Raw genomic sequence first — 55,061 nt, 5'->3', positions numbered from 1 at the left:
CCAGCAGCTCGTGCACGTCCATCTGGTAGCAGGCGGCGACCCGGTTGAGCCATGAGGACAGGGCTTCGCCTTCCTTGGGTGCCGGATGCAGCGGCCAGCGCGGCGCGGACTTCACATCAGTTCCCGCTCGAACTGTCGCCGCCGCTCACTGGGGCCGATGTAGTCGGCCATGCTGAGCGTGCGGTGGTTGATCGCTTCCTCGCCACTCTCCACGGCGGCGACGGCCGCCGCCACCAGCAGATGTGCAAGCTCGCCGATGGTGCCTTCGCTCCGGGTGAGCAGGTAGCGGGCCATGTCCAGCGTGGCAATCGGGGATGGCCGCCGTAGCGGGAGTGACGCCGCGAAGCTGGCCAGCAGCGAGCAGCAGTCCTCATTGGCCTCCCACGGCGGCAGCAGCATCGGCTCGAAGCGGTTTTCCAACTGATCGTCCGAACGGATGGCCAGGTACGCCTCGCGCGTGCCGACCCCGACCAGGGGGATACGCAGCTCGTTGCCGAGGAAGCGCAGCAGGTTGAGGAACTCGCGCCGGTTAACGCTGTTGCCAGCCAGTACATTGTGCAGTTCGTCGATCACCAGCATGCGCACGCCGACCTTGCGCAGCAGGGCCAGCGCCAGTTGCTCCATTTCCGGCAGCCGTGGGCGCGGGCGCAGCGGCGCGCCCATCGCAGCCAGCAGCGCGACATAGAAGCGGATCACCGATGGCTCTGACGGCATCTGCACGACCAGCACCGGGATATGTTCTTGGTCAGCGTCGGTGCCGACCGGGTGCGCCCGCCGGAATTTCTCGACGATCATCGACTTGCCGTTGTTGGTGGGGCCGACCAGCAGCAGGTTTGGCATGCGTTGCTTGTTCGGCCACGCATACAGAGTTTCCAGCCGGTTCAGCGCCTCGACCGCGCGCGGGTAGCCGATCCAGCGGTCGGCGCGAATGCGCTGGATGCGCTCGTCTGCCGGCAGCCTGGCCAAACCCTGTGCCGCTGGCAGCAGGTGGGACAGGTCAATGACGGGATATTCGTCCACGGCTACCACTCCTCGATCTGATCGAACGGTTTGGCCGGCGGCAGGTTGTCTGCCTGCGGGTCAGCCATGTCCACATCCGGCGGTATGGGCTTGGCCGGTGGCTCCGACGTCTTGAGGTGCTGGCGGCGATCAGCGTCGCGCCGCGCCTTGCGCGTGGCCTTCTGGGCGGTGGTCACGATCTCGCGCATCTGCCCGATCATGCGGAACAGCGCCGACTCGTCCACCTGCTCGCGCCCGAGCTGACGCAATTTGGCCAGCGCCTGGCGTTGTTCCCAGAGGGTGACGGCCGGATGGGACAAGGTGCGGTAGTGGATCTCCAGATAGTGCTGACCTTCCGGTTCCAGTACCCAGATGCGGCTGATGTCGCGCGGATCGCGCCGGATCAGGAAGGCGGGCAAGCGCTCGCGCCGGGCAATCCACGGCTTGAGGGCGTCGGCGTAGTAGTGGATGTGGTCGATGACAAAGCCGGTGCGGGTCAGGGTGCGGCGGATCACCGGCAGGAAATCGACCAAAAACGCGGTGGGGCGGGTAACGACGGCCGGGACGCCAACGCGCTCCACGGCCTCGGCCCAGCGCGCGGCCGGCGGCTGGAGCAGGCCGTTGTGCACGGAGCCGTGATAGGTGCCTACCGCCAACGCGAGCCAGCGCTCCAGCTCGCGCAGCGTCAGGGTGGCCATCTTCTCGGAATCGTACTCGCCGCGCTGGCCGGGATTGGAGAAGGTCGTCCCCGGTAATTCGTCGTGGATCATCTGCATCGCCGTGCCGATGATCCGTTCCACGATGCCGCCGTAGTGCGGCTGGCCTGGTGGGCGATAGTCCAGCCGGATGCCATGCTGTTCGCAGCCACGGCGCAGCGCTTCGCTTTTGAACTCGGCCGCGTTGTCCAGATAGAGCAGCCTGGGCTTGCCGCTCATCGGCCAGTCCATTTCCACATTCAGCCCTTCCAGCCAGGGCCGCTTGTCGCAGGCGGCATGCGCGAGGCATAGGCCGACCGAGACGGCGGACGGCGCTTCCAGCGTGACCACCATGCCGAGTACGCAGCGCGTGAACACGTCGATGGCGAGGGTCAAATATGGGCGGCCAATCGGTTGCCGGTCGCGCTCGTCGACCACGATCAGGTCGATGACGGTGTGGTCGATCTGCACCTGTTCCAGCGGCATGGTGACTTCGGGCGGAATGCCACCCGCGCCTTGCAAGGGACGGGCAGCGTCCTGCCCGCCCCGGCTGCGGGCTATTTTCGCCGGGTGTAGTCCGGCAATCCGCTGGGCCACGGTGTTGCGCGCCGGCACCGGCAGCTTCTGGGTTTTGCACGCCTGCGCGACTTCGCGGTGGAACGCCGCCAGGCTGCGTTTCTGCTTGGTCAGGAAGCGCTTTTGCAGCAGCTCGCGGATGATGCGCTCGACCGGTTCCGGCAAGCGCCCCTTGCCTTTGCCGCCGCCGGATCGGCCGGGCGTCAGGTCTGTTACCAGGCCAGTACCCTGCCGGGCGCGACGGATCAGGACATATACCTGTCGCCGGGACAGGCCCAGCGCTTGGGCTGCCTCATCGGCGGCTTCATGCCCGACCACCTCAAGCGCTGCCAGTGGCCCGATGATTTCCGTCCGGTGCCGGGCTTGCGCCCATGCCTCGTCGGGCAGGGTGGCCACGCCTTGCGCGGCAATCGGTGGAGTGTCTGATGTCATGCCCAAACCTCGCTTTGGTGCACACGAGTATTGAGCATAGTCGAGATTGGTGCAGACGACTCCTGATATTGGGCTGTCAGGAGCCGTATGCACACCAGGCGTTACATCCAGTCAGATGGTGCGGTCGTCTTCTGAAAACGACATTTTGAGGGTTAGCCTTAAGCGTCCAACAAACGACCGTTATCTGCGCAAGCAGTGGCTAAGACTTTATCTGAATCGATCCCTGCATGATATAGACAATCCTTTGCCACCAATCTCTGAGCTTCCGCTATGCGCTTGGCAGGCAACCCTGGTTATCAGTCATGGAGGAGCCTTTCTTCCTATACCCCATCCGTCGTAAGTAAGAATGATTCTGAACAATCGAGCCGGCTAAACCCTCCGGTAAGTAAAGCCAGCTTTATCGGGATCAAACACATTTCGGCGCCAGGGGACGAGAAACGATCCATCATGTCCATTCGAATCCGGTGTGTAATGTGCACCAGGGTCCGCATCCAGGATCAGGTGTCTTTTCCAAAAATCGTTTCTGCGTTTGCCAAAGCCACGGTCCGACTTCTTTGAATCTTCGGGGGTAAGAGTGCCCTTCAGCCAGGGCGTTACTCCGACTTCTTCCGGAATCAGGTCGCGCAAGCGATCCAGAAGCCAGGTTGCCAACCCCATCCCTTCCAGATTGATCGGGAAAACCCAGTCATCCACGAGGCACACTTTGCCCGTTCTTACTTCGCCCTTAATCCACCCAAGTGCGTTGCCGGTCGGGCCATTCACCACCACTTTCCCGTCAAATCGCCAGTCGTTGTATTCGGGCACCCTTGTAATTTTCAACCGGATCTTCGCCCGCCCAATGCGGCCACCTGCCTTGTGGTGTAAGTCGTAGTCCTCAGTAACTTCCGTAGATGCCATCGCTTCCTCACATCGATATTATTTATTTGTTTATTTGTTTCTTTGTTCGTTTGTTTGTTTCTTAATTATGCATTATACTGTTCGCACAGTCCACTGATAATGAGGTTTGCCCCATGCGCCCCGCCGAGTTTGAAGACGAACAGATCATTGAGGCCGCCAAGCGCTTGCTGAGCGAGGGGCGCCGCGTAACAGGCTTTGCGCTACGGAAAGAGGTAGGAGGCGGCAACCCTTCCCGCCTTGTCCGGGTCTGGGAGGATTACCGTCAGACTCAGGAGGTTGTTGAAAGCGAGCCGGTCCAGGACCTTCCGGTGGAGGTTGAGGAGGCGCTGAACGAAATGACGGGGGCCTTCCTGGAGCAGGTCCGCTCCCTGGCCCTCAACCTGAACAACCGGGCTGTGAAGACGGCGGAAAGGCGCGTGGCGGATGTGATGAAGTCGGCGAAGGAGCAGCAGGAAAGTGCTGAAGCCGAGTTGATTGATGCCGCAACCACAGTGGATGACCTTGAAGATCAGCTGACTGATAGAGAGACCCGGCTGAACGAAACTTCCGCCGAGCTCCAGGCAGCAAATACGAACGTGGAGAAGCTTCGTCAGCAAGTGGTGCGCCTGGAGAAAGACCTTGCCGTTACCACGGAGAAACTGGAGCAGGAAAAGGGTAAGCGTGAAGCGGCCGAGAATGAGGTGAAAAGCCTCAATGCCCGAAATAAGGCGTTGGAAGCGGATAAAGAGGATCTCCGGGAGCAGCGTGATTCCCTCAAGGAAACGGTCAAGAAACAGCAGGAGGACATTGAGGGCCTGAAACGGACCAACGATAACTTGGTTGACACGCGGTCTGAGCTGAAAGCCCAGCTGTCTGCGATTGCGGAGCGTGAAGAGGCTGCTCTGAGGAGAGCCGAAGAACGGAAGGAAGAGCGGGACGAATCCAGAAAAGCTGAGAAAGAAGCTGAGCGCAGAGCTGTGCAGGCTGAGACGCAGGCTGCCGCCCTTCAAAAGGATTTGGACGCCCTGATTGCAAAGACGTCGACGACAGATGAGAAAAAGGGCAATGCCAAGAAATAACGCAACTGCCCTACTCCCAAACTGATATCAAGGAGGACAATTACGATGGCAGCCCGGTTGCTGTTGATCTTGTTGTTATCGGCCCTGCCGCTGTTAGGGGCGGCCGATGTAGTCAAGAAGTCTCGATCCGGCATTTGCCATGGGACCGAAAGCCCGTATTACGACACCGTGAAGCACTTTAAGGGATTCGGAACCGTCCAGGATTGTTTGCAATCAGGAGGCCGTTTACCCAGAGGCAGCAGTTACAGTCGCGACCAAGTCAACACGTTGGCGTACAGCAGGGATCGATTTGGCCATGGTTGGGCCGACGAAGATGGCGACTGCCAGAACACTCGAATGGAAGTGCTGATTGATCAATCCACGGTGCCAGTTCGCTTTGCGGGCGGGGATGATTGCAGGGTGATCTACGGTCGCTGGATTTCACCATTCACAGGTAATGTGATCCATGATGGATCGAAAGTGCAGATCGATCATGTAGTGCCTTTGAATTGGGCATGGGAGCGAGGAGCCCCTTCATGGCCACAGGCGAAACGTGAAAAGTTCGCCAATGATCCGGTTAACCTGCTCCCGGTTGAGTCCAGTCTGAACGCGAGTAAAGGTGCCCAGGGGCCCGATCAGTGGCTGCCGCCTTCAGGGCAGTGTGGCTATGTCGCCCGGTTCGTAAGGGTTGTTAAAATCTATAATTTACAGCCAACGCCCCGGGAGGAAGCTGCTATCTCCGGATTATTGGATCAATGCCGGACAGGCTAAAGTGGCATGAGAGTTTCCGTACGGAAACTCACCTGGTCTGAGGATGAGCCCGATCAAGGTCCCTGATAAAGGCCTCAACCTTTTCGGCGTCGGTGGTGTTAAGCACGGCAAAGACAGGTCGTTTTTGGGGCCGCTTGGTTACCTGGTTGTGACTGACGGCCGCTTCCAGCTCCCGAACCTGCTTAGCGTAATCGACAGGTAACAAGCAGTGTACCTGCTCCATACCTTCAGGGATGTTCAGGCCGAGCTGTAGCGCTTTCTCTTCAAAGCTCCGGATACTGGCACTCATTTGCTGCTTCCGGATTCCAACCAGTTCGGCACCTTCGACCGCTCGATAGCCTTCAACCAGAACCATTTTCAGCGCGAGTAGCGTCCAATACTTCATAAACCGGAAGTGTTTCGAGACCAGGTCCACATCAGCTTCGGAGTACTGCCCGGGTTTAGTCGGTGGTACCGCCTGTCGGTAGATCCTGGCCAGCGCCTGATACTGCACCTCTGCGCCTTCTGCTGTCCGGTCGAATACGTCCACAGCCGGTACGCCGTCGACAAATACGCGGCGGGCGCCCTCAGCAATAGCCGGCGACACCTTCGCCTTTCTGGCAGCCGTCTCGAACTGTTGCTCAGTCAGCACAATGGATGTGTTCTTCATGGGGTCAATCCCAGGTAATCGGTCAAGGTGCTCTCCTGCTCCTCTGTCAGCGGAACGACGCTCCGGAATTCTGACATGAGAGCCGGCAAGGGCTTTTCTGGCTGAGCGGACTGCCAGGTTTTCCAGCAGGCAATGACCTGATCCTCGCTTTCCGGCTCAAAACCGGATTCCAGGCACAGATCCAGCGCAGCGGAATAGGCCCATTTCGGGACAATCCGAGTGCCATCTGCCCAGCTGCGGAGGTGTTTACCGGCCAGTGAATCCCGCTCAGCGCCATACTTTTCCTGGCCAATGCTGAGTACTCGCTGAGCCGTTGCGTTGTGGTTTTCCTTTGGGCCGAAGTGCTCCAGGAGATAGCGGAAAAACACCCGGCCATCCCCTACCCTTTGGGATTTTTTGTCTTGGTTATCGGTCATAACTCAGTCATTAAAAAGTGCTTCACCCAAGGCTTCCCACTGTTTCTGCCAACTTTTCGTCACGCGGTAGCGTTGAACTTGCCCGGACTTGTCGGTGATCTGTAATACGCCCTCCCCTACAACCTTCATGTCCGAAATGCCTTGAGGTTTGGTTGTGGAAGGCTCAGACGGTTTTGCTTTGGAGGTCTTGGGCGCTTTCTTGGGTTGTTTGGTTGCCGCGCCAGCGGATCCTGAGGCTTTCATGTCCCTGGCCTTCTGCGCGTAGAGCGCTTCGGAACGCTCTGGAAGCTGTCCATCGGTGAGGATCTTCTTCACTTCCGCTTCGGCGGTTTCCTGAGAGATCTCCCACATCTCAATCAGACTGCCCACCGTGTTCAGGTTTGTGGCAACGCCGAGACGGACGGTTTCCTGGACGGGTTCCGGTCCCTTGTAGACCTTCAGCATCTTGTTGAGCTTGCTGGTGCTGATTACCAGGTCTTTCGCCGCCTCTTTCTGGCTCTTGCCAGTCAGCTCCACATACCGTGCGCAGGCCTCAATGTCTTCCCAAACCGTCAGGGGTTCGCGATCGGTATTCTCGGCGCGTTGAGCTCTCAGTTTCTCGGCCTCTTCCGCGGGGCTCAGACCTTCCGATTTTTCGTCCTCGATGATGGCTTTGAGGTAGTCCAGGCCGGCAATCTGCGCGGCTCGCCAACGCCTCTCACCTTCCTTGATCTGGAAGCGGCCATCAGCCTTGCGAATAAGGGTGATCGCCTGGCGCTGCTTGTTAAGCTTCAGCGATTCAGCCAATCCCTCAATGTATTCCTGAGTGAAGGTTTTCCGGGGCTGGTTCGGGTCCGGATCGATTGCAGAGACCGGCACCATGGCGTAATCACCTTCGGCTTCCCGAACCTGTGGCCTGGCTTCAGAGGTGGTGTCGGGTTTTGGCTTCTGAGCCCCCTTCAGGGCCTGGGAAAGTTTGTTTTTTTTAGCGGTACTCATGCCCGGCCCTCCTCAAAGTCAGAGAGAATTTCATCGGCCAGAGCGCGGATGTCGGCGGCCGCTGCCGAAGATCGGGCCGACTCGACGACGCCCGTGCCGAATGCAAACGCTTTCTTGAATTCTTCGGAGCGCCGAATGGTGGTTTTAAAAACGGGGTACTGATAGTCCTCACCGAACATTTCAAGAGCCATCCGGGTGAGCTCTTCCGTAGCACGGGTACTGGTCAACAGCACCCGGAAATAGGGCTTCCCATCCCGGAAATCCTGAATTTTCTCCAGGTTCTCTGTGCAGACTTCCGTGGCCCGAAAATCAGCGGCCGATGGCGTCAGAGGAACAACCACATAATCAGCCAAGGCCATGACCTTACTGTTGATGGTGCTGGCCTTGCCGTCCTCATCGGCATTGGCATCACTGATGATCCCGGCGGTATCGATCAGGATGATGTCATTGCTTTCGTAGTAGGCCTTGATGTTGACCTTGATCATCGGATCATACATGGCAATGACGGGGACTTTGGCCTCTTCGCCAGCCAGGCTTTGCCAATGCACACACCCGCCATCCTTCTCGGTATCGGCGATGGTGACGCGGTATCCGCGATTCTGGAATTCGGTGGCCAGGTTGGTAACGGTGTTGGTCTTACCAACGCCGCCTTTGCGGTTCATAACCGCGATAACGGCGGTTTTCTTGAGCTTTGGAGCGAAAGGTTTCGGCATGACTGTTCCTTATCGACTTAGGTCGCCTCGTTTCGTTTCACCGGCGAACATGAGTGGCGGATTTATAGTAGCAGAGTAAATGTTTCAGTCAAACTATGGCTGTGTAATAATGATTGCATACATATAATTCTATATGGAGCATAGAATGATTGAGCTGATGCTTGTTGAGGGTCATTGGATGGCGCGCTATTCCGGTGAGTTGAAGCGGGAGATTGAAGCCCTGTTTCAGACAGACACTTTGCCAACCGCCTTTTGCGAAAAAATGTCCAGAGAGCGTGTAATCGATGAGCTGCAAAAAAGAAATCCCGGTCTCACCATCTTATAAGTTTACCGAAATGTTTACTTTATAGGTTCGTGGCGCTACTATGAATACGTGGATTACCGCACAACAGCGAGGTAAGTAAGATGCAAGTTTCAATGAGTCGTGGCGAAACAGTGAGGGTTGGTTGCACCCGTGGGACCGTTAAGCGGATTCACAAACGAACTATGGTGATTGATATCCGCGGTTGCCGGGTGAGAGTGCCACGAGAAGAGGTCAGGGCACTGTCGAAGGAAGCTTCGAGCATGGAGGGCGTTTGATATGAACAGTGAACTGTCCCTACCTGAGAATCTGGATGATGCTCAGCTTCGATGCTGGCTGATTGACAAGATTGAGACGCTGGATTCATTCAAGCGTTCAATCAAAGCGCAGCTGCTCAGTGCCGATCGAGGTGAAATGAGGCGAGACGCGGATTGGCGGGACAGGGCTACCCGCAAACTCCATCATCTTAAAACTGAGCGAGAGCGTTACCGGGCGGCGCTGAGTGAGGTCAACCAGCGGATCCGGGCGGCCAGAGCACTGATAAGCCGCGGAGGCCAGGAAGTTGAAGCCTGCCAGGCGTTCGTGGAATTGGCGCAAAGGCATCTAACCAAGGAAGATTTTGTGTGGCTGTGGCGCCAGGCTGAGCAAGCTGCCAGACAGTCGGCTCAGAAGTCGGCAGACAACGAGGAAGGGAACCATGGACAGGCTTAACCTCACTCTCAGTATCGATCAGGGCAAGGGTGTCTGTGAGAGCCTTGATGTCTTTACTCGCCTCTGTCTGGGCCAGCTGGAGATTGTCGCTGAGTTGGTGCGTCAGGGGGTTATTCCAGTGGCTCGCCCCAGCGCTGATGGAGAGCGGGCAATGGCCTCGGAGGAATGCTGTGACCAGATCGATCAGCTGATGCGGGCAGCAAAACAGCTACTCGGGTATCCTGCCGGCGCAAGCAATGGAATTGGCCACCCGGACGTGCATATCGACGGTCGACGGGCTTATGAGGTCGAAAAGGTTTTGGCGGCGGCCATGGTTGGAAAAGACCCTGCCCGGAGGGCCAACCTGGATGTGGCCAACAATGGCCTGATGCTGAGGGTCACTGACGAACCAGCCCCGAAAGCCATCCAGTATTCCCCGGACAGTTAACAGGAGTAGATGATGTCAGAGCCGGAAAATATAACCCGCTTCAATCAAGCCGTGGGCATGACCTTGGCGGTGCTCTATGAAGCGTTCCCCAAACGAATCACGTTGCGAGTCGGGCGGGTACTGGGCCTTGAGGTCAATGAAGAGGATGATCTTCTTGATGGTAGTCCGACGCTGAGTTAAATTGGGAGAATTAATGTATGAGCGACTATTTTTTGAAGAAGCGCCAGGTAGAGAGCCTATTGGCTGACGGACCGCTGAATACTTTCGCCGCCCGTTTGGCTTTTCTGATTCCGGTGATCCTGTTCGCTGTATGTGCGGTTGCTGTCACCTTCTTCGGCGTCAGATACACAATCAGTCAATTGCTGGTGGGTATAGGAGTTCTCTTGATTGCCGCTAGTTGTTTGCCCTTCGCTTTTCAGAAGCCGAAAAACAGCCAAAGATAGATGGGAAACCGATCCCGGCCCGGGATGGAGACGGAAACCAAGTCACGGTGACCTATGACGATCTGTACTTTGCGCTGAATTCGGTCCGGTGGTTAGCTGATTCAGGCTACCTGTTGGCCGGTCAGTTTCGTGGACCATTTTTCGTGGACGACGTGACCTTGTCCGCGAAAGGCCTGGAGCTGTTGAAATGCGTCCCCTCTTCCGTGGATCCCTCTGCTTCCTTCGGTGACGAGTTGCGCACTATGGCCCGGTCATCGGGACAGGATGCTATGAGTGGTTTAGTCAGCACGGCATTGACGACCGGTTTCCGACTGCTTGTCCCTGGCGCGTGATCCCGTATGGTGATTCGTTCCGACAGGTTAACGGCGAGGTGAACCGTGCGAGGCGATGAGAAGACCCCCAACAAGTGCCCTGCCTGTGGTAGCAGCTTTGTGACGGAAACGCTTCACAGCTGGCTGTGTGCGGACTGTGGGGCTACGAAGGAGCGCCCACGAAAGCGGCGCTGATCGGCAAGACCAGCGATAGACGTCCGGTTGGCTTTTCTGTAATACTGTTTATTTATACAGTATTCGGGAACAGCTTGGAATTCCGTCGACGTCACAACACTTACTACTCGACCCTATCCGCCTACGCCTCGATGGATCCGGTGGGGATCGTTACGTCCAGTGAAATTGTCATTAGCCAATGGCTTGGGACGGCCGACCGGGAGTTGATACGCAGGCTTCCAAATGTGTCTCCGGTCCTGCTGGATATCGAGTCGTGGCGTACGATGATCCTGGAACCCTATAACCGGCTGGGGCCTGGCGTCTACATTGTGGGCGCGAAGATCGAGGACGAAGGTGTGGTGGCTGTTATGGAACGCCGCAAGCCTATGTTAAGGGTTGTGCAGCCAGACAATGACCGGCTGGGTCGTGGGCGATCATAAATGGTGCCAGGTGCCCCCGGCCAGGCTCACCACTGAGCAGGTGACGCACCCGAGAGACCTTACTGCGGTGAACGGGCTTCCATGCCTCATTGAGTATCGATAGCCTACCTCAAAAGCATATAAAAATATAGGTTTTGAGACGTGGGGCCTGGGTTTTCGTTATGGGAATTTCCGTACGGAAATTTCTCAGGCGGGTTCATCAAAATCCGCCGGCACCACCATGTCCCTGCGTTGCTTGATCATCTCGTCGAGCGTGTTTACACGCTGGTTGTACTCCCGGCCCTTGAGGCCTTTAATCAGATAGGCGTTAGGCGTTCCTCGCAGGACGGTTTCGGGTACCGGCATCCCGAACGCCTCAAAGGTTTCTTCATTGTTGAGTCTCAGGACGCTGATCAAGTTGTGGTTCACCAGGAGATCCAAGCCTTGGCGGATCTGTTTCGATGACATGTCGGTGCGTTCCTTGATCCGTTCATAGGAGATCATCGCCACGTTGTTGTCTCGTTGAACGACTGACAACAACAAAAGGTAGAGCGCCAACCCGTTCATCGCATCTACGCCACGTGTCGGGTAGTTCGCCAACGTGATCGGGAGCGTGCTTGATTGCCTTCGGTTACCGTAGAGGTGCCCTTTGGGTAGCTTCACAAAGCCTTTGGCGCCCTCTTCCGTGTTTCGATCCAGGCCGGTGATCTTATAGACCAGAGGCTTATGCCCGGTTCGCTCGATGGCGTGACACTGTTCGAGCAGCTTCAATCCTTCTCTGACCATTGCCCGTGAAAGTTTCAAGTACTGCTGAATCTCTTCATAAGTCGTTTTGACAGCGTACCGCCCTACCCTCTTCCGTTGGTTGTCATCGTCAGCCATGGCGACCAAGGAGATGTAGATCTTCAGCGCAGCTGTGACTGCACCGGCGGTGGGAGGAGGGCCCGGGAAGATCGGTGGATAAACTGGAATCGTGCGGCGGGCCGTCTTGGCCAGCCACCAGGGGCTGGGCCCATCCATACTGAGCCAATGGCGCGGCAGAGGCGAGAATCGGTCTTTGGTCAGCATATCAACGGGGCCTCCGAATGGCGGTGATAGCTACAATTACCAGGGCAACGATGGCCAGGTTTTCTGTCGGGATTGTGCTTGCGACTGCAATCAGGGATTCAGTCCAGGAGTTTGCTTCAGTCATCGGTTTTGGTCTCTCTATTGGACAGCGATGACACTATTTAGCTGAATAGAACAGATGATCTCTAGAGTACAGATATAGCAAATTTGGATAGAAACCGCGTGGTTGAGCTATTTGGAGTAAATTCTATAGTTCATGAGACGAACTCTATTGATGAATTAATGGCCTGGAAGCCGAGATTCAGGCCCGTCTCTGGAGCTTCTGTGTGAAGGCGATGTACTCACGAGCGTCATTGAAAGTTACACCGTACCGCTTCTCGGTGTTGCGGGCGTCACGATATTCGCCTTCGGTACGATAGCCTGCCGCTTCCCATTCATACTCTACCTGTGGCGTAACCGGCTCCTCCACAGGGAGGGGTTGTGGTTCATCCAGGTCTAGCGTCTGCTGAGCCTTGTGGCGGAAATAGACCTCAAAGGCAATCACCTTCTTGCCGCGCTTTTCCGTACGGAACCACTTCTTGTCGTGTTTGATGATCTGGATATCAGTGTGAGCATCGATCAGCTTCAGCGCAGGTTCGATGACGTGGGTCCGCAGGTCTTTGAATCGGGGATAGCTGTTCTCAAGTCCCAGGAGCTCTTTGAACCAGCTGATTTCGAAAGTACGGTGCCCGACTTTACGGAATTGAACCAGCAGCTCGTAAACCCGGATGACGTTGAAGGACGGCAAATGCGTGACGTTGCGCAGTCCGTAGTCGGTGTACTGCTCCCGAAGGTTGACCAGGTGCTGCAAAAAGTCCGGATGAAACTCTAACTCTCCGTAGCCCTCGCCAGGGTTATATTCTTGCGTGATGACAAAGCGCCGACGGCGCCACCCGGCTTCAGTGCCCTTGGTGGCAGGGATGCGCTCAAAAAATTGTTTGTCCCAGGTGGAATCCAAGCCCTCACGAATCTGCTTGTAGGCGTTTTTGGTGCTGATACCGAACATGTCCGCGAACTCAGTTCCGTAAATCCGGAACTTGTTGGGAACGTCGTCAGTCATTGGCTTCACTTTGGAGACGCACAGAAGCAGGATCCTGTATTCCGTTGTCGTTAAACGGAATTTCGCCTCATTGAGCCGATTGGCTTTCCGTACCCGTTGAGTGAGCTGATCCACAAAAAACCCCTTTTTATAATCTTTTATACTGTACTACTTTTTCTCTTTTACTGCTTTTCGGAAGGTTTAACCATTTGTTTTAGAACGGAAAAAATAGCCAAAAAGGGAGAGTTTTATGGTCAAAGGGGAGACCAGTATGGCAAAGGGGGTAGAGGGTTATGGTTAACAAGGGGAGAGCAATATGGTGTCTGGGGAGAGCAATATGGTGAGGGGGAGGGAAATATGGCAGTTATCCACAAGTGGAAGATCCCTGCCATTTCGCAGCAAGTTCGAGGCATTTGTGAGCAAGGCATTCAGTGCCTGAGAGGCCTCAAAGTGTAAAGGGGAGAGATTTATGGTCGGTAAAGGGGAGAGATTTATGGCTGGACGTTGTTGGTGATCTCATCAGTTTCCGTACGGAAATTTCCCGATAATGATGGTTGTCCGACAGGTTAGCGTGGTCTCTGCCCTCCCCTGCCCCTGTGTTGGTATAGACTGGTCTGAGCGCCTGTCCGGTATTCATCAATTCATTCAATGCGGAATTTGTCTGTCGCGTGAGTTCAGAAACCAATAATCGCCCTGCCCTGAGCAAGCTACGAGTGCCCTTTGGTGAAAAGGATGGCCGCTTGTACCGTCCAGAGACTGTGGACCGGGGCAAGAAGTGCGGCTGCCATTGTCCTGAGTGCAAGGTTCCATTGATTGCGAAATGCAGTGTGGCTGGTCGCTTCTATTTTGCTCACCATCGCGGCGCCGAGTGCCCTGGTGGGTACGAAACCGCCCTGCACAAGATGGCCAAGCAGATCCTCCTGGATGCCGGTCGAGTGTGGTTGCCGGAGCGGGATGTGTTGCTCTCCTTTCCCCTGGTGTTCGGCGAAACACTATCGGAAACACTGCACTTCGACACGCGTGAGGTCCATTTCGTATCGGCCGTCTCTGAGAAACGGTTGGACAATGGTCTGACGCCTGACGTGACTGCCCTTCTGAAGAACGATGCTGAGTTGCATATTGAGATCCTGGTTACGCATGCCGTCGAGGAAAATAAGAGTCTGGCGATTGATAACGTTATGGAGATCGATCTTAGCTGGTTGTCGGAGGAAACCGTGCTGGATCCGGTCGCGCTGGAAGCTGAAGTGCTGAAATCAGCTCCCCGTTGGTGGCATCGGTGCTCATTGATTGACGAGCTGCCGAAGGTTCATGCCGTACGGGAAGCGCTGGAGGCCAGGGTACCGATCGAGATCAAACGCCTCGAACGGCAACGCGAACGGGAGGAAGCGGCCAAACGTAAGAAGGAGCGTGCGGCACAGCAGAAGGAGGAGCGTAGACAGGCCCTGATTCGTAAGAAAGCAGAAGCCCGAGAGCCGTTTGAGATTGCGTTAAGAAACCTGGAGCAAGTGGAATCCATGGGCTGGCTGACTCTGGGAGAGCGGCTGGCAGAACGTGCAAAGCCCCGGCTGGAAGAGATTGCACGGCGCTTGAGATTCGAGCCAGAGAAGTGGCCGACGTTCATGGATGTTAGTGTTCAACGGGAGTGGGTGTTCAAAGAAGATCGGCGACTCTGGCAAAGCGCGGTGTTTGAGTCTCTGATTCTGGATAAGGAACCGGGCTATATTTTCTCGGTGGCCCAGGCGCTGGCCTATGCCGAAAAAGCCGCCGGCGTTCGTGAATGGGCCTTGAAGCTGAGCCAACTCAAGCAGGCCCATCTGAAGCAGCCTTACAACCAACGCAAAGATTACGAGTTACGTGGGGTGTGGTTTTTGACCCCTGCCGAGAATAATGCCATCCGGTCGCCGTACGCGGTGGTTCTATCGTATCTCAAGAAACTGTGTAAGCGTGGCGTGCTTGCCGAAGAGCGTCCGGCCAAGACATTTCGGGTTTTGGCTTCCGGACCGGATATCTGGACGGCTCACGAAAAAGAGCAAAGACAGGTCAAGGCCAAGGCTGTCCGGGCGGAAAGAGGAAGAGCGACTTTGCAGGCGTTGCTGGGAGATATATTCCCGGAAGATGAAAAGTATCAGAAGGTTGAGCAGGAATGGCGGGCGCGCAGGGAAGACGTCACTCAGCGGCTCGATTACTCCGTCAACGATGCCAACGCCATTGCCGCTGCCGGTCATGAGACTGCGTTGTTCTGTCTGAGCTGCAAACGGCACCAGTTGCCGACACCCATAAACGAGTGTCCTGTTTGTTACAGTCATCGAGTTCGGGTGGTCGAGCTTACGGAGGATTATCTTCGCACCTTGCTGCACCGCCTCAAGTGCATGCCCTGAAAAGCTCTGTCAGAAGTTGGGCTCGGGGTTGAACCTGGATGTTGCCTCCCAGTGTTTGAGAAGGTTGTGGATTTGGATATTCAGTGCGATCCCTTCGGGCCGGGCTGCTCCGGGTTCGCTATTCGCTCATCCCGCCGTTGGCGGGACTGACGCCCTCCGTATCCCTATCGTTCTCGCCGTCCCGGCGACCAGGGCTGTGCCCTGAACCCTCTACCTGTTCGGCAACAGACTCTTCACCGCCGGTTGTCACCGGCACTTACGAGACTGTTTAACGCCTCTCTGTTCGCGGTCGTGAGCCTTCCAGGCCGTTGGCCCTCCAGGTTCACCACCGCAGTAGGATCCCCGCGCAGCGGGGCCCCCGGGTGTGGTCAACAGACGCTGGCGCGACTGTTAAGACGACCACACGAAGGCCAAGTGGCGCAGCCACCTGGCCGGAGGGGTTTCAGCTCCCGCAGCTCGATCCCGACCTTCCTTCATCCGTTATGCACCCTCAGCCACCGGACCAGCCCTGGCAAGGTCTACTCGCTGCGCTGCGTTCCACCTTGCCAGGGCTGGTCCGGTGGCTGCTTCGACGGGTGCGGATGAAGGGCGGTCGGGATCTACCAGGCAAGCGGGGGTCTGGTCGCATCACCAATAAGGCGCGGGCCGTTGGCCCGGCTGGTGTTTATGCCGGGCGCTGCCCGGACCCGGCGGAATCCGGACATTCAGGATCAGGGGTGAGGAGTCAACAAAATTGGAAAATTTCCGTACGGAAACTTTTGCTCAAAATCGGGTAAATCCCTTGATAATAACACCGTAACGGTGTTATTATATGTGGGTCGGTTAGGGAATCCACCACCACATTTTCCCGCCGATTTACCTTCGACTAGACAAGAGAGAGTAGGTTATGAGATCCGTTTCCCTTACTGACGCCCTGACCACCCGTGAAGCTTGGCTTCAGGCTTTCGAAGATCGCGAGGTCTATGTGAAGAATACCTTTGCCCATGTGCAGCGGTTCGGTATTCACGAGCACGATTTTAACCTGGCGATCACAGATCTCGGCTACGCCATGAAACGCGGCAAGGAGTGTCGGCGTTGGATTATCCATGGTCATAAATCCGCAGTGATCAGCATGCTGGCTATTGCCAACTGGAGTCTGCTGAAGCTCTTTGAAGTTCTGAGTGCGCTGGAGCTTGAAAGGGCAGAGTACCGGAAGCTACAGCCTCACCTGTCGGTTTCGGTGTATCACTTCCCGTCGAAGGAAATTTTCTCCCCAATGGCCTTGTCGGCCATGAATCCACTCGCAGGCTGGCCCCAAAAGTGGACTGTGCCTCACCTGGTTCGGTTGCTGGCTCGTGACCAGTCCTTGCGCGTTGTTTGCGAAGGTCAGACCACCGATGACTCGTTTCTGGACTCTGAGCGCAATTTCAACCGAGGCGAAGAGGTAGACCGGCTTGCGTTCATTCGTGACCTGGTTGAGGACGCCAAATCCTGGAGTGTCCGCCCAACAGCGGGAGGCCTGTCGGTCAGCCAGGGTTATCACGTGAGTTACTTTGTGGCGCTGTCCCATGTGACCGACGGGGCCTGTGCGTGAGGTTTTCTTGCCAGGCCCCGGGCTTGGCCGATTAATCCTGAAAATTTCCGTACGGAAATTCTCGCAGATACCGGTTCCAACAATGGAGAAAACGCCGGTTTGGCGTTGAGACAAACAAGTCGGCAAGGGATTCCACCACCACATTTTCCCTGCCGATTTGCCTTCGACTACAGGGAGATTTGCTATGTGTGTATCCAATCCAGTGATTGAGGTAACGGTTGTTGGTGATGATGAGCGCCTGGACACCTTGCCCACCTATTTTGGTGATCGGTTCCTTGAGGCTGAGAATGCGATTTTTGCGTACATGCGTCATCTTTGCGAAAACTACAGCGGCGGCTACTGGACGTTTTATGAAACCACGAACGGTGCCTTTTTCATGGCGCCGGATATTGAGGGCACGGTAAGGGTAAGTAATCCTGGCAATGGGGCGGAAGCTGAGGTGAGTTGGCAAGCGGCGGGGTTGATCGCCTGTGTTTTTGCCGTTAATCACTGTGTTTGGACCTATCGCACTGACCAATTTGGTGAGCAGTACGACCGGTTGATGGCGTACGTCTACGATCATCCGGAATCCTGGGACATCTTGCTGTTGATTGATTAACCTGGAACGAGCATCGGCGCTGAGGGGCCCGAATTTCCGTACGGAAATTTCAGGAACTGCGCTCTTGGCAGGTACAGTTTACGCGTTCAGAGATATCGTTATGGTTACGTTTCAGGGAATGTCGCTTGCGCTCTTGTTCCTGATCCGTGGGGGAGGGGAGAGGTGGCCCTGCAAGCCACCACGCTCAACAGGGCCGGTGTCCCTTCGACTAGAAAGAGAACGAAATCATTATGACTGTATCGCCCGGGAGGCACAAGTGAGTGAAAACGCGAAGAAACGGTGGGGACGGGGAGCCCCGGTGCACCCCACCGACGCCAACATTGTGTCGACGTGGCGGCGGCTGATGACTGACGGAGGAGCTTTGCCATTGTCAGATGCTTTGAAAAGCTTGAACCAGGACCTTGGCACGAACTACAGACATGATCGGATCACCGCCTGGGAGCAAGCGCTTGGCGGCAGAAAGCCGAATGTCCAGGTATACGAGTACATGTTGTCTGTCGTGATACCGCTTTTGCTTGAGCAGTGGAAGCGTGGGGAAATCAATGAAGGGGATATAGTCGCAGCGGTGGCTTTGCCGCGCACTGATTCAGAGGTAAGGGGAGAATGATGGAAGCAATGGAGTTGCCGGATCTGTTCGATGTTTCAGAGGAACAACCTGAGCGTCTAGCGCATATTGTTGAACACTACGCGGCGCTTCTGGATGTGGGCGACCGGGATGGCTACCAGGTGTGCGCCGAGTTTTTGGGGGCGGTCGAAAGGGTAGGGTATACCTTCTCTTACGGGCTTGATGGTGTACCTTATGGCTTGAGATTGCTCTGATCCGGAAGGACAGAGGTTGTGCTTCCACCCAAAACAGGAGAGTCGACTATGGCAACAACAATGTTCTTTGAAGAAACCATTCGAGACCAGGGCGACAAGGAAGCGATGGATGTTGAGCTTTACCATGGGTTCGTGGACTAAAGTTGGAAGAATCATAGACTTCGAGCGACTGGGCCTGTGTTCAGTTACGGCTCTTTCTCGTTAAGGGGTGGGGTAGTGGGAAAAGTTTGCCTGAAGTGTGACTACGAGCGTAAGCCGGAGGACCGAGCGCCGGACTGGCAGTGTCCGAATTGTGAGGCGGTTTACAGCAAGATCGAGGAGGCGGTTAAGAAGGGGATTGATGTCAAGAAACCCCAGATGACGCCCAAGCGGGAGCTCTCTGAAAGGTTGTCGACGATGATTGTCACGACCACGCCGACACTTCCAGGAGCCGAGGTAGACAAGGTGCTCGGAATTGTCGCAGGCGATAGCACCTATGCGTTCAGTTCAATTAATGAATTCTTTGGAAGCATTGGACGAGCGGTTGCCGGCTCCGGGCAGAGTTATGGCACCGAGTCTCACCTGGTTCGCTGTCGGGAAGAGGCTTTGAAACGACTGCGGTTTAATGCAGCGAATCTGGGCGCTGATGCCGTGATCGGTGTTTCAGTTAACGTTGTCGAGTTCAGTGGTGCTACGGATAACGGGGTTGTGGTGATATCCGCCACGGGCACGGCTGTTAAGGTTGTAGGCTGAGCCAATCGTTTTTGAGAGTTTCCGTACGGAAATTTCGGTATCTGATGTTCAAATCTGTGGGGTCAGACGATCCCTGCGGGCCGGGCTGCTCCGGGTTCGCTATTCGCTCATCCCGCCGTTGGCGGGACTGACGCCCTCCGTATCCCTATCGTTTCCGACCTCCGGCCGGGCAGGCCGCTGAGCGGCCCGCAGTAGGATCCCCGCGCAGCGGGGCCCCGGGTGTGGTCAACAGACGCTGGCGCGACTGTTAAGACGACCACGCGAAGGCCAAGTGGCGCAGCCACCTGGCCGGAGGGGGTTCAGCTCCCGCAGCTCGATCCCGACCTTCCTTCATCCGTTATGCACCCTCAGCCACCGGACCAGCCCTGGCAAGGTCTACTCGCTGCGCTGCGTTCCACCTTGCCAGGGCCGGCCCGGCGTCTGCTTCGACGGGTGCGGATGAAGGGCGGTCGGGATCTACCAGGCAGGCGGGGGTCTGGTCGCATCACCAATAAGGCGCGGGCCGTTGGCCCGGCTGGTGTTTATGCCGGGCGCCGCCCGGACCCGGCGGAATCCGGACATTCAGGATCAGGGGTGGTAAATCAAGCCATTGGTGTTTAAAAAAGAGCCTTATTTATTTACTTAAATGTTTACCCAAATGTTTATTTTTGCTATTATTTACAGGTGGTTAGCGGAAGTTGTTAGCCGCCACGCTCGCCGGTGATTCGAGGCGATTTAGGAGTAATAACAATGGAAAAATCCAAGCTGCAACTGATCGCAAAATATGCCAAGTGGATTGCTGGCATTTTGCTGTTTGCGATTGCTATGGGTGCCGATGTGGATTTTCGCTTTACGTCCGCGGATTGGACGATAGAGCTTCACATTAAGTAACCCTGCCGGGGAGGTTCTGCCTCCCCGTTTTTCTTGGAACAAGGAGCGCAAAATGAAAGCAGGACTGATGTGGTTTTGCATGGTGTTGATCGGGGTTCTCGGCTTGTCAAAGCTGGATATGAGGGTGTCCCTTGGCGATCCCTCTAACTATTTTCACATGGAGTTTCCCCGTGCCCTGGAGCGGCCCTGGCTGGTCTTGGATATTGGGCAGAAACCAGGTGATGAGGTGGCCACAGAATGCGGTGAATTTTCCGTTTAAATATATACTCAAATGTTTACATTATGACGGGATATTGATACTATAAACATGCGGTCAACGAAGGTTGGCCGTCACGTTCGCCGGTGCTTCGAGGCGAGTTAGAAGGACATTCAGATGGTAGATACCCTCTCTCCGGTCGTGACAGCGACCAAGCTCACCGGCCACAGCCGTATGTGTGCCATTCCTCGTTATTTTTCTGCCTATATGGGAGCCGTAGAGCCGGCCATTTACTCGGTCATGGGTGAATGGTGTGGCGATTACACCGGCGCTTACTGGCATTTCTTCAAGCTCTCCAATGGAGGCTTTTTCATGGCTCCAGACCTGCAAGAGCCCATCGAGCTTCAGAACGTTCAGAACTATGCCTCCGAGAAGGTAAGCCAAGAGGCAGCCGGAATCGCGCTGTGTCTGGTGGCATACAACCGTTTGGTCTGGAAGTACCGAGATCCTGTTTTCGATTCGGCGTTTCACAAGCTGCGGGAATACGCACTTGAGCACCGGGAAATGGAAAGCATTTTCAGGCTGATCGACTGACAGGCGCGACCGGCGGCATTGCCGCCGGTTTCTCAGGACTCCAGAGGATACGGTTATGCAAATTCAGGGAAACGAATACGAAATCCGGCATTTTCACTTTTGCTGTGGCTTGGGTGGCGGTGCCAAGGGCATGAACGAGGCGCGCCCCAAGGTTGGTCGCTTGCAGGGGCACTTTCGCTGCCTTGGGGGTATCGATATCGATGCAGGCGCTCTGAAGGACTTTGAGCGGCTGGCAGGGGCTAAAGGAACGCTGATGGACCTATTCAGCCGGGACCAGTACGAGGACTTTCACGGTCGCACTCCTCCTGCTGATTGGGCTGAGGCGACACCGTTTGACATCCAGCGGGCAGCTGGAGGGGAGCGGCCGCATATCGTTTTTATTTCTGCACCGTGTAAGGGGCTGTCCGGCCTGTTGTCAGAGACATTAAGCAAAACAACGAAATATCAGGCTCTTAATCGGCTCACGCTTCGCTGTGTCTGGCTGATGGCGGAAGCCTGGTCTGACGATCCCCCCGAACTGATTATTTTCGAGAACGTGCCGCGGATTGCTTCCCGGGGTAGGGCGCTGCTCGATCAGATTGTTTCGCTGCTCCGAACCTATGGCTACGCCGTGGCGGAAACCGCGCATGACTGCGGTGAAATTGGCGGCTTCGCGCAGTCGCGCAAGCGCTTTTTATTGGTCGCTCGACATCAAGTTAAGGTGCCGCCGTTCCTGTACGAGCCGACCCGGAAACGGTTACGCGGCGTTGGTGAGGTTCTGAGTCAGATGCCTGCACCGGGTGATCCCGAAGCGGGGCCGATGCACCGGGTGCCTTCCCTTCAGTGGAAAACTTGGGTGCGGTTGGCCTTCGTTGAGGCTGGTAAGGATTGGCGCTCACTTAACCGACTGGCTGTAGAGGATGGATTTTTAAAGGATTTCGCCATCGAACGCGTGGAAGGGGAGAGATTTATGGTCGCTTCTCCCGGCTTCAGTGGCGCCAATTACAGCCAATTTGGGGTAATTGACTGGCAGGAAACGGCGGGTGTGGTGACGGGCCAACGGTCGCCGGGGCAGGGACGGTTTTCTGTCGCGGACCCGAGACCGATGGAACACACACGTTGGAAAGGCGGCAAATACCGAGTAACCCGGTTTGATGAGCCTGCCGGGGCGGTGATCGCCGCCAGTACAACCGGTAATGGCGCGTTTGCAGTGGCTGACCCACGCCCTGGTTTTCGGCGCAAGGCCGGAGACAGCTACCTGACCGCAGGGCATTACGGGGTGATTGATTGGACGGCGCCAACGGGTGCTGTGTCATCGTCCGCTGGACATGACAACGGTAAGTGGTCGGTAGCAGACCCGCGTTTACCGGAAACCTCAGACCGACTGGTGACCTGTATTGAAGCGGAGGACGGCACTTGGCACCGACCGTTCACCACGCTGGAGCTTGCTGCACTGCAAAGCCTGATCGAGCCAGAAGAGGTTATTACTTTGTCTGGGGGGTCTGATTCAGATTGGCGGGAGCGTATCGGCAACGCGGTACCGGCGCAGGCCGCAAAGGCTATCGCCGAGGTGATGGGCGAAACGCTGTTGCTGGCTTGGTCTGGCGAAACGTTTGTTCTGGGGTCAACGCCGATCTGGGTTCGCCCGGTGGCGCTGGCGTTGTCGGTCGATCAGTCAGGGGTTCCAGCCTGATCCATCTGAGGGAACCAGGGCCCGGCTAACGCCGGGCCTGATCAAGGAGGCGTCATGGATACGTTGATATATCTGGATAGCATTGAGGGCTTGGCCGACTACGAGCGATTTTCAGTCGAGCGTGATTCGGCTGTGCCGTTCTGGGTGGTGGTGGGTTGGAAACGGAAGGAACGTACCAAGCTTGCCGAGTTTATTACTTGTCGTCATGCACTGTTGTTCCGAGCGCTGTGTGAATCAACCGCAGCGTTCCGCCAGATCGCCACAGACGCCCGGAAGGGGAGGGGGTCATTGTGTGTCGCGTAATGATAGAAAATCGTGCCACAGCACTCGTGAGGGCGTTTGAGGGCGGTCAGGCTGTGTGCCTAGGTCGGTTGTCCACTCTGGAACTTCGGCTGACGCTTTTGGCAGCCAAAAGGATCGCAATTCGGCGCCGGTTGTTGCGACAGGGGGATGGACTATGAGCAGGGACAATTTACCGGTTCGCCGGATGACAGTTGAACAGCAGATTGAACATCGGCAGCGCTGCCTGGTCCTGGTGGACCAGGCATTAACCGCATTGCGCGAGGCCGATGAGTTATTTCGGGTGGCCACGGGTAATGCACATGGCTTCTTGCTGTTGTGCTCCTCTGAGCATCGCAGGCTGAGTTTTCCTGAGCGGCATTCGTCATTTCTTGAGGCGGTGACGAAACGTTTTGATCAGGACGCGTGGCTGTATTTGATGGAGGCAACCGGGCTGCGTGCATTAATGGATCATGAAGCCGTGGAGAGCTTCCGGAAAGCCCTTGAAACGGATCCTCCGGCATTGGATGGGGATGTCGTTGGGGCAACGTTCAAGCAATTCTATGAGGATCGGGAGAAGACTTTTCGTCGTGGGATCGTGAACGTGTTTAAAGGATTGGTTCGGCCCAAGTATCGGTCTCACGATTCGTTCAAAATTGGCCGGCGCGTCATTCTGACGGGAGCGCTCTCGGAGGTTAGCCGGTATGTGAAAAGGCGCTCTGAGCTTGCCGATATTGAGCGGATTTTTTACGTGGTGGATCACCAGCCCCTGCCTGACCCTCAATACGACGCGGCCGCGAGGATTCACATGGCGCAGTCGAAACATGAAACACGCTGTCAGACCGACTATTTCGAGTTGCGGTGGTTTAATAATGGCAATGTTCATGTCTGGTTTACGAGACCGGATCTGGTAGACCGTGTGAACACGCTGATTGCAGACCATTATGGGGAGAGTTTGCCAGGTCAGCGGTGATCGAGATTGAAGTTCATTGGCGATCCCTGCGGGCCGGGCTGCTCCGGGTTCGCTAATCGCTCATCCCGCCGTTGGCGGGACTGGCGCCCTCCGTATCCCTATCGCTTCCGACCTCCGGCCGGGCAGGCCGCTGAGCGGCCCGCAGTAGGATCGCCGCGCAGCGGGGCCCCGGGTGTGGTCAACAGACGCTGGCGCGACTGTTAAGACGACCACACGAAGGCCAAGTGGCGCAGCCACCTGGCCGGAGGGGGTTCAGCTCCCGCAGTTCGATCCCGACCTTCCTTCATCCGTTATGCACCCTCAGCCACCGGACCAGCCCTGGCAAGGTCTACTCGCTGCGCTGCGTTCCACCTTGCCAGGGCCGGCCCGGCGTCTGCTTCGACGGGTGCGGATGAAGGGCGGTCGGGATCTACCAGGCAAGCGGGGGTCTGGTCGCATCACCAATAAGGCGCGGGCCGTTGGCCCGGCTGGTGTTTATGCCGGGCGCTGCCCGGACCCGGCGGAATCCGGACATTCAGGATCAGGGGTGGGAAATCAAGCCTTTGGTGTTCAAAAAAAGCCTTATTTATTTGCTTAAATGTTTACCCAAATGTTTATTTTTGCTATTATTTACTCATGGTTTAGACGTTAGGTCAGCCATCACGTTCGCCGGTGTATCGAGGCGAGTTAGGAGACTCCCATCATGAAAAAAGATCTTTACGCAGAAATCACCTCTGAATTTTTGGTTGCTCTGAAAGAAGGCGTTAAGCCTTGGGTTTGCCCGTGGGAAAAACGCGGGATGCTGGCGCTTCCGGTCAACATGACTACAGGGAATCCCTACAGCGGAATCAATGTGCTGTTGTTGGCGATGCGAAGCTACCAGGCCGGGTTTACCAGTAACGAGTGGGTGACCTTCAAGCAGGCTAAAGCCAGTGGCGCAACGGTTCGAAAAGGGGAGAAGGGAACGCGTTGTGTGTTCTTCAAGCCAGTAGAGAAAAACGTGGTCAATGAAAACGGCGAGACGGAAACCGAAGCCTATACAGTGATTAACTCGTTTACGGTATTCAATCGGGATCAACTCGACGGTATCGAAAAGCCGGCTGTAGAACCTACCTGGGCGCCTATCGCAGACGCGGAAGCCCTATGCGAAGCATTTGACTGTGTGACAGTTCATGGAGGTGATAGCGCCCATTACATCCCGTCAGTGGATCGTATCCACATGCCAGAACGCGAGCAGTTCGCTAAGGGCGAGGATTATTACGCCACACGTCTGCATGAAATGGCGCACGCGACCGGGCATAAATCACGACTGAATCGGGAGCTGATCGGCAAGTTCGGATCAGACGCCTATGCCTTTGAAGAACTGGTAGCCGAGTTTACGTCCTGGATGGTTTGCAGCCGTATCGGTCTGGAAGGGGAGATGCAGCACAAAAGTTACCTGGCACACTGGATTCGGATTCTGGACTTCGACAAGAAAGCGCTGTTTAAAGCCGCGTCTCTGGCTCAAAAAGCCCATAACTATATGTTGGCTCGCCTGGAGGACGCACAGCAGGATCAAGCCGCATAGATCACAGGGCCCCGCCGGGGCCCTTTTCATGTTCGCCGGTAAACCGTGGCGAGTTAAAGGGAGCAAAGATCATGAAACATTTTGAGCTTGTCTCTAGAACCAACGATATTTTTCGTAAGACCCTGGCGCGCCGCCTGGGTGTGGTAGCCATAAGCCGTAGGGTGCGAGTTTTACCCGCAGACCGGAAAAGGGAGCTGTTTAACCTGATACGAGGGGAGCACAGTTTTTCTGTGGCGGCCGCTGTTGATTATCACGATGTCGGTGTTGTTCACCTGGACCGGGATCAATATGTTTTCAGGATTGAATACCGGGAGAAGGGCAGTGGGGAAAGGATCCCTGTGAACCAGGTGCATCCGGATCGCTGCTTTCGCGTCCTAAAAATTCTGCATACCTATGAAGCTTGACGGGTTGACCGAGGGGAGGCCGGCGGCCTCCCTGGTCAACTGATCAGGCTCTTTCCATTTCCCCTGTTGCTGGTTGCCCAGTTGCTGGTTGGGTGTCGCCAGAGAATTTCGGCTGCGCCCGTTTCATTTTCGAAATTTCCTTTTCACCCTTCTGCACAGCCTCTTCGATTGCGTCTCGGATGATCAGACTCAAGTCAAAACTCAGTTCCTGGTCAATTTCCTGTATTTGATCCCGCAGGTGATCTGCCCGATTTTTCAGAGAGCGGGGAACCTTGGCCGAGACGGTTACAGAGTCTTCCCTGGTTTTTGCAAACACGGATCCTTTCAAAGCCATATCTAGCCTCTTTTGTTTACCAATGGTTTACCAGATAGCGCCCCGGTCCCGAAGGAAAACGGCCAGGCCGTAAAAGCCGGCGGTTGGGGGGGCTGCCTGGACCTCAGCGGCCTGCTGCCGCCCGGTTTTTCTCACACCCTACGCAGCTTACGCTGCAATGCTTCAGGCCTTGTGCCACAAGGCCTTCAGCGTATGCGCTATGCAGCGCATACGGTATACACACCTCTTGCCCTCACCAATTGGCGCAAGGCCTAGCGCGCATACGGAAAACATATTATTATATGAAAACAAATAAATCTATATGGAGCGGCAAGGATGAGGGCGGTATCCATTCGAGTGTCCGAGGACACCATTACCTTTGTTAAGCAGGAAGCTCGGCGTCGGGGTATCAGCACCGAGTCTGAAATGTGGCGAATCATCATTGAGCGTGGCATTGCCGCCACGGAAGGGGCCAACGGGAAATTGGATGCCCTTCTAAAGATAGGAGTGCAGACGCTGTGCCTCTCCCAGCGCGTTGCTGGTGTTCACGAAGAATCACTTATTAATGCGGCCCGGGAGGATTCGATAGCCATCCTGGAAAAGATGGGGGTGTTGTAGATGAGCATTTTCCGGGGTTCAGGAGTAGGTAATTTCACTCGTGGTGGTCAAACCACCATCCATTATTTCCGAATGATTTGGCAGGTAGTCGTTCAGTTCTCAAGAGCCTGTCTGGTTTTATTTATTGCAGCGGTTGCGATCACTTATTGGATCAAGACGGACCCGATTGAGAGATCCATAGCTATCGGATATGCCGAGGCCTACGTCAAACACGAAGGTCTGAAACTGGAGGATTCAACTGTTTCTATTACTTACCCGGATGGGCGCGATCGGGTTATCCCGGCGGCGGGGTATCTGAGGAATTCCGGGGTACAGGAGATTGTTGGTAGGAGCTATACCGCACTGTTGTTTGGCGTGGTGACTGGTTTGGTGTCACTGGTGATCTTTAGTGCGCTGGTTTTCCGATTTCTCAACTCGACCGGTAAAGGCTTCTCAGATGAGGAGTTTGTCCGGGGAGGCAAACTGGTTGATGCAAAGGAACTTGGTAAGACCGTGAAACGCACCACGAAAACCGCAGGGCTGAAGATGGCGGGTATACCAATTCCGAAAGATTCAGAGCCTGCTCATTTCTTGGTAGTTGGGGCTCCTGGCACCGGGAAGTCAGAGACGTATAAAGAAATGCTGAGCGAGTTCAGGCGGCGCGGCGAGCGGGCGGTTGTTTATGACCCAGCGGGGGATATGGTTTCCCACTTCTTTCGTGAAGGCCAGGATGTGATTCTGAGTCCTTTTGATGCGCGTGGTCGGTCCTGGAATCTGTGGGGCGAGTGCAAAGAAGAGTATGAATTCGATCAGCTGGCTGCATCCTTCATTCCCGAGCAAAAGTCCAACGACCCGTTCTGGACGCAGGCCGCAAGATTGGTATTTTCGGCAATGGCAAGGAAGCTTGCGGATCACCCGCAACGCTCTAATCGGCTGTTTGTAGACAAAATCCTCAATGCTTCTCTGGAAGAGATCATTGGGTATCTTAAGGGTACTGAAGGGGCGGCCATACTCGCGGAGGGCGCAGAAAAAATGGCCGCGTCGGTAAGGGCGGTTCTGGCAACGTATGTGCGATCTCTGAAGTACCTGCAAGACTCTGACGATCCCTTTTCGATCAAAGACTGGGTAAAGAATGACGGCGTCGATCAGTGGATCTTCATTACCAGGAAAGACGACCAAAAAGAGGTTGTTCGTCCCCTGATTACGGCATGGTTGGACACGGCGTCCTCGGCCATTATGTCAATGAAACCCTGCCGAGACAGGCGTATCTGGCTGATGATCGATGAGTTGCCCAGTTTGAACCGGCTGCCCTCGCTGACCGATACCTTGGCTCAATCCAGGAAGTTTGGCGGCTGCGGTGTTTTAGGGGTTCAGTCATACCCTCAATTGGTTGGTATTTATGGTCGGGACGATGCCGATGCCCTGGTGGGCATGTGCTCCACCTGGGCAGTATTTCGGTTCAATGAGGACCGTTCTGCAAAGTGGGCGAGTAACGGGCTGGGGGCCACGGAGCAGCTTGAAACGAATGAAGGCATATCTTATGGCGTAAACGATATCCGAGACGGTGTATCCCTTTCGCGCCAGCGGCAGCTAAGACCCATTGTGTTGCCGACGGAAATTTTATTCCTCCCTGACCTGCATGGCTATTTGAAGTTAGGGCGAAGTTTTCCTGTGGCTAAGTTTGTGCTCAAACGAAAAGAACTGAAGCGGCGGGTGGAGGGTTTTGTTGATCGGAAACTGAACGTGGAAGAAGTGATTGTCGATGAAGATCTTCACGGCGATGCCGACGTTTCCATTGATGGAAAAACCGAGGTGGAGCAAACCCCTGATCAAATGGCGTTGAAGTACCGGGATGGAGCCATTCTATGATCAGCATCAAAGCGATTGGTAGCGCGAAGGTGGCGAGCAGCTACTACAAGGATGCGGATTACTATAGCCGCGATGAAAACGGGGAGAAAGAGTCAATTCCGACCCAGTGGTTTGGAAATGGAGCGGCCTTGATGGGCCTGAGTGGTCCCGTGGACATGAAGGTATTTGAGAATGCGCTAGAAGGCCGATTGCCTACAGGGGATACCCTGGGCAGGGCTAACGGCAAAGGCGGCATTGAGCATAAGAAGGGCTGGGACTTTACGCTTTCTGCTCCCAAGTCGGTATCAATCATGGCGTTGGCCGGTGGCGACGAGCGGTTGATTAAGGCTCATCAGGAATCAGTTAAAGCAGCGCTGGGTTACCTGGAGAAGAACCTGGTGGGCGGCCGGAAAAGTGAGAATGGCGTGACGCGGTTTGTTCGCACTGAAAACATGGCTGCGGCCATGTTTACCCATTCGACTTCACGGGCATTGGACCCTCAGTTGCACACTCATAGCGTCATTCTTAATGCGACCCTCCGGGATGACGCACAGTGGCGCTCTATCGAAAGCGGTCGCATGTACGATAACTCCATGCTTATTGGTCAGATTTACCGTTCAGAACTGGCGATGAAAGCGACCGAGTTAGGTTATACCGTGGTTCCGGGTAAAAAAGGCACGTTCGAGCTTAAAGAGGTTAGCCAGGAGCTCCGGGGCTTGTTCTCGAAGCGCCGAAAAGACATTGAAGCTGCCGCAAAGGAGCGCGGGTTGGAAGGCGCTAAGGCGATGGATCGAGCGTCGTTGATGACCCGCGATAGCAAGAAAACGGCGACGAAAGAGGTTCTCTTGGAGCGCTGGTCTAGGGAGTTGAAAGAGGCCGGATTAACACTCCCGGCTATCCCGTTGAAGCGGATTGAGCGGGACAAAGAGCACGAGAATGCTGATTCCGGCAAGTCTCAACCAGCCCAGCCCAAAGGCAAGGATTCAACGACACCTGGTCCAGATCGGGTAAAGATTGATCCGGAAGTTCAACCACGGAACGACACGGCGCCTGGGGGGGCAGTCGATGGGAGGGAGACAGGGCCACAGGATCGAAACTCGCCTCAAGGGGAAGGTCGCGGCGAAAAGGTGTTTAAAGGCGAGTCCGCGAGAGATGATGTGATATTTGCCTACAGGAAACTCGCGGAGAGAGAGGCCGTGTTCTCTGAGAAAGAATTGCTGAAGACGACGATGAGTACAGCAGTTGGACGGCACAGCTTTCAAGCAGTAAATAGCGCTATTTCTGGCTTGAAAGAGGCCAAGATCTTACTGCCGGCGGTGGGGGTTAATGATAAGGAGGCTGATTATCTCACGACCCCTCAGGCGTTGAAAAAGGAACGTTACATCGTAGACCTGGTGAAGACCGGGCAGGGTGAGCTGAGGCCTATTGCTGGAAAGTCGGCGATCAAGGACTTCACTGCAAAGTTGGGCATGACGAAAGGCCAGCTTGACGGAGTTCAGACGATCGTTGGGACTAGAGATCGGGTGGTTGGGGTGCAAGGCTACGCTGGTACCGGCAAAACCTACATGCTCCAGGCTGTGAAAGATATTGGTGAGCACCGGGGATATAAGGTGCGAGGTTTTGCGATGACTGGGGCGGCCGCCGAAGAACTGCAAAAGGGGGCAGGCATTCAGAGCCAGACCATTGCCAGTCACCTCTACGCCCTGGCAAATGGTGAAAAGGACTCCCAAGGCGGTATCGGCAAAAATAACAAAGAGATCTGGGTGATCGATGAGGCCTCATTGATAAATTCATCTCAAATGGCAGACCTTCTTACCTTCAGCAGGAAGACCGGTGCCAGAGTGGCCCTGGTTGGGGACAAGGCGCAAATTGGAGCCATTGAGTGGGGTAAGCCGTTCAATCAGCTTCAGCGAGGCGGAATGAAAACCGCCGTCATGAACGAAATTCAGCGCCAGAAGGGGAACCCGGTTTTGCTCAGCGCTGTGAAGGATAGTGTGGTTGGTGATGCGGCGAAGGCGCTCAAAAAGATTGATGGCCGAGTGGTTGAAGAGGCTGATAAAGCACAGCGTTTAAATAAGATAGTCGATCAGTATGTTGCTCGATCTCAGGGCGACCGTGCAGATACCCTCTTGATGATCCCAGACAATGAAACAAGAGGTGAGGTGAACCAGAGGATCCGGGAAGGCCTGCAACAGAGGGGTGAGCTGAACGCCGATTCAGCTTCGTTTTCGGTGATGGTCAGTCGTGGGCTCACCAGGGTCGAAAAAGGGAGTGTGCGAGGCTATACGGCCGGAGATTATGTTGAATTTTCTAAAGCCTTTAAGACGCTTGGAGTGGAAAAAAATGAACGGGTGAAGATCCTGCGTGTAGATGGCCAGAAAGTAGTATTTGAACGAGAGAATGGCCAGGTAGTTGATTGGAGACCTGATAAAGTAGCGGGCAGGGCAAAGCACGGCGTTGAAGTTTACCGTGAGGATGAGAAGAAGCTGGCTGAGGGTGATCAGATACAGTGGCGGAAAACCGATAAAGACCTCGACTTGAAAAACGGGCTGAAAGGCGAAGTGCTTAAAATTGAGGGCGACACGGCTACGGTCCGTTTCAAGGATGGGCGCGTCATTGATTTGAACATGAAGGATCAGAGGCACTGGGATCATGGCTACGCGTCTACTATTTTCTCGGCTCAAGGTCAGACATATCGGGACGCCATTGTTCTAGCAGAGAGCTGGCGCCGGAATCTGATAAACCAGAAAACGTTTTATGTGGCGTTGTCGCGGGCAAAAGAGAACGCCTATGTGTATACCGATGACAAGTCAAAGCTAATTCGGGGGATTGAGGAGAGAACCGGAGAAAAGACCAGCGCCCTAGAGGGCCGCCGGATTAGCGTTGAAAAGCTCTTCGCGAGTGATGGCCTTATTAAAGAAACTCGACTGGAGAAAGCGACCAATGTGGTCAAAGAGGCCGTTAACAAAGCGGTTGAGAAGATTCGGGGCGGCCCTTCTAAGGATATGTCCTTGTAACAAAAGGAGATTGTTATGTTCTATACGGTTGGAGTTATGAAGTGCGTCATTGCGCCACTTTTTGGCTCAATGGTTTTTGCAGCGTTGATGATCTCTCCGATGTTGAACGAGGCCACCGTTTGGGAGGCAACGGTGATATTTGGAGTTTTTGGTGTTATTGCAAGCGTGATATATGGATGGTTTTGCCATTTCACGGATGGTTGGATTCGGGCAGCTGGATTCGTCATCGTTATGGGCTTTATTTTTTTCATGGCGATGGTGTTTGGCGAGGGAATATTCGAATACCAGGTTAATGGGCAGAGCTACAGTGTGAATGTGTTTATGCTTCCTCCGGGAATAGCCGGAGCAGGTTTTATCGTTTGGGTTTGTTTGTACCCTAGGGAGGTGTTGAGCATCAGTGGTGGGGTCAAAGCTGCTGAGATTGCAGTTGTTTTGCGGGAGGCAGAGCAATATGAACAAGATAAAAAGGAGAAGAACTGAGGTGGCACAGGGATTCTTAAGAGTAATTAGCTGTCTGGCAATCGTGACGATTTTTTCGGTCGCATGGGCCGGGCAACCCACTAGAACAATCGATGGAACATATGACGTTCAGACACTCAAGGAAGTAACGAGTATTGCCAAGTTGAATCAAGTTTGCCTGGAGGATATAGCGCGAGGACGAGAGGGTGTAGTAACTCAGGTTGATAGGCAAACTTGTGGTTGTGTCGTTTATGAGTTGGGTGGGCTGCTCAGTTACCGAGAATACCAAGAAGTCGAAAACAATATTTTGTACGGCCGTGATTGGAAGGGTACAGAAGCTATGCGCAAAACTAGGCCTCAATTGGTTGAGGCCTGTGGCTGGACAAAGTGACTACAATCTTGGTCCTGGGTACTGACTTAGTCGGCTCCAAATTTCTGAAGTGATGGAGCTCGTTAAGGATTCTGCCACTCTGGGTAATTGGCCAAAAAGTCCAGGTTTTTGGCTGTAATCCAAAGCGTGTTGAGACCCAAACTCGACTTCTAGTATTTCGTGGTAGGTGGAAAGGCCATCTACGAGACCGAGAGTTACCGCTTCTTCCCCGGTCCAATAATCGCCGCTGAAGAGATCGTGATGTTTGGCCAGTTTTTCCGAGCGGCCATGCTTAACCACAGTAATAAACTGCTGGTGAATTTGATTAAGTACTGTTTGAACCTTCTTTAAATCGTCTGAGGTCGCGTCTGTAAAGGGGTCTAGTCGGCGTTTGTTGTCGCCGGCTACAATGGTACGTGCCGAAATGCCTGCTTTGTCTGCAAGCTCTTTGATGCCGAAAGATTGCTGAAAAACTCCAATAGAGCCCGTCAGGGTTGCCGGATTAACAAGGATTTTATCGGCGGCTACCGCGACCATATACGCCCCAGAAGTCAGCATATCGTCTCCTAAGACCACCAATTTCTTCCCGGTCTCCTTCTTCAACTGCGTTAAGTATTGGTGAAGCTTATGGGACTGGACTGGCGTCCCTCCTGGTGAATTAATAACTAACAAGACCCCCTTCGCCTTTTCGTCATGGAAAGCCTGATAAAGATGGTTTTCGAGTTGTTGCAGCGCAGTTGGCTTCCCCGCTTCAATAGGGCCATTTAACCGAACGAGGGAGACGTAGGATTCGCCTTTTGGAATCGTGATGCCACCAACAATACCTTGCGAGTAAAGGATGTTGAACACGAAAATGGTCACAATAACCAGGATTAAACCGATTGAGCGGAAATTCGCGCTGCGCCTCGTTTTTCGGGTTTCCACCATGATTGCGTCAGCGAATGCGGTTTGCTGCCTGGTGAATGCCTCGATAAGTGTTTGCTCAGTCGACTTCTTTGGGGATTCCATTTTCTTCCTCCGTGATTGATGCCAGGGCCCGGCGTACCTTTCCGATGTACCGGTTTCTTGCTTTCTCAGCGCTCGTTGATTCTCGGAAGCCCGCGTTATATGCACCGATTGCCAACCAGGGCTTGCCTTTGGCGGTTACCATGTTTTCGGCTAGGATCCATGCGCCCACATGAATATTGGCGCACGGATTATTTAGTAAAACGGTGTGTGAAATTTTGTAGGGCCTAAGCCGCTCTAAGTGTTGGGAGTTAATCTGCATTACCCCATAGTCAGTAGTTCCGTTACCGTTGGCCGTGTTGATCGCGTCGATTCGACCATTGCTCTCTACTCTGGCTATCGCTTTGAGCAGATTAACTGGCAGACTGTATCGTTCAGCGGCCAGCTCGAAACACTCATGAAGGTCCGCTTTAACCGATACGCTACCCAGGAGTGCGGCCAGCGTTACTGCGAGAACGGAAGGTCTGTGGTTTAGGTTCTTCATACTTTAGGTCCTTCCCGTCGTGGTCTGACTTAGTAAAATCATCTTCAGCACGAGCTTCATTATCATGAATCAACTGCTGATATTGCGTCTGGAAATAACTCGCAGCCTGAACCCATCGATCCTGGTCAGGAGTTAGTGAGGATGGATTCGTTGGGCGATCTGCACTTTCAGCCATTGCAAAGGCATCATTGAGGATCTGTTTAACAGCCTGGCGATTCATATCCATTCGCTCATTGCTTTGATAGCCACCGGATGTTGTGGCAGCAATACCTGCATTTATTCCTGGGATAGGTGACTGGAGCCCCGCCTTTCCTTCCCAACCTGCGGCATCTGCTCGGTCGAAGGTATTGCCACCGATGGCATTAATTGGCGCTGTCAGTTGTTGAATAAGGGCGACCCGATTACCTGCCTGTGAGCCCCCTTGTACAGATTGGAGTGCTTCGGCAAGTCGAATCTGATCGCCTGAATCATCACTAAGAGCCCACAGAGCTGCATTGGGGTACGCCTGTTTTCCTCCGGTCTCTACTCGAGTTGTGTCAGTTTCCGTGTAACTGTTATCGATGTTCGTACCGTTGTTGATGGCCGTAGAATTTCCGGAAAGAGTGGAGCTGTAAACGATATCGCCGTTGCCATTGAGTGCAAAAGTAACTCGACTGCTATCGGCTACGGAGTCGAGCTGTTTATCTGTGAACCAACCATGATCTTCATGCGCCCTGATCATTTCGTCTTTGGTCATGGAAAACGAGCCCGCCTCAGCAAGTCGATTTCGGAGCACAGCACCAGCCAGGTCCATTCCAGATGCATCGGCAAAAAGCTCGAACTTCGAAAGATCTGCGGCGGTCCCGCTTTGTGCCATTGTCGCAACGTTCTGAATGTAGTCCACGACACCGCCACCGCGCTGCGCGGAGGCACTTATGACCGCGTTGGCGTCGGCTCCGTTGCGAATAGCTTGGATGCTTTGAGCAATCGCCAGTTGTTCCGGCGGAATATTCTGGAGAGCCATTGCAGTACCGTGATCTGAAGCGGCAGATGCAGTTCCGCGAGCCTGAAACACATCTGCCGGAGTCAGGTTGTTTGCCTCCATGTAGCTCAACATGCCGGTTTGCTGTTGTTGAGTAGCTGTAGCCATGAACTCAGCCATTTGAACAACTTCATCAGCATGCCAGCCTGTTGCTTGAAGTTTGCCCATTAGGTCAGCATTGGAGGCATTGGCAAAGACTTTCCATGCGTCGCCTCGGTCCAAACCTGGATGAGCATCTTGAATCCTTTCAACCATCGAACCTACCGTGGCGTTGTCTGCAGTGCTTCGCATCAATTGCAACGCTGTATTCTGTGCGGCTAATGAATAAACACTGCCGTAACCACTTCCACTTGCAGCGTCGGCTTGGCCATCCGCTTGTCCAAAGCGATTTTGCGTCTCAATGTTCGAAACCCCGGCATCCAGATTCTTCATTTCTTCGGGGCCATTGGTAGTACCGCTAACTGTATTTCGTGCTTCCACTCCACCGAGTGTTTGCCCAGCACGTTGTGCCCCCTTGATTGCGCCCTGGCTGGCCGGGCCTCCTCCATATCCCATGCCAGAAAGGCCATCCATTTCCATGGTGGCCTGGCTCACATCAGTTGCGCGGTTGTACTCAGTAGTGTTGGAAACGTTGTCCCAACCACTTTCCGCAATCAGATTCGAGGTAGCACGGGCACTTGCGAGATCGTCCAAGGCCTTTGCGCTGGAGACTGGGGATTGATTTTGGTCAGCGGCTGACGAGCCTTGCTGATCCACCTGACCTGACCAGTTTCCTGCTAGGCTCGTAAGACCATAGGGCGACATTTTAAAAAGCATCGCGGCGATAAAGGCCGATATCCCGATTCCCATACCGCGGGCTTTGCCGAACAGAGAGAGCGCCTGGGTTGCTGATTCAGGTGCCAGAAACATTGCAGAGAGGCCCATCTGATGGCGTTGGATCTCCCGGATAGCGTCATATGCTTGGTCCATTGCAATCTGCGAGATGATCACATCAAGGACTCCCCAAATTGTGATCCAGCCGAGAAGCGCAATGATCAGCTTCAAGGCGGTCGGAAACATTGGGGTAACGATGAAGAGAACCAGGACGGGGATTAGGCCAAGAACGATAGCAGTTACGCTGGCTCGAATTTTTGGCATCCACTCGTTGGCCGCTACGGCAATACCCAACCCGTTAGTCATCATTGAGCGGTTGGTTAAAGCTCGAATTCCAGCGTCGGGGTTCTCATCGAGCATCACCTGTGACATTGCATTACTTATAACGACGTTTCTCAGGAGTTGGGCAGATGGGGCGCCCGGGGCCCCGAAAACGTTGGCGTTCATCGTTTGGATTTTCGTTTCACACGCTGTTTTCTGAGGCAGATTTGCTATGTCGAAGCCGCTTTTTACGCAGACAGTATCCAAGAATTCATCGTACGTGGCGGTTGCGTTGAGCTGCGGCGCTAAAAAATTGTCGTAGGCGTCATTGCAGCTCAGAACCGTGCCTCCCTTATTCGCACCGGAAGAGTAGTAGGTTGTAAACATGGATGCGGAGCGCATCTCGGCCAGAGTGGTGAGGAGGTCATCTGTGCCACTTTTTATGTCTTCCAGATCGACGTTGTAGGATGGCAATACCAGAGCGAGTTTGGAGCAATCCTTAAAATACTGACGGATTGATTTTTGGAGATAGTAGTTGCTGGAAAAGGTCCGGTCGGTGGTCGCGTTGAGGAGCAGTTCAAAACTCACGCCGCCGGCTTCATTTTCGTATGGATGTGCGGCTGAGGCATCGACGATGCGTTGGACCGCTCGCTCAGCTTTGTTCGTAACACCTGCAAGTAGAACAATCAGGTCCGGAACATCAGCGACGGCCTCATAGGCATTCCGCACAGGGTCGTAAACATGGATGGTGCCTTTTGGTGTGATCAGGGCTTTAAAGATGAGCACGCCAATGAGCGTGGTCATAAGCCAGGCCAGACTCAAGCCAGAGGCTGAGTTCTGGAAATTCATAATGCCCCTGGCGTAGGTGAACATGCCGCCGAAAAGCAGCCCGAAGACTACGGCAACGAAGAACAGGGTCGTGTATTCGTTGTTAGCGAAGACCAGGGATACCCGCTTGAAGGCGTTCACCGTCTCCGAGAAGCCGTCGTAGGTATAGAAATCCATATCCAAGGCGAATGCCTGAGCTGGCAGGGTCAAAAGCAAGAGGAATGCAACGACCCAATTCAAGCGCCTCATTGGGTCATATCCTCTGAGTTGCGTTTCAATACCTCTTTTTGTCTCTCTGACTGAGCCTTGGTGAATGCTATATGAGCCAGCTGCTCCTCGGTTTTCTTAAGGTAGCTGTCTCGCGCAGCCATTCGGAACTGATAGGCATCCCGCTTGATAGCATCCAGGTGCGCATAGGCTTCTGCATAAACGCTGCGGTCGCAGGTAGGTCCGGGAGCCATCGTATTGCTCATTACCGCAGAGGTTTCCCTGAGCATGTTGTCGGCCGTGTTATAAAGGTCGTCGATCATGTAGAAGGCGTAGGCGTACGCCACCACCTCTTCGGTAAGAGCAATCGCCATGTCCTTGTCACCAAGCGCGATTGAATCGACGAGGATAGGCAGCACAGGGACCGGTGAGGCCTCAAGGAATGCCTCTTCCGCCGGGGTGAGAGCGGATTTCGTTTCGAGTTTGTTGGCAATGCCAGTCATCTGAGCATTTACCAATCCAAGGAGGCCATTGGGCGTTGCCGAATCCTGGATGCAGTTGGTACCTGCGGCCACCTGAACTTTTTTCATGGCAGTGCCATGCACAAAGTCTTCAATGCTGGATTCATCGTTCTCCGGGCAGGAGCTCACCGGTTCTATGATGGGTGCTTTAACCCCAGGCCCTGCGTTGATGAAAACATCCCCCAAGAAGCCTCGCATGGTATCGACGTATTGAAACCCGAACTCGTCAGCGGCGTTCTGCAACAATGACCCGCTGGTAAAGATGTTTTTGAACTGTGTGGGGCAGTCCGCGACAAGCTGCTTAACATCTTCGGTGGGCTCATTGTTCGCGGCGCTCTGATTTTCCTTGGATTCCTGCCAGCTATCCGTTGACCCCGTTAGGGCAGCCACTTTGGAATCGAGGTAACCTAAATGGGGAGCCGCTGCTTGCCCAATTGCATTGCCAATCGGGGCGCCTAGCTTCTTCGCAAACTGACAGTCATTGATTTGTAGCCCATTCAACTCGTTAATGATCTGCTCGAAGGACTTCATTGTTTCAGACAGCTCTTTTGACATCACTTTCATGGCTGTGTCGAAGGCAATGGCCGGGGCGGCTGCAATCATGTTCTGCATTTTGTCCACCAGGTAGTCAGCATCGAGCATTGAGACACCACCCAGGAACAGATCTACGCCGCCGCAACCGGCCTCAATGCGCGGGGGTGCAATCGTTACAAGTGGATCCGTAGACACGTTCAAACGGGCTGAATAGGAACCGGCAGAGTAGAAGCCTCGCTGCTGGTTTTTGTAACTGGATGCGCCAGATGAAGTGCTCGATGCAAACCAGTCGTCCGTCCAATCTGCATGGGCGAAGGGAGTCGTAAGGTTCAAGCATATCGCGCTGAGGAAAAGGGCTCTTTTCATGGGATCCATCCTTGATTAAATGCGCGGATCGAAGAAGCCACCTTCACGGTGTCTTGGAGTAAGGAATTGCTCGGGCGAGATCTCGCCTCGTAAGTAGCGAATCGCCCGGTAGGTGTTCGTTTGTATTTTTGAGGCGCTCTCAACCCCTACTGAAATCGGCATCCAGCGTTCGCTATTACGCTCGATGAGGATGATCGCCGGCGTAACCTGAACATCGAATCGTGCCTGAGCATCGGGGTTTCGAGTGATATCTACTTCCGTAACTTCTAATCCTGTTTTGTCTGCAACCAATTTCAGGATGTTGCGCTGGGGCGAGCAATATGGACATTGTGGGGTGGAGAACATCGCCAGGGCATATTTGCCGCGATATTGACCTAGATAGTCACTCTGATCGGCAGCCCGCTGTTGAAGCTCAGCCTTTCGCCCAGGATTGTTTGTCGGGTATTGGGACGCCCCGTTCAGTTTCGGGTTTTGGAGCATTACCATCTGGCTAACGGCTGTGAAGCCAGCGGCCTTCCGCCTGACAACATCCTGAATCTGGTAATAAGCCAGGACGCTTTCAGGCGTCCGGAGCCAAACGGCCTCTTTCAGATAGGTTTCCAACATCGCCTTAAGATCGTCCGGGTGCATATCCAGCATTTCTTCGGCCGGCGGAGGGGGTGGCAAGGGTTGGCGCTCTTGTTTCTCAGACTCCTTAGAGGGTTTCACAGGCTCTTCATACCAGTGGTACCCAAAGGTCTGTTTGTCGGTGTTTTGAGCGGCAAAGGCGCAAGCGGTAGCGATACACAGGCAAAGCGACAGGATTAATTTGTTCATTTAGATCCCCTAGAAGATTGCTTCAAGCCGTTTGGCAGTGGCAATTTCCACAAACCCCCAGTAACGACTATCGAAGGAGTCGGGGTGGCTTCCAAAGGCAAATGCTTTGCCTTCAGGTATCGGACCGCTGAATGAAAAGAGGGGGAGGGGCTTGCCAGTCAGGGTTTTGGTTTTGGCGCGACCCAAGTAATGACCTCCGCACCAAAAATCGCGGCCTTCGACTTTCAGTGTTTCGCCGGGCCAGCACTTGAGCTGTTTGCTAATAAGGACTGGTTCGGGACCGGCTAACGGGTGTGATAATTCGAACGTTGCGTAGTCGCCCGGTCCCGGTACCTCATCCGTCATCCAGAACACTCGATGATCGAGGGACTGCGACGTCGTGATGTTGACGTGCTTGTACAAGTAGCTGACTCCCCAGGCCGCAGGGATCCCGACCACGAAGGTCAGGATTATGTTCTTGAGTTTGTCCTTAGTCATTGGGCATCTCCATTGCAGCGAGCAGTGCCTTTGCCGATGTGCCATCGCTCATATTGGTAAGAGAGTTAAGTAGACTTCTCAGGCTGGCATCCCCGTAAACCACGGGCCGTGGGGTGGTCATTTCGTTGGCGCCACTCTCGCAATAGCTCTGGAAATCAAATGAAGGCTCTACGACCAAAGCTGGCACCTGATGGATTCCATGCTTTTGAAACTGAATTGGGTCGACCACCACCTCTATGTCGCGGAGAGCGCATTTTGGTCCCTCACAGAGAGGGTTTTTCTTTAGCAACCCGGCAACGAACTTCATGGTTGCCTGAGTCGTTTCCATACCCCCAATCATTCCGCGCAGGACCATTACACCCTTTACCTTTTCAAGGTCCCGGGCGTAGTTCCTCAGGGTGATTTCGGGCATTGAGGAAGAAATGAAAAGTAACGGGCGGGCACGAGTGGAGGGTGTTTTACTCTGCTCCTCTTCGGGGATGCCGTGTTGATTTTTGATCGCAGCCAGAAACTGGTTTTTTTGCCGCTGCCAGGCCTCGCTATTTACTTGCTCCATCACGGCAGCGGCCCGCGCCTGAATGTCGGGTTTCACGGTAGCAGCAGTCTTAGCCCTATGCGCAGCTTCCATGATTTCAGAAGGGATCCTCACCTGGTCCTGGAGTGTCGGGATGTCCTCAGGAGATTCACCCATGGCCTTGCCCGAGAGCAGGGCCAGCAAAATCGTGGTTGAAGTGCAGAATTTAATAGGAGACACAGCAGTTCAACCTCCTGAAAACCATCCATGAAAAGTTATCGCCGCCAACGGGGGGATGTTTGTAATGGCTCCAAAGCAATCCAGTCTGCCCAATGGGGCGGCAACTGTTGTCGCGAACAGGCTTCATGAGTTGCAGCTTGTACTTGTCCTTGGACCAAATCGGAACTGGAGCGGTGTAACAGCCGTCAGAGGACGATTCTTTGAGCAAGCCGAGGCGGGCCATGAAGTAGATGCCCCGGGCGGCAATGCCTGCATTTGCGGTTACGTAGTCAGTGCCTGTAATTGATCCGGCAAGTGGGTAAGCATTCCCCCAAGATCCCATGCACCAAAAGAGGGAATTGACAGGACGTCCTGCCAAAGCGCCGGCAGAATCGGCTGCACAAGCAAGGTTCGCAACGGGATTGGCGAAAAGAAGAGCCTCGGGATTAATGACGAGGGCCAGGATTTCGTTGTTCCAGGTAGGCACTATCTCTGTCAGCATTGCTACGTCGAATTGGCGTTCAGCTATGCAAGGAATGTCGTAGAAGAATCCCAGAATGCTGAATGCTGGGAACATGTAATAGTGCATTTGCTGGAAGGTTTTTGCTTGCCCATCGTTTCGGAAGTGGGAGCCCCCAAGTTTTCCACCGGTATTCATGAGTTTCACACCAAGAGGCATGATGCAGTAAGGGTCTGACACTGTGTCGATTATCCGGGCGGGCTCCCACATTGAGATACCCAATCCATACCGATTTATCGCGCCGGTGTTACAGCTGCAAACAGTGTCGGGAGTGTCTGCACCAGGATCCGGCATGCCGCTGTCCCCCTTACCAATGGACAGGCCGCCGATTCGAATTGGGAAAATGCATTGCCAGGAAATGTCTGAAATGGGGTTGATGACCCCGCTATCGCATTTGGAGGCATGGGCGGTTGGGATCGTAAAGAGCCCAACCAAAGCGCAGATCTTCAGGAGTAGCAGTAGTTTCATTGGTGGCCAGACCCGAGTTATTCAGTAATCAAAGTCTAGCCTAGTTATATATGAAAGTATATAAAATTATAGCTTTCTCTGGTGCTCCTCAATGCGAAGCGTTGGGCCTTCTTGGGTCACGATAGCGGGTACTGATTGCAGGGCCATTCGATCGCGAACTTCTTCGGTAAGGATGAATACGGGACGTTCGAGCTCGACTGCTATTTCCCGGTAGTCGCCGCTGGTGATCATCACCATATCCGTTGTATTGAGGTGGTTTTTTGCCCAGGGCACGTCTTGTTCGGCAATAAATACCAATCGTTGTGGAAGCCGGACATGTTCTAAGGGGTTGAAGCGGTATCCTTTGGGGTAGATAACCGCACCAGTTTGATCCTTTACGTCAAATTCTGCCGTGTACCAGGGAATGTGGTAGCGACTGCGATTCTCTTTTGCGCCGGGCAGGGGTACCGGTTGGGCTGCTGTGTTGCGCTCGACCCCTTCAGACATCACTTTTTGCCAATCAATCTGGCTGACGCGAGACTGAATCTCCTGCAATGCATCGGGTTCCGCGATGTCGTATACCCGGCCTATCACATGGCTTTCGGCCGCCAATAATGGCATGGCGAGCAAACTACTGAGCGCTATTAAAAAAGTCCGTAATCCCATCATTCACCTTATCCGTCATTTGTGCTTGAGTGTCTGGCACCAGGTCGCCGTAGTACTCAGAAAAGTCTATCTTTGAAAAATCGATGGATTGGAACTCCTCCGGCGTCAAACCACGGCAATCGGGATTTTCGGGAGAACCGAAGCCGCCGATAGTATTGAGCTGAGATCGGCCCTGTTGATGGATGATGCGAGCCATTTTGCTATTGAAGCAGCAGTAGGATTTTGATTTCTGAACACAGCCAACAAACTCCCATTTCTCTCGGCAGTATTCGCCGATTTCGTAGCAAAACCCGGAGCCGTTGAGAACGCCTGTTTCGGTGCTGGTCTGATCACAGGACTGAGTGAAGTAATCAACAACAGCGCCTGCCATGGCCACAGGGTTCATAACCGCACCGTAGTCGCCCATGACGTCAGTCGCTTTGTTAGCGGCAAGGTTGCTGGCTACCAGTGTTGGTGCGCCGGCGGCAAGTGCGGCTTCATACTCGGATCTGCCCTGTGTCAGAGCGTCAAATAGCTGTGTGATCGTCTGGGTGGGGCTGCCTGAGTCCCCTGTATCGTCGGCAAGAACCTTTCCTGTATTTTTGCAGCAGTTTTGAAAGGCGGTCGACACTCCCGCCTTATCGCATCTCATAGAACGGCCACTGAATATGAGCATTTGACCAAGGCAGGTGCCGTCAGAGGCGCGAGCGCCATCATCCTGGAACATGTCGGTGTTGATGTCTTCCGTAACCGGTGGCTGCGAGTCAAGATCGACACAAGTGTTCGGGCTGCATTGCTGGGTACCGGTACTGTTTTCCATGCAGCTGTAACCGCCTCCTAACGGGCACCCATATTCGGTTGTCAGGGAACACGTTTCTTGTGTGGTAGCAAACTCGAAACTTCCAGAAACCTGATAGCCACCAACGACCGAGCCGGAGTTGTCTTCCAGCCTCACGATACCCTGTAAGTTGTTAGAGCAACTGGGCGCTTGGACCACAACGCGATTCACATTAGTTGACGGAGATTGCGTAAAAGAAGGGGCATCCCAGACCTGGGCCAAGGAGAATGCGACAGGATGCCCATTCGTGCAGATCGCGTCATAGTCCAGTGTTGGCACAGATCCAGTAACGCCGCTTTGAGCAGTACTGAAGGTGCCTGCGACCAGATCGAAGGAGACCTCCGTATTGCCCGGTCCCAGTCGGGAAAAATTCACGGAGAAGTTGAGGGGCATGGCGCTCCCGGGCTCACAGGCCATTACCTGGTTACTGGTGCAGCTAACCGCAGAAACGGGGCAAAGCTGGCCCCCGGTTGGAGACTCGAAGCAAGTTCCGGTTTCTCCCCATGCGGATATTTCTCCGTCGCCATTTATGTCCTGTCCACATGCCCAATTAGCCGCCCAAGAGGGCTGAACGGTGGCCAGGAACAGACCAAGAATTACAGCGGAGCCTTTGCGCCAGTTGTGCATATCGTGTCCCTCGATGCTTGGCGGATGGCTTGAACGGTGGCGGCAGCGTCACCGAATTCATTTAGGCAGTCGCAGGCTTCGACAATGGTTTCTCCCGCCTCTAAAGGACAAACATTGCTGCTGCATTCTCTATAGAAATAATCGTAGGTATCCGGGTCGGTGCGGTTTTCCAGTACCACGCCGGATTGAGTGGCGTCGGTTGCTCGCCGTGGCTTGCGTGTCTTACAGGCCTGGGTGCAGGCTGGTACTGCGACCTCGGACAGGGTGGTCAAGGATCCTGTTGGTGTGGTGATAGAGCCGTTCGATTGTTTTAGATAGTCTTCATAGCCGGTACCGGTGGTAGTGGTTTGCACATGGTCGGCGCGAGCCAGAGCGTCATCAAAGTTGTAGGTGGTGTTGGTCTCGCAAAGATAGGTGCGCTTCTTTTCCCACCAATCCCGGGTAACCGGAATGTTGCAGTAACTTCCGGTGATCGGCTGCACGGTTGGTAAGGGGGTGAGGCTAGTAGGTACGTAATTGGTCATAGTTGTTACGCCGTCTACATCCTCTTCCTTCAGGACACAGGACGTATCGTTTCGATAGGCGTTGCAGCCATCGTATATGGCATCACTTGAAAGGGTGCATTCGACTTTCTGGGTTTTGAAGCGGAAGCGGCCACCAAGCCAGTATTTGGCATTGCCGCCGCTTGTGGTGTCTTGGATCTGGACGCGGCCAACCAGATTGTTGGCACAACTTGGCTCCTGAAGTACGCGGAAATGCACTGTGGTGTCGTAATTCCCCCACATCCCGGTGGCTCCGGTCCATTGATGAAAGCTGGAGGCGGCGACAGACAGGCCATTGCCACAGATCTCACCGTGGTCAAGGGTAGGAACGATCGCCTGGACGTTACCACCATCTGTTGGACTCACTTTCCGCCAGGAGCCGTCTTTAAAGTCGAACTCGATGGTCAGGTAGACGCGTCCCTGAGCAGCTATGCGAACGTCCACAAACTGGTCTGTGACATTTTCGGCCACCGTAATCGTACGACGCATAACGCATTGCTTGATGTCTCCTGCATTGGCATTTGCGGCAGGAGAATTGGTTATCAGATCGTACGTGGGATCACTGCTGGTGGCGGCGAACGCATCGCTGGAAAGCTGACCTGGATTGCCTTTATAGGCTTTTAGGAGTGGAGAACCTGTTGCACAGTCGCCCGCCTTTTGAGCGTAGAATTTGATCATCGGGCCACTCACGCCAACTTCAGAAATCGTTAAATATTCAGACTGCGCGGTAAGCGAGCCCGTGGCCCCACCACCCAGATCAGAAAGAATTTTTTCCAGATTTCCCATGACCAAGCCCGACCCACAGGAATTGTTAATGCAATAGCAGCCGCCCAGGGATTCGAGGTCGGTTGGTGCCAGGCTGAGCTCTCCGGCGGCGCTCGGGGTCCATGCCAATGCAGAGCAGTTGTTCCACGTGCCCGCGTCACAGGAAATTGCACCGTTCGCACAGACACCGGAGATCGGCAAAGAGGGGGCGTAAATATGATCAACGACGCCATCCAGGTTGGTATCCTGGGATGCTTGCAGGGTAGTGATATCGCCCGAGGCTGAGGGTGCAATAAACATCTCCAGGAATTGCTGGCTGGAGTTGCAGCCCAGTTTTGCTGAGAACTGAGTGCCATCAAAGGTTTTCATGGCGTCGTCGGACATAAGTGGTGCTGTTAGGTTTTCCTTGATCGCATCGGCCGAGCCATAATTGGCCATCGCACCCTGGACAGTAGACTCCGCAGTTGCAACCGAGGCGGGGTCCGCCTGAAGGGTGCAGGGGAGCAGTGCAACAAGGATCGTGATGAAATACCTCAAATCGGCACCCCTGATAGCTTGGATATGGCCTCAACAGGCGGTATGCCCTGTTTGATCAGGGCATTGAAAGCAGCTACATCCTCGTGGCTGGAGGTGGCCACCCAATGGTTCCATGGATCAACTGCAAGGCGCCCCACGCCTTTCCCCAGAGGCGTTTCGAAAAAGATCTCGGAGTATTTGGGCTTATTGGCGCGGATAGAGGTCAGCAGGTCGACGGCAAGGCCCTGGTAGTCCAGAACACCTTGATCCACTGCTTTTTTGTAGTCCTCACATTCGAGGAAAAACTTGAACGCTGCGTTGTTCTTGATGACGGTACCGACCGGGCCGAACTTCAGAAGATCGAGGGGGGATTGGGTGACAATTCCAAACGAGCCGCCGTATTTTCGGGCCCGCCGGTACCCCTCTTCAATCAGGGCTCCCAGGCGATTCCCTGTGCCGGAGGTGTCCGAGAAATACTGCCACGCTTCTTCGAATAGAATGAACCTTTCCTGGGAGCGGTCTGACAAGTAAAGGTCCTGTGTCACGGAGTTCATCACCTGCATGATGACAACGTTGAACAGCTCCTTCTGAGAGTTGAGTTTTTCCAGCTCCAGCACGACAAAATCATCATTCGCAATGTTGAAGGTGCTTTTGCCATTGAAGTATTGCCCGAAGTTACCTTTGGAAGTGAAGTCATAAAGGTTGAACGCGAGCTCGTGTGCCTTGTCGATCGCCCCGGAAAACTCCGGTTTATCGACGGCATCTTCCGGATAGCGGCGCAGGTACCGTTGAACTGTATCAATGCCGTTTTCAACATCGCCAGTCTCAGCTGCCCATCTCACGGCTTCTTTGATCAGGGTCCATTCTGTCTCGTGTAGCGGCTGACGGGAGGCAGAGTAGGCCATTTCCGCGATAATGTTGGCCGTGGCCACCAGGTCAGAAGCCAAATCATCCGCGTCCTTGGATTGGGAAGTAAAAGGGTTGATTACCACCCTTTCTTTTCCAAAATCCATGAATCGGCCTCCCACCGTGCGCGCGAGTTTTTCGAACGAATAGCCAATATCAACCACTCGAACCAGGGAGCCGGCTGAGTAGTAGTTAGAGCAGATGTTGTTGAGGCTGTATGACTTCCCAGCGCCAGAACCCGCCGCAATCAGAAAGTTATGATTGTGGGCCCGTTTGTCATACACATCGATTCCAACCGCCTGCCCTTTTCTTCCTACAAAGGCCAAAACAGGCCGCGAAGCCCCCTGAAAGTCACCTTGAACGGGAAGGAACCGAGCTACCGTCGATTGGGGGGCATAGAAATGGCGGTCGAGGAGTTGGATGTTCTTATCAATATCGTAAAGTCCGAATGGCAATGACGCGATCAACATCGGCTTTTCGAGCGTGGACTCCTCTTGCATCTGAAATTCTTTCGATTCCCATATCCGCCGGGCCCGCGACACGTTATCGATGGTGTCCTCCTCCGTGTCACCAAACACAACCAGGCTCGGGATAATGGTCATGAAGCGCTCTTGTTCGAGTTGATCCAACGCCCAAGAGAACTCTTCGGTGCGGCGCTGAATTGCTTTGGCAAAGGATCCGGTGGCCTTCTGAGCCATGGTTGCGGAGGCCTTTTGGTGAATGCTCGTTTTGATGTCCTCGTAGACGATATTGAGTGACAAAAGAAAGGGGGAGGTTATTTGGTCATTGTCTTCAGAAGGCCCCATTACCCCACCAATGAGCGTGTTTGAGGTGAATGCATCGATGGTTTTAGCATTAACCTTGGGGGTCAGGACTCGACCGTAACGACGACCCAATTCAAAAGGTCCGTTATGGCCATGGAATTCGATTTTCGTTTCAGCATTGATGATCTGTTTGCGAAGCGGGATCAAGCTGTCACAGCGCCCATTTGGTGGCGCATACGGGTCGTTGAAGAACTGGCGAGCCCAAGCAACAAGGTCGCCCTGGCCCCATCGGCGAGGGGCCAAATGTGCCCCCTGCAATGTCTCTTCGGCAATCGAAATTACGTCATCGGGCAAAGGTTCTTTTGTTTTTATGCAGAGAAAACCCCGGAAGTTCCTGACCGGGATGCCGTGGAAGGCCTTTACTCCCTTGGTACCTTCTTTCAGAAATTTTGCGTACTCCTGAACACTTTTCTGGCTCAGCGGATCCTTACGTGTTTTCGTGTTTTTGTAGTCTTCGAGGAAGCCATCAATATTATGGTCCGGGTACAGGATGAATTGCATGATGGTCCGTTTCGGCCAAGCAATCGATAGAAACGTCTCAAGTTGCTTAAGGTCGCGACCTCCCAGGAAGGTCAGAGGGGTTATCTCCCAAATGTAACCGTGCCTGTTATCCAGCGTCTGGAAAGCCTGACGATCCTGGTCAAAAGATACCCACGGGAGATAATCGGACATTTTCACCCGCACCAGCTCAGACTCCAGGTCTTTGTGGGTGACGCCTCCACCGTCACCGAGGATGATCCGGCGCATTTTGGCGAGAGGTCCCACCGGCTTCTCAAGAGCTGTCATTCCTTGTTCTCCCGGACGCTGTCAATTAGGGACTCCGTTAGCTCAGGTTTCCGGTAGAGGTATTGCCCCATCACGAAACGCGGCTCATCAACAATTGAGTAAATGAAGCGCGGCATGTAGAGCCGATCCTTCTTCAGCTCACTGGAATAGGGCAGGATCATGGTGCGTACAGCCCTTGGAGGTTTAATCATGGGCGTCCGAGGCTGGGCCACCAATGAGCCTAGCTGGTCATAAACCGCATCACGGTAACCGCTGTATGCAGATGGTTCGGGGGCAATGACTTGGACGGCAGTTTCTGGGGTCTTGGTTGTTTGGCGGGCGCCAATCGGCTGCTCTTTCACTCGAGAGGATCCACTAACGGCCCGCTCATCCCGGGCCTGACGATTGCGTTCCGAGGCCTTTTGCATGTGGGGGTACTGTTCAACACCCGTTACGGCCTCTTCGTAGGCGCTTTCGACGTTGATGCACTTGCCGTAGTTGTCTTCAAGCTGGCACGAAAACTCGTTCTCATAAGGCACCAAGGAGCAACCGGAGACCATTAGTGTAACGATGCAGAGGTTCAGTTTTTTCATTTAGTTCTCCCTAATTTCCAGTGATACGCCCTTCTGAATGACCACCGTGAGCTTTTTGGCGGCACCAACTTCAATGACGGGAGTGGTTTGTTTCGCGAGGTCCAGAAACAGCTTTTGGACCGCTTGGGCCCCAGACTTCAGGCCTTGTCCGCCTGCCGACTGCAACATGCTGTCAGTATCGATTACCTGAGTTGTTCCGAGCGGGGATGTTGAGGTGGTAGAGGCTGCGGCCGATATGCCGTTACCGGCGCCCTCAAAAAGGCCAGCAACAATGGTACGTGCGACGTGGGCACCCATCTTCGTGACAACTATCCCTGTCAGCCCGCGTTTTCCGTCTGCATCGGCGACAAAGCCCTGAACTGGCTGGTCGATAACGGCATCGCCATTGAGCGACATGCAAGACAGGCTTACGAGTTGAAGGTTGACCCGTTCTTGCGCCAGGTTGCCAGTAGCGTTGGCGACCACGAAGCAGCCTTTAAGGTTGGCTTTCACAGAGTTGGGGAGAACGGCCGGAGCCTGGACCCGAAGGATAACCGGCTCCGGATTTGCATCACCTAGTTCCGAGGTAAGGGCATTCAATCCCGTCAGAAGAATTGCAGGCATGAACGACGGGGGCATGTAGATCGAAGGCTTTTTTTTTGCCGTGGTTTCTGGCGGCAGCTCAGCACCTGGAGCCCTTGAAATACCGCCCATCACTTTGGCTTGAACTGGAACAGTATCAAGCGCTGCCATTTCTTCGAACTGCGGGGTATATCCCGAGGGTGGTGGTGGGTAGCTTATTTCCGCGTCATCTACTTCAGCCAACGGGTTCACTGGCTCCGGCTCTGATTCCGCCGGAACTGATTTCTGACCTTTCTCCAGGGCAGCGAGAACGGAGTCGTATTGTCTCTGCCTTCGCTCCATTTCAGCCAAAGTCTCGCCAACCTGTTTCAAGTCTCGATCAACTTTTGCCCTGATATCATCCTCAAGAAGATCAGAGCCCAGGGAAAGATCGGTAGTGTCGACTTCCTTCACCGGTTCTTTTTCATCTTGGCCAGAGGCGTAGTAGACAACGAGAAGCAGGGAGAGAAATCCTGCGATTAAGCCGTACTTACGATACTTGAGTTTGTTGTCAGCAGTCAGGCTACTCCACCAGTTCCCCATTAGAATCCCTCCTTACTGATCACAAAGAGACGACCAATTTGTCCGGGCTCCAGGCGCAGGGGATCCATGGTCACGGCGAAGATCGAGTCATCGATCTGTGTTGCCAGAAAATCAGTTTCCTCGAAAGTTGTGCCAGACTGGGTTTTCACCAAGAATTCCTTGAGTGTAAGGCCCATACCTTCCACCCGAATCGAACGGCGCAGCGAAAGCTTTGTGCCAGGTTTCGAGGGTGTTTTGTCGGCGTGCCAACGGTCTTGCGGTTCGTCTGTTACCGTAAAAGACTCGGGTATGTCATCACGGAGAGCTGCCAGCGTCAGGAAAATCGCACGCTCTTCGTCGGGCAACGGTGAAAGGAGCTTTTGATTCTCTTCGATCCGGACCTTCGCGCCAGTTGATAGGCGGATAGTCTGTCCGCTGATGTCTTTCGGGGTGACCATCAGCGTGTAAATGTCACCGGCGCAAACAATATAGAATTCGCTCCGGGCGGTGACGTAATCCATGCTTTGCCCGTTATCGTTGATCAGGAACTTCACGAAACTGTTGTTTCCAGAGTTTTCAACGACAATGCCCTTCTCCTGGGAGAAAAAAGCGTCATTGATCGCCCCATCAACGCAGGTCACACGGTTGATGTCACGGTTGGACATTTCAATCGGTGTCACCACATCTGGCCGAACCGTTTGCGTGTGCGCTAAGGTTGGCATGATGGCGGTCGCCATGGCCAAGCCAATAAATAGGTTACGCATCGTCGGAAACCTCCTTGATTCCTTGCAGCCAGAACCGCCCTTGCGTTATGGCGTATGTGATTTCGTATGTGACATTCTCAGTCCTGGTAACTGAGTCCCCGACGATCCTTCGTTTCGTCGTAGCTATCCGCAGGGTGTTTTCTCCGATCTTTTTTATGTCCCGGTTTCCTTTCCAATTCACGACATAAGACACCGTGGGGTATTTCTCGATACCGGTGGCCAGTTTGGTAAACAGATCCCGGTACTCTGAATACTTGTCGGGGTGGACAAGCACTAATAATTCGTTGAGTTGACGCCGCGCGCTTGCAGCGGAAAGGTTGCCGGCCATGTGCACGATGTAACGGGCCATTGAGCGCAAATAATCATCAGAGGCTGTGGAGCCGGAAATCACGAAATCCCCCTGACCACCAATCGGCACGATATGGGTTTGCTGTTTTTCAAGTGCCCCATGGATGGAGAAGGCCTGGAAGGCAGAGAAAAGCACCATGCAAATGAAACCGAGCTTGAGCAACCGGTTTTCCGCGAACACGTTGCTGCTGTCCTGGACAAAGAGATTGGAAAAGAGGCTTTTCATACAGTCACTCGTTGAATTTGGTTGCTGTTGGGAGGGGGTAGCCCTTCAGCTCAAAAAATCCGTTGGCATAGGCGAGGTGACCGAACCAACCACGGGCTTGCCTGCGTTTCATTGGAATAAGGAGGGCCGGACCGAGGAACAGGGTTATGTAGGCGACACCTCCGAAGATTGTTGCACCTAGATAAAAAATCACGATGATCGCCATCTCATGCGCGTCAAACCACAAAACCTGAAGCGGCTGATGAAGGTAGATCGGTAATCTTGACTGGTCCACGACGGCCCTCCTTTACCTATCGTTTCTTAGAGCACCATGCCCAGAGAGGTGGTGATGCTGTCCGCCTTGATCATGGCGGTACCACCGAGCACACCACCGGCAGCCAGCATCCAGTTCTTGGTGATCTGGACGGCTGACAGAACGATTGCTGCCAGGCCGCCCACAAAGCCGACCGGCCCTTTCAGCATGTCGTTTACCGCTACGTCGTAAAGATCGTAGGCGAATGTGCCGGCCGCGGGTGCTGTGATCGCGCTTGCAGACATTGACCCCAATACAAGCAGCGGAACAGCAGCTACAGGAGCCGCTTCACGGAACGACCCGAAACGCGCTTTGGCAATTGCGGACAGGCGCTGAAGTTCTGAGTGAGCGACTTCTGAGGCACTTTTCATTTGGTTCATTTCAAACTCTCCTTAGATTTACTAGCGAGGAAGTTAGCCACTACCTCTTTCCTGAAGCCCGTTACCGGGCTGCCATCAAGCACCAATGTTGGTGTGCCATTCACACGCCATTGGGTTGATACCGTGTCGTGTACTTCCAGTCTCTCCACAGCTTCCGGACACCGCTCGGTTGCGCTGGCTCGCTTGAGGTACACATCGTCAAATGCCTTGGCCGGATCGGCAGAGCACAGAATGTGCTGTGCTTTGGCCGGGGCAGTGTTGGGGTGAATCCGCGTCATGAAGAAGATGACCCTCTTCACAGGCACCTCCGAGTTGCGGATAAATTCGTCATAGCGCAGGCAGTAAGGGCAATCGGGATCTGTGAATTCAATGATTGGAATGCCATCTTCTGGCCCGAGGATTAACGCTTGATCATAGGGGAGATCGTCAATCCGAAGCTGATTTGCGCGGGCCACCGCTTCCGCTGTCAGTGATCGACCATCACGCGAGTAGATTTCCCCGAAGATCAGGACATCATCCTCAGGCGCAAAATAGATAACCTGTGCTCCGTCCAGGGTTACTTCGTAAAGTCCTTCAATGGGCGCTTTGCGGAAATCTTGAATCTTGGAGTTAGTAAAGCTCTGTTGAAGCGATTTCAGCGCTTCCTCAGAAGTCATGGCGGAAGTGACGAATGGCATCAAGCAGAGAGCAACAAATGCAGAGATGCGAGAAATGTTCTGGCGCATTAGCGGTCCTTTTTCTTAGCGGTGGTTTGTAGTTCACGGAGCAATCGGGGATCGATGTGGATGCCCTTGGCGATTTGCTCGACTTTCGGTTGTGGGAGGCGGTGATGATCAACGATGTGGAATCCGCCACGGTCGAAGACGATCGTGGACAGAGGGCTGGCCTTAGCTTGACCTGCGACGAGAGCTAGAATTGTGGCTGCTATATGAATATATGTACGCATATAAAATTAGCCTGCACCAGAGCCTTTGGACGTTCTGGAGAGTATAGGCTAAAAATTATATGAATGTATACATTTTTATATGTTTGTTTCGGTGTGTGCAGCAAGGTAGCGGACGAGGCTCGTGTAGATCACTCGATTTTCAGGGATGTTGTCTGACGAGGCTCGGGATTTGACCTGAGCAATGGTGCGGGTGGGGAGCCAGATAGACGTATACTGACCGGTGCGAGGTGAACAAAGGTAGTCCCAATCGGCCGAGGAAGAACCTTCAGTGAGGAACCAATCGATAGCATCGCGATAGAGTTGCTTCAGGAAGATGCCCTGTTGGGCAGCGAACTCTTTTAAAGCGGTTCGGGTTTCGTGGCTGAGCTTTAGTTGCTTTAGGTGTTCGGTCGCGTCCACTTGGTGCTTCCTGTAAGTTTGCTGGCTCGCCGTCCCTGGTCCGCGACAACCAATGTAGAAAGCAGTATACAATTTTATATGTTTTTGTCTATTTTTTTAGGCCGGACCTTCGCTCTTGCAGTAGTGCACAATCGCGGTATATACGACGCGATTCATGGGAACCTGGTCGCGCTCTGCCAGAGCTTTCGCCTTTTGGTGGACATCATCGGCAAGCCAGAGAGACTTGGCCTTGCCGTTCTTTGGGGATGCCAGGTATTGAAGGTCGGTGAATTTTCGAGCGTTGAGCAGGGCGGTTACTGCTTCGTCGTAGATGTCGTTCATGAAAGTGTTCTTCTGCACCGCCATCATTTTGATGGTTTTATGGAGGTCGTCGGACATCTTGACTTGCTGGAGCGTCCGTTCGGCTTTTACTGTCACGGGCATACCCTGTTGGATCGGTGAGTGTCTGCGGGTGGGCCTGAGCGAACCCGCGAGATCTAATTTTGTATGTTGCTATATTATCTTATGTTAGCTCACTCTTCCGCCGAAAGTTTCTTTATGTAATTTCCGGCCAAAAGGCTATTGTCGATCCGTTGTGTCGGCCACCAGCCAATATCACTTTTTAATCGGACCACTTCTGGATTACTGTTTCAAATACAGCCACGAGTTCTAAGTTTCAGTTATGTGCGGACGATTCGTCATTCATACTCCTCTGAGCGTCATCGCCAGAGACTATTTTGGGGTACAGGTTTCGGTGGGAGACACGCTCGCCAACTACAATGTGACCCCCGGGCAGCAGATTGCAGCCATTCGTATGGGCAGTGGTGGCGATGATGGTGAAGGGTTGATTTTTGACCGGTCATATTGGGGGTTCAGGCCGAAGGGCGCTGGAGAGGATGCGCCTTTAAGTATTAACGCTCGTGCTGAAACCGTGGCCAGTTCGCGTTACTTTTCCCATTCCTTTCTTAACCGCCGATGTTTGATCCCGGCCAATGGCTGGTATGAATGGCAAAAAACTGCCTCTGGGAAACAGCCTTTTTACGTCACGCCCAGAGAGGACGTGTCGGACCCTCTACTTTTCTTTGCAGGCATCTGGACGCCTACAGGGCAGGGGGTAAGCACCTGTTGCGCAATTATTACAGAACCGGCCGCCAGGGAATTCGATGAGGTCCACCACCGGCAGCCGGTGATACTGGATGCCCAGACCATCCAAAGCTGGATCAGTCCTGAGATTCAGGACCGCAACAGCATAAAGGCCCTTGTACGGAGACGGCCTATTGACCAGCTGATTTGGTTCCCGGTATCGACCGATGTCAATAAACCCACGAACAACAATGAAAGCCTTATCATCCCGGCTGATCGTTTCTGAGGGTATAAGTAATGTCAGGGTATTATGTTTTTGCCACTACTGAGGATAGGGTCAGGTGGTACAAGTACGATAGCAGCAAGATTGAACCTGGTGCATTTGAGGTTGTGGATGTATTGGATTTGTCTGTTATTCCAACCTGTGTAGATAAACCTCACGCGAAGCAAGTGGCAAAGAAGCTGGGACTAAAAAGCTGGCGATACGTCAAGATTGGTTAAAAATGGCGCTGCGCCCAAAATCGGTGTCAGATCATAAAAAGGTTGGTAACAAAACGCCGCTATAGCTCGCATTCTTCCGCACTGAAAAATCCGGAATAAAGAATAGAGTTGGTAACTTTCAGGCGGGAAATCTCGTTCACGAAACGAACTAAGATACGGCGGTCGTCGGTTAAGCTACTGATAAACCTTGTGACTTAATGATTTCAGGTTTATGGCGAAGCCGGAAGTTACCAACTTTATTAATTTGTTGCCGACTTTATTATCACGCCACATCATAACGCTATCCCCCTGGCGCAGTGCTTGGAGCAGCCCACGGGCCGCGTAGAGTCCACCGGCACCACTCGCCCCAGACCAATGGCCGACATAGCGCCCAGCACCCGGCTGGTAACAGGGTGACGTTGTGCGTGGTTCACGTTTACGGCAAACACTAGGGGGCGTGGGGAAGCCAGGGCAATCAACACGCCGTCCAGCATGGACAAGGTAAGCGTCCGGTGATCCCATCTTGAGCCTGGCGCTGCCGTCGTCAGGATAGTGTCCACTTATTTTCTAGTGGACACTTAACATGAACGAATTA

General features: G+C 54.0%; 61 protein-coding genes (1 of these 61 running past the window's edge). 27 read left to right on the top strand and 34 right to left on the bottom strand.

The features are described 5' to 3' along the window. The 4 genes from EDB94_RS01120 to EDB94_RS01105 form a co-directional block, all read right to left on the bottom strand. On the bottom strand, positions 1 to 115 hold the start of the coding sequence (locus tag EDB94_RS01120; RefSeq protein ID WP_054471483.1) for a TniQ family protein. 1,103 nt of this gene lie to the left of the window's left edge; the window shows 115 of its 1,218 coding nt (coding positions 1-115); it begins with the start codon at positions 113 to 115; its stop codon lies beyond the left edge, outside the window. Next, complete coding sequence (locus EDB94_RS01115) at positions 112 to 1,020, bottom strand: TniB family NTP-binding protein (protein WP_003465065.1); 909 nt, start codon at positions 1,018 to 1,020, stop codon at positions 112 to 114. The genes EDB94_RS01120 and EDB94_RS01115 overlap by 4 nt, the downstream gene beginning before the upstream one ends. A gap of 2 nt (positions 1,021 to 1,022) precedes the next feature. Beyond that, a complete protein-coding gene (locus EDB94_RS01110) occupies positions 1,023 to 2,702 on the bottom strand; it encodes a Mu transposase C-terminal domain-containing protein (protein WP_003465068.1) in 1,680 nt (559 codons plus the stop codon). A 369-nt stretch (positions 2,703 to 3,071) separates the two neighbouring features. After that, the gene (locus tag EDB94_RS01105; RefSeq protein ID WP_108019829.1) at positions 3,072 to 3,599 is read right to left on the bottom strand and encodes a hypothetical protein; all 528 of its coding nucleotides are present in this window, start codon (positions 3,597 to 3,599) and stop codon (positions 3,072 to 3,074) included. A 113-nt stretch (positions 3,600 to 3,712) separates the two neighbouring features. Between EDB94_RS01105 and EDB94_RS01100 the strand changes: the two genes are divergently transcribed. Further along, entirely contained in the window at positions 3,713 to 4,657 is a 945-nt protein-coding gene (locus tag EDB94_RS01100) for a DNA-binding protein (RefSeq protein ID WP_062786862.1), read from the top strand. A 45-nt stretch (positions 4,658 to 4,702) separates the two neighbouring features. After that, on the top strand, positions 4,703 to 5,407 hold the full coding sequence (locus EDB94_RS01095) for an HNH endonuclease family protein (protein ID WP_062786859.1): 705 nt from the start codon (positions 4,703 to 4,705) through the stop codon (positions 5,405 to 5,407). A 28-nt stretch (positions 5,408 to 5,435) separates the two neighbouring features. Here EDB94_RS01095 and EDB94_RS01090 read toward each other — a convergent pair whose 3' ends face one another. From EDB94_RS01090 to EDB94_RS01075, 4 genes are read right to left on the bottom strand one after another with little or no spacing between them, the layout of a single operon-like run. Then, the gene (locus tag EDB94_RS01090) at positions 5,436 to 6,056 is read right to left on the bottom strand and encodes a hypothetical protein (protein WP_108019826.1); all 621 of its coding nucleotides are present in this window, start codon (positions 6,054 to 6,056) and stop codon (positions 5,436 to 5,438) included. Then, positions 6,053 to 6,472, bottom strand: a complete 420-nt coding sequence (locus tag EDB94_RS01085) for a hypothetical protein (RefSeq protein WP_108019824.1) — start codon at positions 6,470 to 6,472, stop codon at positions 6,053 to 6,055. Before EDB94_RS01085 ends, EDB94_RS01090 begins: the two co-directional genes overlap by 4 nt. Positions 6,473 to 6,475: 3 nt before the next feature. Further along, on the bottom strand, positions 6,476 to 7,450 hold the full coding sequence (locus EDB94_RS01080; protein WP_108019822.1) for a ParB/RepB/Spo0J family partition protein: 975 nt from the start codon (positions 7,448 to 7,450) through the stop codon (positions 6,476 to 6,478). Then, positions 7,447 to 8,163 (bottom strand): AAA family ATPase, encoded by a 717-nt coding sequence (locus tag EDB94_RS01075; RefSeq protein ID WP_062786849.1) that lies wholly within the window; start codon positions 8,161 to 8,163, stop codon positions 7,447 to 7,449. Before EDB94_RS01075 ends, EDB94_RS01080 begins: the two co-directional genes overlap by 4 nt. A 145-nt stretch (positions 8,164 to 8,308) precedes the next feature. Between EDB94_RS01075 and EDB94_RS01070 the strand changes: the two genes are divergently transcribed. From EDB94_RS01070 to EDB94_RS01045, 6 genes are all read left to right on the top strand, one after another. Continuing rightward, a complete protein-coding gene (locus EDB94_RS01070) occupies positions 8,309 to 8,488 on the top strand; it encodes a hypothetical protein (RefSeq protein WP_108019820.1) in 180 nt (59 codons plus the stop codon). A 255-nt stretch (positions 8,489 to 8,743) separates the two neighbouring features. After that, positions 8,744 to 9,175, top strand: a complete 432-nt coding sequence (locus EDB94_RS01065) for a hypothetical protein (RefSeq protein ID WP_108019818.1) — start codon at positions 8,744 to 8,746, stop codon at positions 9,173 to 9,175. Continuing rightward, entirely contained in the window at positions 9,162 to 9,602 is a 441-nt protein-coding gene (locus tag EDB94_RS01060) for a hypothetical protein (protein WP_108019816.1), read from the top strand. Before EDB94_RS01065 ends, EDB94_RS01060 begins: the two co-directional genes overlap by 14 nt. Before the next feature lie 12 nt (positions 9,603 to 9,614). After that, positions 9,615 to 9,782 carry a hypothetical protein gene (locus EDB94_RS20665; protein WP_181259087.1) on the top strand — a complete coding sequence of 56 codons (168 nt, stop codon included), beginning with the start codon at positions 9,615 to 9,617 and terminating at the stop codon, positions 9,780 to 9,782. A 17-nt stretch (positions 9,783 to 9,799) separates the two neighbouring features. Beyond that, positions 9,800 to 10,045 (top strand): hypothetical protein, encoded by a 246-nt coding sequence (locus tag EDB94_RS01055; protein WP_108019814.1) that lies wholly within the window; start codon positions 9,800 to 9,802, stop codon positions 10,043 to 10,045. Positions 10,046 to 10,625: 580 nt separating this feature from the next. Then, positions 10,626 to 10,970, top strand: a complete 345-nt coding sequence (locus EDB94_RS01045; protein ID WP_226538208.1) for a hypothetical protein — start codon at positions 10,626 to 10,628, stop codon at positions 10,968 to 10,970. A gap of 186 nt (positions 10,971 to 11,156) precedes the next feature. Here the strand turns inward: EDB94_RS01045 and EDB94_RS01040 are convergent, their stop codons facing one another. Together EDB94_RS01040 and EDB94_RS01035 are read right to left on the bottom strand one after the other, a co-directional pair. Then, positions 11,157 to 12,017: a hypothetical protein gene (locus tag EDB94_RS01040; RefSeq protein ID WP_108019811.1), complete on the bottom strand. Its 861-nt coding sequence runs from the start codon at positions 12,015 to 12,017 to the stop codon at positions 11,157 to 11,159. Positions 12,018 to 12,318: 301 nt separating this feature from the next. Beyond that, complete coding sequence (locus EDB94_RS01035) at positions 12,319 to 13,230, bottom strand: replication initiation protein (protein WP_181259086.1); 912 nt, start codon at positions 13,228 to 13,230, stop codon at positions 12,319 to 12,321. Between the two features lie 533 nt (positions 13,231 to 13,763). On the opposite strand from EDB94_RS01035, the gene EDB94_RS01025 reads away from it, so the two are divergent. Continuing rightward, positions 13,764 to 15,473 carry a hypothetical protein gene (locus EDB94_RS01025; protein ID WP_146162230.1) on the top strand — a complete coding sequence of 570 codons (1,710 nt, stop codon included), beginning with the start codon at positions 13,764 to 13,766 and terminating at the stop codon, positions 15,471 to 15,473. A gap of 118 nt (positions 15,474 to 15,591) precedes the next feature. Here EDB94_RS01025 and EDB94_RS20660 read toward each other — a convergent pair whose 3' ends face one another. Beyond that, positions 15,592 to 15,729 (bottom strand): hypothetical protein, encoded by a 138-nt coding sequence (locus tag EDB94_RS20660; protein WP_156484305.1) that lies wholly within the window; start codon positions 15,727 to 15,729, stop codon positions 15,592 to 15,594. 630 nt (positions 15,730 to 16,359) lie between these two features. Here EDB94_RS20660 and EDB94_RS01020 point away from each other — a divergent pair. The 13 genes from EDB94_RS01020 (at position 16,360) to EDB94_RS00965 (ending at position 25,729) form a co-directional block, all read left to right on the top strand. Continuing rightward, positions 16,360 to 17,046, top strand: a complete 687-nt coding sequence (locus EDB94_RS01020) for a hypothetical protein (protein WP_062787278.1) — start codon at positions 16,360 to 16,362, stop codon at positions 17,044 to 17,046. 184 nt (positions 17,047 to 17,230) lie between these two features. After that, on the top strand, positions 17,231 to 17,644 hold the full coding sequence (locus EDB94_RS01015) for an antirestriction protein (RefSeq protein WP_062787281.1): 414 nt from the start codon (positions 17,231 to 17,233) through the stop codon (positions 17,642 to 17,644). Positions 17,645 to 17,900: 256 nt separating this feature from the next. Further along, on the top strand, positions 17,901 to 18,251 hold the full coding sequence (locus tag EDB94_RS20565) for a hypothetical protein (protein WP_146162229.1): 351 nt from the start codon (positions 17,901 to 17,903) through the stop codon (positions 18,249 to 18,251). Further along, complete coding sequence (locus EDB94_RS01005) at positions 18,248 to 18,463, top strand: hypothetical protein (protein ID WP_146162228.1); 216 nt, start codon at positions 18,248 to 18,250, stop codon at positions 18,461 to 18,463. Before EDB94_RS20565 ends, EDB94_RS01005 begins: the two co-directional genes overlap by 4 nt. Before the next feature lie 216 nt (positions 18,464 to 18,679). Beyond that, the gene (locus tag EDB94_RS01000) at positions 18,680 to 19,195 is read left to right on the top strand and encodes a YbjQ family protein (RefSeq protein WP_062787289.1); all 516 of its coding nucleotides are present in this window, start codon (positions 18,680 to 18,682) and stop codon (positions 19,193 to 19,195) included. Between the two features lie 729 nt (positions 19,196 to 19,924). Beyond that, on the top strand, positions 19,925 to 20,065 hold the full coding sequence (locus tag EDB94_RS20655) for a hypothetical protein (protein ID WP_156484316.1): 141 nt from the start codon (positions 19,925 to 19,927) through the stop codon (positions 20,063 to 20,065). 52 nt (positions 20,066 to 20,117) lie between these two features. Next, entirely contained in the window at positions 20,118 to 20,324 is a 207-nt protein-coding gene (locus tag EDB94_RS00995) for a hypothetical protein (RefSeq protein ID WP_108019805.1), read from the top strand. Between the two features lie 114 nt (positions 20,325 to 20,438). Then, complete coding sequence (locus EDB94_RS00990) at positions 20,439 to 20,855, top strand: antirestriction protein (protein ID WP_062787272.1); 417 nt, start codon at positions 20,439 to 20,441, stop codon at positions 20,853 to 20,855. A gap of 55 nt (positions 20,856 to 20,910) precedes the next feature. Continuing rightward, positions 20,911 to 22,527: a DNA cytosine methyltransferase gene (locus tag EDB94_RS00985; protein ID WP_108019803.1), complete on the top strand. Its 1,617-nt coding sequence runs from the start codon at positions 20,911 to 20,913 to the stop codon at positions 22,525 to 22,527. Positions 22,528 to 22,581: 54 nt separating this feature from the next. Beyond that, the gene (locus tag EDB94_RS00980; protein ID WP_108019801.1) at positions 22,582 to 22,830 is read left to right on the top strand and encodes a hypothetical protein; all 249 of its coding nucleotides are present in this window, start codon (positions 22,582 to 22,584) and stop codon (positions 22,828 to 22,830) included. Positions 22,831 to 22,984: 154 nt separating this feature from the next. Beyond that, positions 22,985 to 23,779, top strand: a complete 795-nt coding sequence (locus EDB94_RS00975; RefSeq protein WP_108019799.1) for a DUF4942 domain-containing protein — start codon at positions 22,985 to 22,987, stop codon at positions 23,777 to 23,779. A gap of 682 nt (positions 23,780 to 24,461) precedes the next feature. Continuing rightward, a complete protein-coding gene (locus EDB94_RS00970; protein ID WP_062786997.1) occupies positions 24,462 to 25,325 on the top strand; it encodes an ArdC family protein in 864 nt (287 codons plus the stop codon). Positions 25,326 to 25,396: 71 nt separating this feature from the next. Beyond that, entirely contained in the window at positions 25,397 to 25,729 is a 333-nt protein-coding gene (locus EDB94_RS00965) for a DUF3768 domain-containing protein (RefSeq protein ID WP_062786994.1), read from the top strand. A gap of 43 nt (positions 25,730 to 25,772) precedes the next feature. Here EDB94_RS00965 and EDB94_RS00960 read toward each other — a convergent pair whose 3' ends face one another. Then, positions 25,773 to 26,063 carry a hypothetical protein gene (locus EDB94_RS00960; protein ID WP_062786991.1) on the bottom strand — a complete coding sequence of 97 codons (291 nt, stop codon included), beginning with the start codon at positions 26,061 to 26,063 and terminating at the stop codon, positions 25,773 to 25,775. A 315-nt stretch (positions 26,064 to 26,378) separates the two neighbouring features. On the opposite strand from EDB94_RS00960, the gene EDB94_RS00955 reads away from it, so the two are divergent. Genes EDB94_RS00955 through EDB94_RS00940 form a run of 4 tightly spaced genes read left to right on the top strand, consistent with a single transcriptional unit; the run spans position 26,379 to position 31,984 of the window. Continuing rightward, on the top strand, positions 26,379 to 26,660 hold the full coding sequence (locus tag EDB94_RS00955) for a hypothetical protein (RefSeq protein WP_062786988.1): 282 nt from the start codon (positions 26,379 to 26,381) through the stop codon (positions 26,658 to 26,660). Continuing rightward, complete coding sequence (gene traD / locus EDB94_RS00950) at positions 26,661 to 28,508, top strand: type IV conjugative transfer system coupling protein TraD (protein WP_108019797.1); 1,848 nt, start codon at positions 26,661 to 26,663, stop codon at positions 28,506 to 28,508. Beyond that, positions 28,505 to 31,504: a MobF family relaxase gene (mobF, locus tag EDB94_RS00945; RefSeq protein ID WP_108019795.1), complete on the top strand. Its 3,000-nt coding sequence runs from the start codon at positions 28,505 to 28,507 to the stop codon at positions 31,502 to 31,504. Before traD ends, mobF begins: the two co-directional genes overlap by 4 nt. 15 nt (positions 31,505 to 31,519) lie before the next feature. Continuing rightward, a complete protein-coding gene (locus EDB94_RS00940) occupies positions 31,520 to 31,984 on the top strand; it encodes a hypothetical protein (protein WP_108019793.1) in 465 nt (154 codons plus the stop codon). 370 nt (positions 31,985 to 32,354) lie between these two features. Here the strand turns inward: EDB94_RS00940 and EDB94_RS00930 are convergent, their stop codons facing one another. The 21 genes from EDB94_RS00930 to EDB94_RS00830 all read right to left on the bottom strand — a co-directional run bounded on the left by EDB94_RS00930 (position 32,355) and on the right by EDB94_RS00830 (position 53,341). Next, positions 32,355 to 33,341 (bottom strand): S49 family peptidase, encoded by a 987-nt coding sequence (locus tag EDB94_RS00930; protein WP_108019789.1) that lies wholly within the window; start codon positions 33,339 to 33,341, stop codon positions 32,355 to 32,357. Next, positions 33,316 to 33,822 carry a lytic transglycosylase domain-containing protein gene (locus EDB94_RS00925; protein ID WP_108019787.1) on the bottom strand — a complete coding sequence of 169 codons (507 nt, stop codon included), beginning with the start codon at positions 33,820 to 33,822 and terminating at the stop codon, positions 33,316 to 33,318. The genes EDB94_RS00930 and EDB94_RS00925 overlap by 26 nt, the downstream gene beginning before the upstream one ends. After that, positions 33,761 to 37,054: a conjugal transfer protein TraG N-terminal domain-containing protein gene (locus EDB94_RS00920; protein ID WP_108019785.1), complete on the bottom strand. Its 3,294-nt coding sequence runs from the start codon at positions 37,052 to 37,054 to the stop codon at positions 33,761 to 33,763. The genes EDB94_RS00925 and EDB94_RS00920 overlap by 62 nt, the downstream gene beginning before the upstream one ends. After that, positions 37,051 to 38,433: a conjugal transfer protein TraH gene (locus EDB94_RS00915; RefSeq protein WP_062786966.1), complete on the bottom strand. Its 1,383-nt coding sequence runs from the start codon at positions 38,431 to 38,433 to the stop codon at positions 37,051 to 37,053. Before EDB94_RS00915 ends, EDB94_RS00920 begins: the two co-directional genes overlap by 4 nt. Positions 38,434 to 38,448: 15 nt before the next feature. Next, a complete protein-coding gene (locus EDB94_RS00910) occupies positions 38,449 to 39,249 on the bottom strand; it encodes a conjugal transfer protein TraF (protein WP_062786963.1) in 801 nt (266 codons plus the stop codon). Positions 39,250 to 39,258: 9 nt separating this feature from the next. Continuing rightward, positions 39,259 to 39,726: a S26 family signal peptidase gene (locus EDB94_RS00905; RefSeq protein ID WP_062786960.1), complete on the bottom strand. Its 468-nt coding sequence runs from the start codon at positions 39,724 to 39,726 to the stop codon at positions 39,259 to 39,261. Further along, on the bottom strand, positions 39,719 to 40,480 hold the full coding sequence (locus tag EDB94_RS00900) for a type-F conjugative transfer system pilin assembly protein TrbC (RefSeq protein ID WP_062786958.1): 762 nt from the start codon (positions 40,478 to 40,480) through the stop codon (positions 39,719 to 39,721). Before EDB94_RS00900 ends, EDB94_RS00905 begins: the two co-directional genes overlap by 8 nt. Next, the gene (locus tag EDB94_RS20755) at positions 40,467 to 41,447 is read right to left on the bottom strand and encodes a TraU family protein (protein WP_197476602.1); all 981 of its coding nucleotides are present in this window, start codon (positions 41,445 to 41,447) and stop codon (positions 40,467 to 40,469) included. The genes EDB94_RS00900 and EDB94_RS20755 overlap by 14 nt, the downstream gene beginning before the upstream one ends. Before the next feature lie 66 nt (positions 41,448 to 41,513). Continuing rightward, positions 41,514 to 42,095, bottom strand: coding sequence for a hypothetical protein (locus EDB94_RS20750; RefSeq protein WP_197476601.1), 582 nt, complete (start codon positions 42,093 to 42,095; stop codon positions 41,514 to 41,516). Then, entirely contained in the window at positions 42,058 to 43,302 is a 1,245-nt protein-coding gene (gene traN / locus EDB94_RS00890; RefSeq protein WP_181259085.1) for a conjugal transfer protein TraN, read from the bottom strand. Before traN ends, EDB94_RS20750 begins: the two co-directional genes overlap by 38 nt. A 203-nt stretch (positions 43,303 to 43,505) precedes the next feature. Then, positions 43,506 to 45,380, bottom strand: coding sequence for a hypothetical protein (locus tag EDB94_RS00885; protein ID WP_062786952.1), 1,875 nt, complete (start codon positions 45,378 to 45,380; stop codon positions 43,506 to 43,508). Further along, positions 45,377 to 47,875 (bottom strand): TraC family protein, encoded by a 2,499-nt coding sequence (locus EDB94_RS00880; RefSeq protein ID WP_108019782.1) that lies wholly within the window; start codon positions 47,873 to 47,875, stop codon positions 45,377 to 45,379. The genes EDB94_RS00885 and EDB94_RS00880 overlap by 4 nt, the downstream gene beginning before the upstream one ends. Beyond that, on the bottom strand, positions 47,872 to 48,447 hold the full coding sequence (locus EDB94_RS00875; RefSeq protein ID WP_062786949.1) for a TraV family lipoprotein: 576 nt from the start codon (positions 48,445 to 48,447) through the stop codon (positions 47,872 to 47,874). Before EDB94_RS00875 ends, EDB94_RS00880 begins: the two co-directional genes overlap by 4 nt. Continuing rightward, entirely contained in the window at positions 48,448 to 49,590 is a 1,143-nt protein-coding gene (locus EDB94_RS00870) for a TraB/VirB10 family protein (protein WP_108019780.1), read from the bottom strand. Next, positions 49,590 to 50,333: a type-F conjugative transfer system secretin TraK gene (locus tag EDB94_RS00865; RefSeq protein WP_108019778.1), complete on the bottom strand. Its 744-nt coding sequence runs from the start codon at positions 50,331 to 50,333 to the stop codon at positions 49,590 to 49,592. The genes EDB94_RS00870 and EDB94_RS00865 overlap by 1 nt, the downstream gene beginning before the upstream one ends. Further along, positions 50,326 to 50,907 carry a TraE/TraK family type IV conjugative transfer system protein gene (locus tag EDB94_RS00860; RefSeq protein WP_108019776.1) on the bottom strand — a complete coding sequence of 194 codons (582 nt, stop codon included), beginning with the start codon at positions 50,905 to 50,907 and terminating at the stop codon, positions 50,326 to 50,328. The genes EDB94_RS00865 and EDB94_RS00860 overlap by 8 nt, the downstream gene beginning before the upstream one ends. 4 nt (positions 50,908 to 50,911) lie before the next feature. Then, positions 50,912 to 51,181 (bottom strand): hypothetical protein, encoded by a 270-nt coding sequence (locus tag EDB94_RS00855; protein ID WP_062786938.1) that lies wholly within the window; start codon positions 51,179 to 51,181, stop codon positions 50,912 to 50,914. Positions 51,182 to 51,207: 26 nt separating this feature from the next. Next, positions 51,208 to 51,579 (bottom strand): hypothetical protein, encoded by a 372-nt coding sequence (locus EDB94_RS00850; RefSeq protein ID WP_062786935.1) that lies wholly within the window; start codon positions 51,577 to 51,579, stop codon positions 51,208 to 51,210. Continuing rightward, on the bottom strand, positions 51,576 to 52,304 hold the full coding sequence (locus EDB94_RS00845) for a DsbC family protein (RefSeq protein ID WP_108019775.1): 729 nt from the start codon (positions 52,302 to 52,304) through the stop codon (positions 51,576 to 51,578). The genes EDB94_RS00850 and EDB94_RS00845 overlap by 4 nt, the downstream gene beginning before the upstream one ends. A 296-nt stretch (positions 52,305 to 52,600) precedes the next feature. Further along, on the bottom strand, positions 52,601 to 52,924 hold the full coding sequence (locus tag EDB94_RS00835; protein WP_108019773.1) for a hypothetical protein: 324 nt from the start codon (positions 52,922 to 52,924) through the stop codon (positions 52,601 to 52,603). Positions 52,925 to 53,020: 96 nt separating this feature from the next. Beyond that, positions 53,021 to 53,341: a hypothetical protein gene (locus tag EDB94_RS00830; protein ID WP_108019771.1), complete on the bottom strand. Its 321-nt coding sequence runs from the start codon at positions 53,339 to 53,341 to the stop codon at positions 53,021 to 53,023. Between the two features lie 244 nt (positions 53,342 to 53,585). Here EDB94_RS00830 and EDB94_RS00825 point away from each other — a divergent pair, with 244 nt between their 5' ends. After that, positions 53,586 to 54,272: an SOS response-associated peptidase gene (locus EDB94_RS00825; RefSeq protein WP_108019770.1), complete on the top strand. Its 687-nt coding sequence runs from the start codon at positions 53,586 to 53,588 to the stop codon at positions 54,270 to 54,272. A gap of 487 nt (positions 54,273 to 54,759) precedes the next feature. On the opposite strand, the gene EDB94_RS20560 is transcribed toward EDB94_RS00825, so the two are convergent. After that, positions 54,760 to 55,026, bottom strand: coding sequence for a hypothetical protein (locus tag EDB94_RS20560; RefSeq protein ID WP_146162227.1), 267 nt, complete (start codon positions 55,024 to 55,026; stop codon positions 54,760 to 54,762). Between the last annotated feature and the right edge of the window lie 35 nt (positions 55,027 to 55,061).

It is taken from the genome of Marinobacter sp. 3-2 (assembly GCF_003751355.1).
In the GTDB taxonomy this organism is placed as follows: domain Bacteria; phylum Pseudomonadota; class Gammaproteobacteria; order Pseudomonadales; family Oleiphilaceae; genus Marinobacter; species Marinobacter adhaerens.
Note: the sequence above shows the minus strand (reverse complement) of the source record. Positions and strands in the feature narration are given on the sequence as shown.

What these genes read in the sequence shown, in the direction of transcription:
- EDB94_RS20755 (WP_197476602.1), bottom strand. Translation starts at nt 41,447, where the DNA reads ATGAAACTACTGCTACTCCTGAAGATCTGCGCTTTGGTTGGGCTCTTT.
- EDB94_RS00960 (WP_062786991.1), bottom strand. Translation starts at nt 26,063, where the DNA reads ATGGCTTTGAAAGGATCCGTGTTTGCAAAAACCAGGGAAGACTCTGTA.
- EDB94_RS01015 (WP_062787281.1), top strand. Translation starts at nt 17,231, where the DNA reads ATGTGTGTATCCAATCCAGTGATTGAGGTAACGGTTGTTGGTGATGAT.
- EDB94_RS00940 (WP_108019793.1), top strand. Translation starts at nt 31,520, where the DNA reads ATGTTCTATACGGTTGGAGTTATGAAGTGCGTCATTGCGCCACTTTTT.
- EDB94_RS01080 (WP_108019822.1), bottom strand. Translation starts at nt 7,450, where the DNA reads ATGAGTACCGCTAAAAAAAACAAACTTTCCCAGGCCCTGAAGGGGGCT.
- EDB94_RS01005 (WP_146162228.1), top strand. Translation starts at nt 18,248, where the DNA reads ATGATGGAAGCAATGGAGTTGCCGGATCTGTTCGATGTTTCAGAGGAA.
- EDB94_RS00875 (WP_062786949.1), bottom strand. Translation starts at nt 48,447, where the DNA reads ATGAAAAAACTGAACCTCTGCATCGTTACACTAATGGTCTCCGGTTGC.
- EDB94_RS00955 (WP_062786988.1), top strand. Translation starts at nt 26,379, where the DNA reads ATGAGGGCGGTATCCATTCGAGTGTCCGAGGACACCATTACCTTTGTT.
- EDB94_RS00920 (WP_108019785.1), bottom strand. Translation starts at nt 37,054, where the DNA reads ATGAGGCGCTTGAATTGGGTCGTTGCATTCCTCTTGCTTTTGACCCTG.
- traD (WP_108019797.1), top strand. Translation starts at nt 26,661, where the DNA reads ATGAGCATTTTCCGGGGTTCAGGAGTAGGTAATTTCACTCGTGGTGGT.
- EDB94_RS00930 (WP_108019789.1), bottom strand. Translation starts at nt 33,341, where the DNA reads ATGGAATCCCCAAAGAAGTCGACTGAGCAAACACTTATCGAGGCATTC.
- EDB94_RS00915 (WP_062786966.1), bottom strand. Translation starts at nt 38,433, where the DNA reads ATGAAAAGAGCCCTTTTCCTCAGCGCGATATGCTTGAACCTTACGACT.
- EDB94_RS01110 (WP_003465068.1), bottom strand. Translation starts at nt 2,702, where the DNA reads ATGACATCAGACACTCCACCGATTGCCGCGCAAGGCGTGGCCACCCTG.
- EDB94_RS01100 (WP_062786862.1), top strand. Translation starts at nt 3,713, where the DNA reads ATGCGCCCCGCCGAGTTTGAAGACGAACAGATCATTGAGGCCGCCAAG.
- EDB94_RS01085 (WP_108019824.1), bottom strand. Translation starts at nt 6,472, where the DNA reads ATGACCGATAACCAAGACAAAAAATCCCAAAGGGTAGGGGATGGCCGG.
- EDB94_RS01065 (WP_108019818.1), top strand. Translation starts at nt 8,744, where the DNA reads ATGAACAGTGAACTGTCCCTACCTGAGAATCTGGATGATGCTCAGCTT.
- EDB94_RS00970 (WP_062786997.1), top strand. Translation starts at nt 24,462, where the DNA reads ATGAAAAAAGATCTTTACGCAGAAATCACCTCTGAATTTTTGGTTGCT.
- EDB94_RS00925 (WP_108019787.1), bottom strand. Translation starts at nt 33,822, where the DNA reads ATGAAGAACCTAAACCACAGACCTTCCGTTCTCGCAGTAACGCTGGCC.
- EDB94_RS00845 (WP_108019775.1), bottom strand. Translation starts at nt 52,304, where the DNA reads ATGCGCCAGAACATTTCTCGCATCTCTGCATTTGTTGCTCTCTGCTTG.
- EDB94_RS01095 (WP_062786859.1), top strand. Translation starts at nt 4,703, where the DNA reads ATGGCAGCCCGGTTGCTGTTGATCTTGTTGTTATCGGCCCTGCCGCTG.
- EDB94_RS01070 (WP_108019820.1), top strand. Translation starts at nt 8,309, where the DNA reads ATGATTGAGCTGATGCTTGTTGAGGGTCATTGGATGGCGCGCTATTCC.
- EDB94_RS00995 (WP_108019805.1), top strand. Translation starts at nt 20,118, where the DNA reads ATGAAAGCAGGACTGATGTGGTTTTGCATGGTGTTGATCGGGGTTCTC.
- EDB94_RS00985 (WP_108019803.1), top strand. Translation starts at nt 20,911, where the DNA reads ATGCAAATTCAGGGAAACGAATACGAAATCCGGCATTTTCACTTTTGC.
- mobF (WP_108019795.1), top strand. Translation starts at nt 28,505, where the DNA reads ATGATCAGCATCAAAGCGATTGGTAGCGCGAAGGTGGCGAGCAGCTAC.
- EDB94_RS00860 (WP_108019776.1), bottom strand. Translation starts at nt 50,907, where the DNA reads ATGAAAAGCCTCTTTTCCAATCTCTTTGTCCAGGACAGCAGCAACGTG.
- EDB94_RS00910 (WP_062786963.1), bottom strand. Translation starts at nt 39,249, where the DNA reads ATGAACAAATTAATCCTGTCGCTTTGCCTGTGTATCGCTACCGCTTGC.
- EDB94_RS01090 (WP_108019826.1), bottom strand. Translation starts at nt 6,056, where the DNA reads ATGAAGAACACATCCATTGTGCTGACTGAGCAACAGTTCGAGACGGCT.
- EDB94_RS01055 (WP_108019814.1), top strand. Translation starts at nt 9,800, where the DNA reads ATGAGCGACTATTTTTTGAAGAAGCGCCAGGTAGAGAGCCTATTGGCT.
- EDB94_RS00980 (WP_108019801.1), top strand. Translation starts at nt 22,582, where the DNA reads ATGGATACGTTGATATATCTGGATAGCATTGAGGGCTTGGCCGACTAC.
- traN (WP_181259085.1), bottom strand. Translation starts at nt 43,302, where the DNA reads ATGCCCCTCAACTTCTCCGTGAATTTTTCCCGACTGGGACCGGGCAAT.
- EDB94_RS00990 (WP_062787272.1), top strand. Translation starts at nt 20,439, where the DNA reads ATGGTAGATACCCTCTCTCCGGTCGTGACAGCGACCAAGCTCACCGGC.
- EDB94_RS00870 (WP_108019780.1), bottom strand. Translation starts at nt 49,590, where the DNA reads ATGGGGAACTGGTGGAGTAGCCTGACTGCTGACAACAAACTCAAGTAT.
- EDB94_RS00880 (WP_108019782.1), bottom strand. Translation starts at nt 47,875, where the DNA reads ATGACAGCTCTTGAGAAGCCGGTGGGACCTCTCGCCAAAATGCGCCGG.
- EDB94_RS01020 (WP_062787278.1), top strand. Translation starts at nt 16,360, where the DNA reads ATGAGATCCGTTTCCCTTACTGACGCCCTGACCACCCGTGAAGCTTGG.
- EDB94_RS00850 (WP_062786935.1), bottom strand. Translation starts at nt 51,579, where the DNA reads ATGAACCAAATGAAAAGTGCCTCAGAAGTCGCTCACTCAGAACTTCAG.
- EDB94_RS00965 (WP_062786994.1), top strand. Translation starts at nt 25,397, where the DNA reads ATGAAACATTTTGAGCTTGTCTCTAGAACCAACGATATTTTTCGTAAG.
- EDB94_RS00905 (WP_062786960.1), bottom strand. Translation starts at nt 39,726, where the DNA reads ATGACTAAGGACAAACTCAAGAACATAATCCTGACCTTCGTGGTCGGG.
- EDB94_RS20750 (WP_197476601.1), bottom strand. Translation starts at nt 42,095, where the DNA reads ATGATGGGATTACGGACTTTTTTAATAGCGCTCAGTAGTTTGCTCGCC.
- EDB94_RS01105 (WP_108019829.1), bottom strand. Translation starts at nt 3,599, where the DNA reads ATGGCATCTACGGAAGTTACTGAGGACTACGACTTACACCACAAGGCA.
- EDB94_RS00975 (WP_108019799.1), top strand. Translation starts at nt 22,985, where the DNA reads ATGAGCAGGGACAATTTACCGGTTCGCCGGATGACAGTTGAACAGCAG.
- EDB94_RS01075 (WP_062786849.1), bottom strand. Translation starts at nt 8,163, where the DNA reads ATGCCGAAACCTTTCGCTCCAAAGCTCAAGAAAACCGCCGTTATCGCG.
- EDB94_RS01060 (WP_108019816.1), top strand. Translation starts at nt 9,162, where the DNA reads ATGGACAGGCTTAACCTCACTCTCAGTATCGATCAGGGCAAGGGTGTC.
- EDB94_RS01040 (WP_108019811.1), bottom strand. Translation starts at nt 12,017, where the DNA reads ATGCTGACCAAAGACCGATTCTCGCCTCTGCCGCGCCATTGGCTCAGT.
- EDB94_RS20655 (WP_156484316.1), top strand. Translation starts at nt 19,925, where the DNA reads ATGGAAAAATCCAAGCTGCAACTGATCGCAAAATATGCCAAGTGGATT.
- EDB94_RS00865 (WP_108019778.1), bottom strand. Translation starts at nt 50,333, where the DNA reads ATGCGTAACCTATTTATTGGCTTGGCCATGGCGACCGCCATCATGCCA.
- EDB94_RS20665 (WP_181259087.1), top strand. Translation starts at nt 9,615, where the DNA reads ATGTCAGAGCCGGAAAATATAACCCGCTTCAATCAAGCCGTGGGCATG.
- EDB94_RS00825 (WP_108019770.1), top strand. Translation starts at nt 53,586, where the DNA reads ATGTGCGGACGATTCGTCATTCATACTCCTCTGAGCGTCATCGCCAGA.